The organism is Citrobacter sp. C13, from assembly GCF_014596815.2.
In the GTDB taxonomy this organism is placed as follows: domain Bacteria; phylum Pseudomonadota; class Gammaproteobacteria; order Enterobacterales; family Enterobacteriaceae; genus Citrobacter; species Citrobacter portucalensis.
Map to the genome: position 1 here is coordinate 172,247 of NZ_CP115024.1, position 57,671 is coordinate 229,917.

Annotated in this window: 48 protein-coding genes and 1 tRNA gene (1 of these 49 cut by a window edge); 27 read left to right on the forward strand and 22 right to left on the reverse strand. The window is 52.8% G+C overall.

The features are described 5' to 3' along the window. The first annotated feature begins 186 nt into the window (after positions 1–186). Complete coding sequence (locus IB222_RS00830) at positions 187–897, forward strand: DUF3053 domain-containing protein (protein ID WP_003827386.1); 711 nt, start codon at positions 187–189, stop codon at positions 895–897. Between the two features lie 58 nt (positions 898–955). On the opposite strand, the gene ghrB is transcribed toward IB222_RS00830, so the two are convergent. The 6 genes from ghrB to IB222_RS00860 form a co-directional block, all read right to left on the reverse strand. Continuing rightward, positions 956–1,930, reverse strand: a complete 975-nt coding sequence (gene ghrB / locus IB222_RS00835; RefSeq protein WP_149384385.1) for a glyoxylate/hydroxypyruvate reductase GhrB — start codon at positions 1,928–1,930, stop codon at positions 956–958. A 22-nt stretch (positions 1,931–1,952) separates the two neighbouring features. Beyond that, entirely contained in the window at positions 1,953–3,233 is a 1,281-nt protein-coding gene (locus tag IB222_RS00840; protein ID WP_048215328.1) for an MFS transporter, read from the reverse strand. 64 nt (positions 3,234–3,297) lie between these two features. Next, a complete protein-coding gene (locus tag IB222_RS00845; RefSeq protein WP_148361338.1) occupies positions 3,298–4,236 on the reverse strand; it encodes a sugar kinase in 939 nt (312 codons plus the stop codon). 3 nt (positions 4,237–4,239) lie between these two features. Beyond that, positions 4,240–4,989, reverse strand: coding sequence for a sugar phosphate isomerase/epimerase (locus tag IB222_RS00850; RefSeq protein WP_148361339.1), 750 nt, complete (start codon positions 4,987–4,989; stop codon positions 4,240–4,242). Positions 4,990–5,088: 99 nt separating this feature from the next. Continuing rightward, the gene (locus IB222_RS00855) at positions 5,089–6,105 is read right to left on the reverse strand and encodes a LacI family DNA-binding transcriptional regulator (RefSeq protein ID WP_005133828.1); all 1,017 of its coding nucleotides are present in this window, start codon (positions 6,103–6,105) and stop codon (positions 5,089–5,091) included. A gap of 104 nt (positions 6,106–6,209) precedes the next feature. Further along, a complete protein-coding gene (locus IB222_RS00860) occupies positions 6,210–6,872 on the reverse strand; it encodes an OmpA family lipoprotein (RefSeq protein ID WP_003827397.1) in 663 nt (220 codons plus the stop codon). A 159-nt stretch (positions 6,873–7,031) separates the two neighbouring features. Between IB222_RS00860 and IB222_RS00865 the strand changes: the two genes are divergently transcribed. Beyond that, a complete protein-coding gene (locus tag IB222_RS00865; RefSeq protein WP_126317252.1) occupies positions 7,032–9,365 on the forward strand; it encodes a molybdopterin guanine dinucleotide-containing S/N-oxide reductase in 2,334 nt (777 codons plus the stop codon). On the opposite strand, the gene IB222_RS00870 is transcribed toward IB222_RS00865, so the two are convergent. Both IB222_RS00870 and tag read right to left on the reverse strand, forming a co-directional pair. After that, the gene (locus tag IB222_RS00870; protein ID WP_003827401.1) at positions 9,334–9,774 is read right to left on the reverse strand and encodes an N-acetyltransferase; all 441 of its coding nucleotides are present in this window, start codon (positions 9,772–9,774) and stop codon (positions 9,334–9,336) included. The genes IB222_RS00865 and IB222_RS00870 overlap by 32 nt on opposite strands. Next, positions 9,764–10,333: a DNA-3-methyladenine glycosylase I gene (gene tag / locus IB222_RS00875; protein WP_003827403.1), complete on the reverse strand. Its 570-nt coding sequence runs from the start codon at positions 10,331–10,333 to the stop codon at positions 9,764–9,766. Before tag ends, IB222_RS00870 begins: the two co-directional genes overlap by 11 nt. A gap of 159 nt (positions 10,334–10,492) precedes the next feature. Between tag and IB222_RS00880 the strand changes: the two genes are divergently transcribed. The 11 genes from IB222_RS00880 (at position 10,493) to IB222_RS00930 (ending at position 22,553) form a co-directional block, all read left to right on the forward strand. Next, positions 10,493–11,194, forward strand: a complete 702-nt coding sequence (locus IB222_RS00880) for an autotransporter outer membrane beta-barrel domain-containing protein (protein ID WP_148361342.1) — start codon at positions 10,493–10,495, stop codon at positions 11,192–11,194. A 251-nt stretch (positions 11,195–11,445) separates the two neighbouring features. Beyond that, complete coding sequence (locus tag IB222_RS00885; RefSeq protein ID WP_063941883.1) at positions 11,446–12,648, forward strand: MFS transporter; 1,203 nt, start codon at positions 11,446–11,448, stop codon at positions 12,646–12,648. Positions 12,649–12,858: 210 nt separating this feature from the next. Continuing rightward, a complete protein-coding gene (gene eptB / locus IB222_RS00890; RefSeq protein WP_003827412.1) occupies positions 12,859–14,553 on the forward strand; it encodes a kdo(2)-lipid A phosphoethanolamine 7''-transferase in 1,695 nt (564 codons plus the stop codon). Between the two features lie 91 nt (positions 14,554–14,644). Further along, a tRNA-Pro gene (locus IB222_RS00895) sits at positions 14,645–14,721 on the forward strand. Between the two features lie 601 nt (positions 14,722–15,322). Next, positions 15,323–15,559: a hypothetical protein gene (locus tag IB222_RS00900; protein WP_162604169.1), complete on the forward strand. Its 237-nt coding sequence runs from the start codon at positions 15,323–15,325 to the stop codon at positions 15,557–15,559. Continuing rightward, positions 15,474–17,081 (forward strand): dipeptide ABC transporter periplasmic-binding protein DppA, encoded by a 1,608-nt coding sequence (dppA, locus tag IB222_RS00905; RefSeq protein ID WP_003827414.1) that lies wholly within the window; start codon positions 15,474–15,476, stop codon positions 17,079–17,081. Before IB222_RS00900 ends, dppA begins: the two co-directional genes overlap by 86 nt. A gap of 166 nt (positions 17,082–17,247) precedes the next feature. Then, on the forward strand, positions 17,248–18,267 hold the full coding sequence (dppB, locus tag IB222_RS00910; RefSeq protein WP_003827415.1) for a dipeptide ABC transporter permease DppB: 1,020 nt from the start codon (positions 17,248–17,250) through the stop codon (positions 18,265–18,267). A gap of 9 nt (positions 18,268–18,276) precedes the next feature. Next, positions 18,277–19,179, forward strand: coding sequence for a dipeptide ABC transporter permease DppC (gene dppC / locus IB222_RS00915; RefSeq protein WP_003024315.1), 903 nt, complete (start codon positions 18,277–18,279; stop codon positions 19,177–19,179). 10 nt (positions 19,180–19,189) lie between these two features. Next, the gene (dppD, locus tag IB222_RS00920; RefSeq protein WP_003024317.1) at positions 19,190–20,173 is read left to right on the forward strand and encodes a dipeptide ABC transporter ATP-binding protein; all 984 of its coding nucleotides are present in this window, start codon (positions 19,190–19,192) and stop codon (positions 20,171–20,173) included. Beyond that, positions 20,170–21,174: a dipeptide ABC transporter ATP-binding subunit DppF gene (gene dppF / locus IB222_RS00925; RefSeq protein ID WP_149384386.1), complete on the forward strand. Its 1,005-nt coding sequence runs from the start codon at positions 20,170–20,172 to the stop codon at positions 21,172–21,174. The genes dppD and dppF overlap by 4 nt, the downstream gene beginning before the upstream one ends. A 176-nt stretch (positions 21,175–21,350) precedes the next feature. Then, complete coding sequence (locus tag IB222_RS00930) at positions 21,351–22,553, forward strand: sigma 54-interacting transcriptional regulator (protein ID WP_149384387.1); 1,203 nt, start codon at positions 21,351–21,353, stop codon at positions 22,551–22,553. A gap of 35 nt (positions 22,554–22,588) precedes the next feature. On the opposite strand, the gene IB222_RS00935 is transcribed toward IB222_RS00930, so the two are convergent. Next, positions 22,589–23,887, reverse strand: a complete 1,299-nt coding sequence (locus IB222_RS00935; protein ID WP_003827423.1) for an aromatic amino acid transport family protein — start codon at positions 23,885–23,887, stop codon at positions 22,589–22,591. Positions 23,888–24,004: 117 nt separating this feature from the next. Beyond that, positions 24,005–25,201, reverse strand: coding sequence for a methionine gamma-lyase (gene megL, locus IB222_RS00940; RefSeq protein ID WP_149384388.1), 1,197 nt, complete (start codon positions 25,199–25,201; stop codon positions 24,005–24,007). A 425-nt stretch (positions 25,202–25,626) separates the two neighbouring features. On the opposite strand from megL, the gene IB222_RS00945 reads away from it, so the two are divergent. From IB222_RS00945 to IB222_RS00960, 4 genes are all read left to right on the forward strand, one after another. Further along, complete coding sequence (locus IB222_RS00945) at positions 25,627–25,734, forward strand: type I toxin-antitoxin system toxin Ldr family protein (protein ID WP_149384389.1); 108 nt, start codon at positions 25,627–25,629, stop codon at positions 25,732–25,734. 226 nt (positions 25,735–25,960) lie between these two features. Next, positions 25,961–27,967, forward strand: a complete 2,007-nt coding sequence (gene hmsP / locus IB222_RS00950; RefSeq protein WP_149384390.1) for a biofilm formation regulator HmsP — start codon at positions 25,961–25,963, stop codon at positions 27,965–27,967. A 157-nt stretch (positions 27,968–28,124) separates the two neighbouring features. Beyond that, positions 28,125–29,411 (forward strand): C4-dicarboxylate transporter DctC, encoded by a 1,287-nt coding sequence (dctA, locus tag IB222_RS00955; RefSeq protein ID WP_003827429.1) that lies wholly within the window; start codon positions 28,125–28,127, stop codon positions 29,409–29,411. Positions 29,412–29,632: 221 nt separating this feature from the next. Further along, complete coding sequence (locus IB222_RS00960; protein WP_003827432.1) at positions 29,633–31,126, forward strand: pitrilysin family protein; 1,494 nt, start codon at positions 29,633–29,635, stop codon at positions 31,124–31,126. A 99-nt stretch (positions 31,127–31,225) separates the two neighbouring features. On the opposite strand, the gene IB222_RS00965 is transcribed toward IB222_RS00960, so the two are convergent. After that, the gene (locus IB222_RS00965) at positions 31,226–32,155 is read right to left on the reverse strand and encodes a sugar kinase (RefSeq protein WP_008786409.1); all 930 of its coding nucleotides are present in this window, start codon (positions 32,153–32,155) and stop codon (positions 31,226–31,228) included. Between the two features lie 230 nt (positions 32,156–32,385). Here IB222_RS00965 and pdeH point away from each other — a divergent pair, with 230 nt between their 5' ends. Beyond that, entirely contained in the window at positions 32,386–33,153 is a 768-nt protein-coding gene (pdeH, locus tag IB222_RS00970) for a cyclic-guanylate-specific phosphodiesterase (RefSeq protein WP_149384391.1), read from the forward strand. 78 nt (positions 33,154–33,231) lie between these two features. Next, on the forward strand, positions 33,232–35,292 hold the full coding sequence (locus IB222_RS00975) for an AsmA family protein (protein WP_149384392.1): 2,061 nt from the start codon (positions 33,232–33,234) through the stop codon (positions 35,290–35,292). An 83-nt stretch (positions 35,293–35,375) separates the two neighbouring features. On the opposite strand, the gene IB222_RS00980 is transcribed toward IB222_RS00975, so the two are convergent. The 3 genes from IB222_RS00980 to IB222_RS00990 form a co-directional block, all read right to left on the reverse strand. Further along, positions 35,376–36,698 (reverse strand): MFS transporter, encoded by a 1,323-nt coding sequence (locus IB222_RS00980; protein WP_003023312.1) that lies wholly within the window; start codon positions 36,696–36,698, stop codon positions 35,376–35,378. Between the two features lie 334 nt (positions 36,699–37,032). Then, complete coding sequence (yhjD, locus tag IB222_RS00985; RefSeq protein WP_148361348.1) at positions 37,033–38,034, reverse strand: inner membrane protein YhjD; 1,002 nt, start codon at positions 38,032–38,034, stop codon at positions 37,033–37,035. 71 nt (positions 38,035–38,105) lie between these two features. Next, positions 38,106–39,005, reverse strand: a complete 900-nt coding sequence (locus IB222_RS00990; protein ID WP_003827442.1) for a LysR family transcriptional regulator — start codon at positions 39,003–39,005, stop codon at positions 38,106–38,108. 119 nt (positions 39,006–39,124) lie between these two features. On the opposite strand from IB222_RS00990, the gene IB222_RS00995 reads away from it, so the two are divergent. Together IB222_RS00995 and IB222_RS01000 are read left to right on the forward strand one after the other, a co-directional pair. Continuing rightward, positions 39,125–39,883 (forward strand): SDR family oxidoreductase, encoded by a 759-nt coding sequence (locus IB222_RS00995; RefSeq protein ID WP_003827444.1) that lies wholly within the window; start codon positions 39,125–39,127, stop codon positions 39,881–39,883. A 370-nt stretch (positions 39,884–40,253) separates the two neighbouring features. Next, on the forward strand, positions 40,254–40,859 hold the full coding sequence (locus tag IB222_RS01000; RefSeq protein WP_003827446.1) for a response regulator transcription factor: 606 nt from the start codon (positions 40,254–40,256) through the stop codon (positions 40,857–40,859). Positions 40,860–40,874: 15 nt separating this feature from the next. Here the strand turns inward: IB222_RS01000 and IB222_RS01005 are convergent, their stop codons facing one another. Both IB222_RS01005 and IB222_RS01010 read right to left on the reverse strand, forming a co-directional pair. Further along, positions 40,875–41,225 carry a lysozyme gene (locus IB222_RS01005; RefSeq protein WP_148361349.1) on the reverse strand — a complete coding sequence of 117 codons (351 nt, stop codon included), beginning with the start codon at positions 41,223–41,225 and terminating at the stop codon, positions 40,875–40,877. 86 nt (positions 41,226–41,311) lie between these two features. Continuing rightward, positions 41,312–41,851, reverse strand: a complete 540-nt coding sequence (locus IB222_RS01010) for a GNAT family protein (RefSeq protein ID WP_149384393.1) — start codon at positions 41,849–41,851, stop codon at positions 41,312–41,314. Between the two features lie 167 nt (positions 41,852–42,018). On the opposite strand from IB222_RS01010, the gene IB222_RS01015 reads away from it, so the two are divergent. Next, entirely contained in the window at positions 42,019–43,608 is a 1,590-nt protein-coding gene (locus IB222_RS01015) for an STY4199 family HEPN domain-containing protein (RefSeq protein WP_063941877.1), read from the forward strand. A gap of 27 nt (positions 43,609–43,635) precedes the next feature. Here IB222_RS01015 and IB222_RS01020 read toward each other — a convergent pair whose 3' ends face one another. Beyond that, on the reverse strand, positions 43,636–45,285 hold the full coding sequence (locus tag IB222_RS01020; protein WP_003827453.1) for an alpha,alpha-trehalase: 1,650 nt from the start codon (positions 45,283–45,285) through the stop codon (positions 43,636–43,638). A gap of 427 nt (positions 45,286–45,712) precedes the next feature. Between IB222_RS01020 and IB222_RS01025 the strand changes: the two genes are divergently transcribed. Continuing rightward, positions 45,713–47,107 carry a cytochrome-c peroxidase gene (locus IB222_RS01025; protein WP_003827455.1) on the forward strand — a complete coding sequence of 465 codons (1,395 nt, stop codon included), beginning with the start codon at positions 45,713–45,715 and terminating at the stop codon, positions 47,105–47,107. A 42-nt stretch (positions 47,108–47,149) separates the two neighbouring features. Here IB222_RS01025 and gorA read toward each other — a convergent pair whose 3' ends face one another. Together gorA and IB222_RS01035 are read right to left on the reverse strand one after the other, a co-directional pair. Then, positions 47,150–48,502 (reverse strand): glutathione-disulfide reductase, encoded by a 1,353-nt coding sequence (gene gorA / locus IB222_RS01030; RefSeq protein ID WP_003827456.1) that lies wholly within the window; start codon positions 48,500–48,502, stop codon positions 47,150–47,152. Positions 48,503–48,606: 104 nt separating this feature from the next. Next, positions 48,607–49,449 carry a 23S rRNA (adenine(2030)-N(6))-methyltransferase RlmJ gene (locus IB222_RS01035; protein WP_126317261.1) on the reverse strand — a complete coding sequence of 281 codons (843 nt, stop codon included), beginning with the start codon at positions 49,447–49,449 and terminating at the stop codon, positions 48,607–48,609. Between the two features lie 208 nt (positions 49,450–49,657). Here IB222_RS01035 and prlC point away from each other — a divergent pair, with 208 nt between their 5' ends. Further along, positions 49,658–51,700, forward strand: a complete 2,043-nt coding sequence (gene prlC / locus IB222_RS01040) for an oligopeptidase A (RefSeq protein ID WP_149280765.1) — start codon at positions 49,658–49,660, stop codon at positions 51,698–51,700. An 8-nt stretch (positions 51,701–51,708) separates the two neighbouring features. After that, positions 51,709–52,458: a 16S rRNA (guanine(1516)-N(2))-methyltransferase RsmJ gene (gene rsmJ / locus IB222_RS01045; protein WP_003827462.1), complete on the forward strand. Its 750-nt coding sequence runs from the start codon at positions 51,709–51,711 to the stop codon at positions 52,456–52,458. Positions 52,459–52,803: 345 nt separating this feature from the next. Here rsmJ and IB222_RS01050 read toward each other — a convergent pair whose 3' ends face one another. After that, positions 52,804–54,003 (reverse strand): NAD(P)/FAD-dependent oxidoreductase, encoded by a 1,200-nt coding sequence (locus tag IB222_RS01050; protein ID WP_148361351.1) that lies wholly within the window; start codon positions 54,001–54,003, stop codon positions 52,804–52,806. 232 nt (positions 54,004–54,235) lie between these two features. Between IB222_RS01050 and IB222_RS01055 the strand changes: the two genes are divergently transcribed. After that, the gene (locus tag IB222_RS01055; RefSeq protein WP_126956437.1) at positions 54,236–54,739 is read left to right on the forward strand and encodes an Rrf2 family transcriptional regulator; all 504 of its coding nucleotides are present in this window, start codon (positions 54,236–54,238) and stop codon (positions 54,737–54,739) included. An 87-nt stretch (positions 54,740–54,826) separates the two neighbouring features. Here IB222_RS01055 and dtpB read toward each other — a convergent pair whose 3' ends face one another. Together dtpB and uspA are read right to left on the reverse strand one after the other, a co-directional pair. After that, positions 54,827–56,299, reverse strand: a complete 1,473-nt coding sequence (dtpB, locus tag IB222_RS01060; protein WP_003827469.1) for a dipeptide/tripeptide permease DtpB — start codon at positions 56,297–56,299, stop codon at positions 54,827–54,829. 281 nt (positions 56,300–56,580) lie between these two features. Then, the gene (gene uspA, locus IB222_RS01065) at positions 56,581–57,018 is read right to left on the reverse strand and encodes a universal stress protein UspA (RefSeq protein ID WP_003023368.1); all 438 of its coding nucleotides are present in this window, start codon (positions 57,016–57,018) and stop codon (positions 56,581–56,583) included. Positions 57,019–57,411: 393 nt separating this feature from the next. On the opposite strand from uspA, the gene uspB reads away from it, so the two are divergent. Then, positions 57,412–57,671: the 5' portion of a universal stress protein UspB gene (gene uspB / locus IB222_RS01070; protein ID WP_003023371.1), read on the forward strand. 76 nt of this gene lie beyond the right edge of the window; only the first 260 of its 336 coding nucleotides appear in the window; it begins with the start codon at positions 57,412–57,414; the stop codon falls past the right edge of the window.

A 57,671-nucleotide genomic window follows, 5' to 3' on the forward strand; every position in this document is an offset into this window, starting at 1 on the left:
GACTAAAATATGACGCCGAGTGGTAAATGCAGCATTGTTTAGCAAAATGAACGGTGGTGGGAACGGTTATTTTCCCCCACAAGATTACGCGGAAAGGGTATCTTGCGGGGCTGACCTGGACTATCCTTGTCAACGTCAGGCACGCGGGTGTCGTTGTGCGCATTTTTGGGTGAAAGGAGTATTAAAATGGCGACAGGTAAGTCCTGCTCTCGCTGGTTTGCGCCTGTTTTGGCGCTCTTAATGGTAGTTGGCCTGAGTGGGTGTTTTGATAAAGAAGGCGATCAACGCAAAGCGTTTATCGATTTTCTGCAGAATACTGCAATGCGTAGCGGAGAGCGTTTACCAACGCTGACCGCCGATCAGAAAAAACAGTTTGGCCCGTTTGTGTCCGATTACGCGATTCTGTATGGCTATTCGCAGCAGGTTAATCAGGCGATGGACTCCGGTCTGCGCCCGGTGGTTGATAGCGTAAATGCGATTCGTGTTCCTCAGGATTATGTGACTCAGCGTGAACCGCTGCGTCAGGCAAATGGTGCGCTAGGTGTATTAGGGCAACAGTTGCAGAATGCGAAACTACAGGCAGATGCTGCGCATGGCGCGCTGAAGCAGGGCGAAGATCTGAAGCCGGTCTTTGATCAGGTGTACAACAAAGTTGTTACTGCACCAGCAGAGGCCTTACAGCCGCTGATCCCTGCCGCGCAAATTTTCACGCAGCAGTTGGTGCAGGTTGGTGATTTTGTGGCGCAGCAGGATACGCAGGTGAGCTTTGTCGCCAACGGTATCCAGTTCCCAACGTCACAGCAGGCAAGTCAGTACAATACGCTGATTGGCCCGTTGGCTGCTCAGCATCAGGCATTTAATCAGGCCTGGACTGCTGCGGTGAATGCCGCTCAGTAATTAAGATACGGTAATACATGAAAGGCCGGGTGAGCGTAAGCGCTACCCGGCCTTTTGTTTATGATGCGACCTGCGGGTTTACGCAGTTCTTCTCAACGCGTCCTTGCAGCGCATCGATTAAGTTATCCACCGCACAGGCCGCCATGTTGTAGCGCGTTTCGTGCGTGGCTGAACCAATGTGCGGTACGGCCACCACGTTGGGCAGTGACAGCAGCGGTGAGTCTACCGGTAATGGCTCTTGCTCAAATACATCCAGGCCAGCGGCATGAATTTCGCCTTTTTGCAGGGCGGCAATCAACGCTTTTTCATCGACCACCGGGCCACGTCCGGCGTTAATGAAAATGGCGGAAGACTTCATTTTGGCAAACTGCTCGGTGCTGAACAGATGATGCGTTTCGTCGGTTAACGGCAGGATCAGGCAGACAAAATCAGACTCCTGCAACAGCGTATCGAGGTCGCAGTAACGTGCATTAAAGCGTTCTTCTGCTTCCTGATGATGACGGCGCGCATTATAGAGAATCGGCATGCTAAAGCCGAAATGCGCACGTTGTGCCAGCGCCAGCCCAATGCGGCCCATACCGACAATCCCCAGCGTTTTGTGGTGTACATCGGTACCAAACCAGTCCGGTCCGATACTTTTGGTCCATTCGCCGACCTTTACCCGTTCGGCAACTTCCACTACGCGGCGAGCGGTGCTTAACACCAGCGCCATTACTGTATCGGCGACGGTTTCCGTCAGCACGGTTGGCGTGTGCATCAACAGCACCTTACGCGCGTTGAGGGCATCGACGTCGAAGTTGTCATAGCCTACGGAAATCGTGGATGTCGCACGCAGCCTGGGCATTTTCTCCAGCAGAGCGGTATTGACGGCTTCACTGGAGCCCAGCAGACCTTCTGCATTGGCAAAAGCGTCGGCGCGCTGTGCGACCGTTTCCGGGCGCAGGTTAGGCACCTGAGTCACAGTAAAATGCTCTTCCAGGCGATGCAGTAAATCGTCAGGTAACGCTTTATAGAGAATAATGGACGGCTTCATGCGAATCTCCGTAAGTTAAAATTTAAGCGTGGCGTGCGCCAACCGGAATTTGGGAATTATTAGCAGGCTTAACAATTAGAGTTAGCCATACTGAGACAAAAAGCGCTACCCCCATAAAAATGTACGAGGCGGACGGGCTGCCGGTTGCGCCATTGAGGTAGCCGACAAACCATGAACCGAAGAACGAGCCCAGCGCGCCCATGCTGTTGATCAGTGCCATTGCCCCTCCGGCGACGTTGCGCGGCAGCATTTCTGGGATGATGGCGAAGAAGGGACCATAGGGGGCATACATTGCCGCGCCTGCAATAACTAACAGCGTGTAAGAAATCCAGAAGTGGTCTGCACCTACGGCCCAGGAGCCGATAAACGCGAAAGCGGCTATTAATAACAGTGGCCAGACAAACAGCTTACGGTTTTGCAGCTTATCGGACGCCCAGGAGACGAGGATCATCGCCGCCGTCGCTGCCAGATACGGTACGGATGACAGCCAACCAACTTCCACCATCCCCAGGTTTGCGCCGCCGTTGCGGATAATCGACGGCAGCCACAGGACAAAACCATAGACGCCAATACTCCAGGCGAAATACTGCATACACAGCAGGATGACGTTACGTGAGCGGAAAGCCTCGCTATAGTTACGTACGGCTTTGATGCCTTGCTGCTCTTTTTCCAGTTGTGCCTGAAGGGCGGCTTTTTCAGATTCTGACAGCCAACCGACCTGAGACGGTTTGTCTTTTACCAGCACCCACCAGCAGAACGCCCAGATGATGGCCGGGAAGCCCTCGATGATGAACATTTCCCGCCAGCCCAGCGCCTGAATCAGGTAACCGGAAACCACGGACATCCACAGGACGGTGACCGGATTACCGAGGATCAGGAAAGTGTTTGCGCGCGAGCGTTCAGATTTCGTAAACCAGTTGCTGATGTAAATCAGCATTGCCGGCATCACGGCGGCTTCAACGACGCCAAGAATAAAGCGGATGGCGGCAAGCATTGGAATATTGCTGACCATGCCGGTTAACGACGCGCATGCGCCCCAGAGGATCAGACAGACAAAAATCAGTTTTCGTACGCTACGGCGTTCAGCGTAAATTGCGCCCGGGATCTGAAAGAAGAAATAGCCGAGGAAAAACAGCGCGCCCAGCAGGGAAGAAATCCCCTTGGTAATGCCGAGGTCCTCGTTGATACCGGCGGCGGAGGCGAAGCTGAAGTTCGCGCGATCAAGGTACGCCAGGCTATACGTGATAAACACGATTGGCATGATGTACCACCAGCGTTTTGCTGCATTAGTTGAGCTATTCATAGACTGCCCTCTGGTTATGCTGATACGCCGCCTCTGTATGTAGGGTACAGAGTTGGCCGGGAGTTTATTCCCCTAATTGTTCACGTGTGGGTAATCCTTCGCTGTCGCCCTGAACCTGAATGGCCAGTGCGCCAATTTTATTGCCGCGGGTCACCGCCTGATGCAGCGAGCGGCCTTCCAGCAGGGCGCTAATAACGCCCACGGCAAAGCCATCGCCTGCGCCGACCGTATCGACCACGTTGTCGACTTTTACCGGCGCAACACAGCCTTGTTCGCCGCTGGCGGTTTTGTACCAGGCGCCATCAGCCCCGGTTTTCACGATCACGGCCTTTACTCCGTGGCGCAGATAAAAGTCGGCGATGGCTTCAGCCGTTTGTTGCCCGGTTAAAATCATGCCCTCTTTTAAACCTGGTAAAACCCAGTCAGCCTGGAATGCCAGCCGGTTCAGTTTTTCCACCATCTCGGCTTCGCTTTTCCACAGCACCGGGCGCAAATTCGGGTCGAACGAGATGGTCTTCCCCTGGGCCTTCATGGTGCGGGCGGTATGCGCCAGTAGTTCATAAGAGCTGGCAGAAAGTGCTGCCGCTACGCCGCTCAGGTGCAGGTGGCGCGCGCTGGCGAAATAGTCCTCGTGATAATCTTCAATGCTGAGGTGGCTGGCAGCGGAACCTTTGCGGAAATATTCCACAATGGGATCGGTTCCATTTTCAACCTTAGATTTAAGCTGAAAGCCAGTCGCGTAACGCCCGTCCTGGGTGACTCCCTGCGCATCAATCCCTTCTTTTTCCAGCGACTTAACGATAAAACGGCCAAAGCTGTCGTTGCCAACGCGGCTCACCCAACCGACCTTCAGGCCCAGACGAGCAAGACCGGTCGCCACGTTGAGCTCCGCGCCTGCAACGCGCTTGATAAACTGCTCCACATCCGCCAGTTCGCCGGTTTGCGTGGCGACAAACATCGCCATCGCTTCACCAATAGTGACCACATCCAGTGAATTTTTCATGCGTTACTCCTCGCGTAACAGCTCGACGTAGCGGCGGGTAACCGCCGTCAAATCCTGCCCTTCCAGGGGGAACTCAATGCCGCGCGGGACATCGTTGGGCAGCGTTTTTAGCAGCGCCAGCCAGCGCGGATCGGCTGCATCAGGTGGTACGGCGCGGTAGCTGTCGCGATGTGCAACTGCGGCTTTGACATGGATATACCCAACGGTTGACGCCAGGTTCTGCGCCGCCTGTTCCGGGGAGTCGCCCACCCACAGCCAGTTGCCCATATCGAAGGTTAAAGATATCGGCAGGTTTTGCGCCTGACAGGCTTCGTTAAAGCGCTGCATCGGCTGCAGGCGTCCGCAGTCGGTCTGATCGTTCTCGACAACCAGCTCCATTCCGCTGTTGTCCAGCCATTGGCGTAGAACGTTGAACTGTTCGGTATGGGAAAAATGGCCGAGGGAGACTTTTAACCACAGTGCCTGCAAGGCCTGCGCTTCCTCAAGTAGTTCTGGAAGACGGGGGTTGAGGTTACCGTCCTCAAGGAACAACGGTTCAGGCGCAGAGTAACAGGCCAGCAGGCCGAAGATTTCGATCGCAGAGGCCATCGTTGACAGCGTTTTCAGCTCGGCCTCGGTTAATAGCTCGCGGCGGATTTCGACGCCGTCAGCACCGGCTTCAGCGATAATGGGCAGCATTGCCGTTTGCCCGCCTGCGGCCCGTACCTGGTCGTGACCGTAAGCGGCTGTGACCACCATAATTTTTCTTTTCATGGAAACTCCAGACTAGCGTTCTTGTTATAACGCTAGATGGAACCGGTTCCAAAGAAAAGCCCATGATGTCGAATTTATGATCACCATCACGAAGGTAATTTAACGGGCGGTAGAGCCTCGCACGATCAGCTCGCCGGAGAAGACCTGTTCCTGAATGGCAGCGGAGCCGCCATCAATCCGGCGCACAACCTGCTCAACGGCGGTGTAACCAATCTGCCAGGTGGGTTGTTTCAACGTGGTAATACCAACGCCCGCCAGCTCTGCCCATTCCAGTTCGTCAAAGCCGAGTAAGCCAATGTCGCTCCCCCAGTTGAGGCCAATGCGTTTCAGGGCGCGGGCTACTTGTAGCGTGAGGGCACCGTTGGCAGAGATAACGGCTTTGCGCATGCCACGATGCTGCTGGTGAAACTGGCGCAGGGTGTCGTCCAGTTGCGTATTGTCCGTGAGCGGGACTTCGGCATTTTGCGCGATAACGCCGGGGTATTGCGCGAGCGTGGCGCGAAAAGCGCTCAGGCGTTCGCGGCGGGTATTCACCATGCCGAGTGGTTCGCTGAGGAACAGGATGGCTTCAAAACCTTGTTCGACCAGATGTTCGGTGGCAACCGTTGCCGCCTGGGTGTTATCCAGCCCGACCATATCACAGGCGAAATCGGGAATTTTACGGTCAATCAGTACCATCGGCAGCGCAGACTGTTGCAGGCGGTTCAGCCCCTCTTCGCGCATCCCGACGGCGTTGACCACAATCCCTTCGACCTGGTAGCTGCGCAGCAGATCGAGATAATGCAGTTCCTGATCCACTTCGTTGTTGGTGTTACACACCAGCGGGGTAAAGCCCTTATCGCGACAGGCGGCTTCAATACCGCTTAACACGTTGACAGAGTAGGGATTGGTAATATCGGCGATGATCAGGCCAATCAGGCGGGTACGACCGTGTTTCAGGCCCCTCGCCATCAGGCTGGGACGGTAGTCGAGATCGGCAATGGCTTGTTCAATGCGGGCCAGCAGCGCGTCGGAAAGCAGGTGCTTTTCACCGTTGAGATAACGTGAAATGCTGGTCTTGCCGGTTTTTGCGGCTTTCGCCACATCGCTGATGGTTGCCCGTGTTGATTTGCTCATCGCTGATTTCCCTGAATTTGGTGACAACACCTTAACGCGAAAATCAACGATGGCAAGTGCTTCATGCCGGATGGGCGCGGACTGTCTCCATCCGGCACAAAACGTTACTGGATCGGGCTTAAGGTAATTTCTACGCGGCGGTTTTGCGCTTTACCTTCCGCTGTGCTGTTGCTGGCGATTGGATTTGCTGGGCCCATACCCTGAGTGCGGATGCGGTTAGCTGCGACCCCTTGAGTGATCAAGGCGCTGGCAACGGAGTCTGCGCGCTGCTGCGACAGACGCATATTCAGATCCTGGCTACCGGTGCTGTCGGTGAAGCCCAGCACGTTGACGGCGGTTTTATTGTACTCTTTCAGTACCATCGCCACGCCGGTCAGGGTGTTAGCACCCGCAGGCTTCAGGTTGGCACTGCTGCTGTCGAAGGTGACGTTGTTTGGCATGTTCAGAATGATGTTATCGCCACTGCGCGTCACGCTGACGCCCGTTCCCTGCATTTTTTCGCGCAGTTTCGCTTCCTGCACGTCCATGTAATAGCCGATACCACCGCCAACGGCCGCGCCAGCCGCTGCGCCAATCAGTGCGCCTTTGCCGCGATCTTTCTTCGAAGAAGAGAGTGCGCCAATGCCCGCGCCGACCAGAGAGCCAATACCTGCGCCAATGCCGGATTTACCCGCTTCGCGTTCGCCGGTGTAAGGGTTTGTTGTGCAGCCAGAAACCGCCAGGGCGCCGCTCACGATGGCAGCAATAACAAATACACGTTTCTTCATCTTAATTCCTTAATGACTTTTTCTTCTTTGCCACAGCGACCGTGGCGGTTGATTATGACGTGTGAACATGAAGAAAATTCCAGGGAAGACTCTGAAATTTGTAAGTAACATTGAACGGCATAATAAATAAGCCGTTACATCGCATTCAGGAGCGCCATCTTGGCTAATTCACCCGCACATTACTCGGTGTTAACCGCCGCCCACTGGGGACCAATCCTCGTCGACACTGATGGTGAGACGGTTTTCTCCTCGCGTGGCGCGCTGCCCACCGCTCATCCCAACTCTTTGCAAACCGTGGTGCGCGACCAGGTTCACAGTAAAACGCGGGTACGTTTTCCGATGGTGCGTAAAGGGTTTCTCGCCTCGCCGGAGAACCCACAGGGCGTACGTGGGCAGGATGAGTTTGTTCGCGTCAGTTGGGACGACGCGCTGAATCTTATCCATACGCAGCATAAACGCATCCGTGACAGCTACGGCCCGGCCTCAATTTTTGCCGGTTCGTACGGCTGGCGTTCCAACGGCGTGTTACACAAAGCGGCGACCCTGTTACAGCGTTATATGGCGCTGGCGGGCGGTTATACCGGGCATCTGGGGGATTACTCGACGGGGGCTGCGCAGGCGATCATGCCGTACGTGGTGGGCGGGAACGAAGTTTACCAGCAGCAAACCAGCTGGCCGGTGGTGCTGGAGAACAGCGAGGTGGTGGTGTTGTGGAGCGCCAATCCGCTCAACACTCTCAAGATTGCCTGGAACGCGTCCGATGAGCAGGGCCTCGCGTACTTTGAGGCATTGCGCGACAGCGGTAAACGGTTGATCTGTATCGATCCGATGCGATCGGAAAGCGTCGATTTCTTTGGCGATAAGATGGAATGGATTGCCCCGCATATGGGGACCGACGTAGCGCTGATGCTGGGCATCGCGCATACGCTGGTGGAAAACGGCTGGCATGACGAGGACTTTCTCGCCCGGTGTACCACCGGATATGACCGTTTTGCCGACTACCTGCTGGGTAAATCTGATGATGTTGCAAAAACGGCAGAATGGGCGGCAGATATTTGTGGCATTCCGGCGGCGAAGATACGCGAACTTGCGGCGATATTTCACCAAAATACCACCATGCTGATGGCCGGATGGGGAATGCAGCGCCAGCAGTATGGCGAGCAGAAACACTGGATGATTGTCACCCTGGCCGCCATGCTCGGACAAATCGGGACGCCAGGCGGCGGTTTTGGGCTGTCGTACCATTTTGCCAACGGCGGCAACCCAACGCGCCGGGCTGCGGTACTGGCTTCAATGCAGGGCAGCGTTAAAGGCGGCACCGACGCGGTAGATAAAATTCCGGTGGCACGAATTGTTGAAGCGCTGGAGAACCCCGGTGGTTTTTACCAGCACAACGGCATGGACCGTCATTTCCCGGACATTCGCATGTTGTGGTGGGCGGGTGGCGCTAACTTCACCCATCATCAGGACACTAACCGTTTAATTCGCGCCTGGCAAAAACCGGAGCTGGTGGTCATCTCGGAGTGTTTCTGGACCGCAGCAGCAAAGCATGCCGATATCGTGCTGCCAGCAACCACCTCCTTTGAGCGTAATGATTTGACCATGACCGGCGATTACAGCAACCAGCACCTGGTGCCGATGAAGCAGGTCGTACCGCCGCAGGACGAAGCGCGAAATGATTTTGATGTCTTTGCCGAGCTGAGTGAGCGCTGGGAAAAGGGCGGATATGAACGGTTCACCGAAGGTAAAAGCGAACTGGCGTGGCTGGAGACTTTTTACAATATTGCCGGGCAACGTGGGGCCAGTCAGCAGGTGACATTGCCGCCTTTCGCCGAGTTTTGGCAGCGCAACGCCCTGATCGAAATGCCGGAAAACGCCGCCAGCGCACAGTTTATCCGTTTTGCGGATTTTCGCCGCGACCCGCAGGCGCATCCGCTGAAAACGGACAGCGGAAAAATTGAAATCTACTCCGCGAGGATTGCAGGTTACGGTTACGCGGACTGCGGGGGGCACCCGATGTGGCTGGAGCCGGATGAGTGGTTCGGTAACGCCGAACCGGACCAGCTACAGCTGCTTTCCGCCCATCCGGCGCACCGTTTGCATAGTCAGCTTAACTACAGTGCGCTACGTGAGCAGTACGCGGTAGCGGATCGTGAGCCGATAACGATTCATCCGCAGGACGCCCACGCGCGCGGCATTGCGGATGGCGATACGGTCAGGGTGTGGAACCAGCGCGGGCAAGTTCTGGCGGGCGCGGTGGTGACGGCGGGTATTAAACCCGGCGTCATCTGTATTCATGAAGGCGCGTGGCCTGATTTGGATCTCGCAGTGAACGGTATTTGTAAAAATGGCGCCGTCAACGTGCTGACCAAAGATCTCCCCAGCTCGAAGTTGGGGAATGGCTGCGCGGGCAATACTGCGCTGGCGTGGCTTGAAAAATATAGCGGACCAATGTTGGCGCTTACGGCGTTTGATCCGCCTGCCAGCCCATAATCCACGTGGGGTGGTGAGTCTCTTCCTGCCATGCGCCGTCTTCAATGCGAAAACCCAGCGCATGGTAGAAGTTCACCGCTGATTGATTCTTCTGGTAGACCTCAAGGCTGAGTATCGAAAAGCGCTGCTGGACATGCTGCACCAGCGCTTTGCCGATCCCGCTTCTGATGGCGGCAGGTGCGACAAACAGCGCGCCGAGAAAGCGGTCATCAATCACGCTGGCAAAGCCTTTGAGCTCGCCTTCTTCTTCCCAAACCCAGGTTTGCGCGGCTGGCAGATAAACATCCCGCACCACGGATTCACTTTCGCGCCAGTAGCGCTCTTCGATAAACGGATGGGCATGGATTGTGCTTTCCATCCACAGCGCCAGAATTGACGGCAGATCTTCAGCCTTGGATTCACGAATCATGTTGTTCTCCCGGATAACAGATGCAGCTGGTGACATGGTCGTTGACCAGGCCGCACGCCTGCATAAAGGAGTAACAAATGGTGGTGCCGACAAACTTAAATCCGCGTTTTTTTAACGCTTTAGACAGCGCGTCTGACGCAGGCGTGGAGGTGGGAATATCACTCAGGTTGGCGGCGCGAGTCACTTGCGGTTGGTTATCAACAAATGACCAGACGAATTCGCTAAACGACTCTCCGTTTTGCGCCATCGTCAGAAAAGCGCGAGCGTTGCCGATAATGGCCTGAATTTTTCCGCGATGACGAATAATGCCGGCATCCAGTACCAGCCTTTCCACATCCTCTTCGGTCATGGCCGCCACTTTTTCCGGATCAAAATGGTGGAAAGCGTGGCGATAATTTTCCCGTTTCTTGAGTACGGTAATCCACGATAACCCGGCCTGCTGACCTTCCAGGCAGATCATTTCGAACAGTTTATTACCATCAGTTTCGGGGACGCCCCATTCCTTGTCGTGGTAGGCAATGTAAAGTGGATCCTGACTGACCCATCCGCAACGCTGCATATTCTTCCTCGCTGTTTTTACTGGCGTAAAAATTTCATTCGGCCCGCCTTGACGCGCCAGCTAAAAAGACAATATTTAATACAGGGCCTGATGGGCCCGATATCCTTCACACAATGACAATAATATCGCCGAATTCGGCTCTTTTCTGGAGTCGCGTTGATGATTATAAGAAACAGTAGTGGTCGCCAAAGGTTAACTCTGGCGAGCGTCGTAGTTTGTGCGCTGTCCATCAATACAGCATATGGCTGGCAACAAGAATATATCGTTGATGCTATGTCAGGGCATACGGCTGAACGTTATACATGGGACAGCGATCACCAACCACGTTATAACGACATTCTGGAAGAACGTATTCGTTCCACTCAGAACGTGGCGGGTCCCGTGGTGAATCTTGCGGATGAGACGCCTATGGATGCGACCAGCGGCATGAGTATGGGCTGGAACTTCCCGCTGTCCAGGCAGGTAACGACCGGTCCGGTCGCCGCACTGCATTATGACGGTTCAACCACATCTACTTACAACGAATTTGGCGACAGCGCGACGTCGGTAACGCAGAACGATCCGCTGTGGCATGCCAGCGTGAGCTCGTTGGGCTGGCGAGTCAATTTGCAGTTCGGTGATGTGCGACCGTGGGCGCAAATCAGCTATAACCAGCAGTTTGGCGAGAATATCTGGAAGGCGCAGTCGGGTCTCAGCCGCATGTCAGCAGCGGGTCAGGACGGTAACTGGGTGGATGTCACCGTCGGTGCGGATATGCTGTTGAACCCGCACATGGCGGCTTACGCAGCGCTTTCGCAGGCTGAAAACAGCACCAACAACAGCGACTATATGTACACCATGGGAGTGAGCGCCAAATTTTAACGTAAGTAATCAGCACATAAACATCTTGATTACATGTTGAGATCAACAATCACACGCGCTCCAGCGATAGCGTGTACTAACTCATGCGATAAAATTCAGTAACCCGACTTTTTGTCTCGTCATTCATTCCACATTCCAGGCATTTCATTCCGTCCTGGCGGCATTTCATGCCGTTTTCTCCTGCTCATAAAAGCGCTTCGGTATGGTTGTTGGCAGAGAATTTCCCATTTTGTTTATGCAGGAAGACTGCCATGAAAACTTCTGATTATCAGCGTACCCGCTGGCTGACACTGATCGGCACCATCATTACTCAATTTGCTTTAGGTTCTGTTTATACCTGGAGCCTGTTTAACGGTGCGCTCTCTTCTAAGCTTGATGCGCCGGTGAGTCAGGTTGCCTTTTCCTTTGGCCTGCTGAGCCTCGGACTGGCAATTTCTTCTTCCGTCGCCGGGAAACTGCAGGAACGTTTTGGCGTGAAACGCGTCACCATGGCATCCGGTATTTTACTGGGGGTGGGCTTCTTCTTAACCGCCCACTCTGACAGCCTGATTATGCTGTGGCTGAGCGCAGGTGTATTGGTCGGTCTGGCGGATGGAGCAGGCTACCTGTTAACACTTTCCAACTGTGTAAAATGGTTCCCTGAGCGTAAAGGGCTGATTTCCGCCTTTGCCATCGGTTCTTACGGTCTTGGCAGCCTCGGTTTTAAATTCATCGACAGCCAACTGTTGAGCACTGTGGGTCTGGAAAAAACCTTCATGATTTGGGGCGCGATTGTGCTGGTGATGATCGTATTTGGCTCCACGCTGATGAAAGACGCGCCGAATCAGGAAGTGAAAACGAAAAATGGCGTGGTTGAGAATGACTACACCCTGGCGCAGTCCATGCGTAAACCGCAGTACTGGATGCTGGCAGTGATGTTCCTGACGGCGTGTATGAGTGGGCTGTATGTGATTGGCGTGGCGAAAGATATTGCACAAAGCCTGGCGCATATGGATGTGGCAACGGCGGCAAATGCGGTTACCGTCATTTCTATCGCTAACCTGTCCGGTCGTCTGGTTCTGGGGATTCTGTCCGACAAAATCTCTCGTATTCGCGTTATCACCATTGGGCAGGTCGTTTCGCTGGTCGGTATGGCGGCACTGCTGTTCGCCCCGCTGAATGATGTGACCTTCTTTGCGGCGATTGCCTGTGTAGCATTTAACTTTGGCGGTACCATCACCGTGTTCCCGTCACTGGTGAGCGAGTTCTTCGGTTTGAACAACCTGGCTAAAAACTACGGTGTCATTTACTTAGGTTTCGGTATCGGCAGCATTTGTGGTTCCATTATCGCCTCGCTGTTCGGCGGTTTCTATGTGACCTTCTGCGTTATCTTTGCGCTGTTAATCATCTCACTGGCACTCTCCACCACCATCCGCCAGCCACAGCGTAGCGTATATACCGAGGCGCACGCCTAAACCTATTAGTAGTCTGATTAATACCTAGCGCATATATTTACAAAAATATATGCGCCATTTGCATTCTCCATAAGCACTTTTTCACCCTCCTGTGGTCTACTTACCCGCGCCCGTAGACATTTCACCTCTGCTGTTGTCGCATTTTCCCCTGCCTGGTCTGTTTGACTACTGCACAGGGTGTTTTTATCCCGATTCCCAGGGTTTGTTTGCATGAGATACATTAAGTCGATGACGCAGCAGAAACTCAGTTTCCTGCTGGCAATCTATATCGGTTTGTTTATGAACTGTGCTGTATTTTTCCGGCGCTTTAGCGGATATGCACACGAGTTTACCGTCTGGAAAGGACTCTCTGCGGTTGTTGAATTAGCCGGCACTGTGCTGGTAACCTTCTTTTTACTACGGCTTCTCTCTTTATTTGGTCGGCGCGCCTGGCGTGTCCTGACAACCTTAGTGGTGCTGTGTTCTGCCGGTGCCAGCTATTACATGACCTTCCTGAATGTGGTAATTGGTTACGGTATTATTGCCTCCGTAATGACCACGGATATTGATTTATCGAAAGAAGTTGTTGGCTGGCATTTTGTCGTGTGGCTGGTTTCGGTCAGCATTTTACCGTTGGTTCTGATTTGGAGTAATCGCTGCCGCTATACCCTGATGAAACAGATCCGTACGCCTGGCATGAGATGGCGTAGCGTGGCGGTGGTATTGTTGGCTGGCCTGATGGTATGGGCGCCGATTCGCCTGCTGAGCATGCAACAGAGAAGCGTTGAGCGAGCAACGGGAATCGATTTACCCAGCTATGGCGGGGTAGTGGCGAATTCCTATCTGCCGTCAAACTGGCTCTCCGCGCTGGGTCTGTACGCCTGGGCACAGGTGGATGAATCCTCAGACAACAAATCGTTGATGAACCCGGCGAAGAAGTTTACCTATGTTGCCCCCAAAAACCTCGACGACACCTATGTGGTCTTTATTATCGGCGAAACGACCCGCTGGGATCATATGGGGATTTTTGGCTATGAGCGCAATACCACGCCAAGGCTCGCCCAGGAGAAAAATCTGGCCGCCTTCCGTGGATATTCCTGTGATACGGCAACCAAACTTTCGCTGCGTTGCATGTTCGTGCGTGAGGGTGGGGCAGAAGAAAACCCGCAGCGTACCCTGAAAGAGCAAAACGTCTTTTCCGTGCTCGGCCAGTTAGGGTTCAAGACAGATCTCTACGCGATGCAAAGCGAGATGTGGTTCTACAGTAACACCATGGCGGAGAACATCGCCTATCGTGAGCAGATTGGCGCAGAGCCGCGTAACCGCGGCAAGAACGTTGACGATATGCTGTTGATTACCGAGATGCAGCAGTCTCTGCAAAATAATGAAGATGGTGGCAAGCATCTGATTATTCTGCATACCAAGGGCTCGCATTTTAACTACACCCAGCGCTATACCCGTGAATATGCACAGTGGAAGCCGGAGTGTGTCAATGTTGATAGCGGCTGCTCGAAGGCCCAGATGATCAACTCATTCGATAACTCGGTAACCTATGTTGATCACTTTATTACCAAAGTGTTTGATCAATTGCGCGATAAGAAAGCGATTGTGTTCTACGCCGCCGATCACGGTGAGTCGATTAACGAACGTGAGCACCTGCACGGTACGCCGCGTAAAATGGCGCCGCCTGAGCAGTTCCGCGTTCCGATGATGGTGTGGATGTCTGACAAGTATCTGGAAGACCCAGACCATGCGAAGGCGTTTGCACACCTGAAGCAAGAAGCTGATATGAAAGTGCCGCGTCGTCATGTTGAACTGTACGACACCATTTTGGGTTGCCTCGGTTATACCTCGCCAAATGGTGGTATTAACGAGAATAACAACTGGTGCCGTATCCCGGACGCGAATAAGGCTACAGCCCAGTAACTGAGCTGCTGACTTTCTCACCGATCAAATGGCATTTTGATACTAAGGGATTGACGGGCGCGCAGCTGAGCAGTAAGATGCGCCCCGCATTCGGTGATTGGCGCAGCCTGGTAGCGCACTTCGTTCGGGACGAAGGGGTCGGAGGTTCGAATCCTCTATCACCGACCAAATTTAAAAAGCCCGCTCTCTGAGCGGGCTTTTTGCATTTGTGGCTTTTGTAGGCCTGATAAGCGAAGCGCCATCAGGCAAAACATCACGCTATAACAGACACTGCCGGATGCGGCGCAAGCGCCTTATCCGGCCTACAGGCGAAGCGCTGGCAGGGCGTATTTTTTGTTTTTCCGACCCCATGTTTGACCTTCATTTTATCTGCAAAAATTGTGCACCACTTCCCACTGACTGTTAACGATTCTGTGACATATTCCATTGCCTTTTTTTATATTTGCTTGAAACTTTTTTTGCGCTACTTATGGCTGAAGCTGGCATTTTACGCTGTGCGCTTTAACGTTCATGGTATTAATCGCTCAGATATGCAGCATTAATTTAGAAAGTTTGAATAAATTGCATAAATGTTAATCACCAAATGTTGCGAAATATGAAGATGTTTATTCTGGCATAGTACGCGTAGCACAAATTTCCCTGCTGAAAATGTCCTTCCGCACTTTTTTTAATCTTTGTTTGTGAATTCTCACCGTTGGCGTAAATCACGGTGACCTGTATTGACGTTTTCACATTCTGTTGACAGATTGTAGGGTATGAGGGGCATTTCATGGAGAATCCGCACTGCAACTCAGTCGCTTATGTGAACGGAATCCCCATCCTCTTAACGCCGACCCGGCCGGGTAAAAAACAAAAAAGGCCAGGCGGTGCAAACCCACTGCAAAGGGTAAAACAACAAACATCACATTTGGAGCAGAAGAATGAGTATTTCCTTGAAGAAGTCAGGGATGCTGAAGCTTGGTCTGAGCCTGGTGGCTATGACCGTCGCAGCAAGCGTACAGGCTAAAACTCTGGTTTATTGTTCAGAAGGATCTCCTGAAGGCTTTAACCCGCAGCTTTTCACCTCTGGCACCACCTATGATGCCAGCTCCGTACCGATCTATAACCGCCTGGTTGAGTTCAAAACCGGTACGACTGAAGTGATCCCGGGCCTTGCTGAGAAGTGGGAAATCAGCGAAGACGGCAAAACCTACACCTTCCACCTGCGTCAGGGCGTGAAGTGGCAGGACAACAAAGAATTTAAACCGACGCGCGATTTTAACGCCGATGACGTGGTGTTCTCTTTCGATCGTCAAAAAAATGCCCAGAACCCGTACCATAAAGTCTCTGGCGGCAGCTATGAATACTTCGAAGGGATGGGTCTGCCGGATCTGATCTCCGAAGTGAAAAAAGTGGACGATAAAACCGTTCAATTCGTGCTGACTCGCCCGGAAGCGCCGTTCCTGGCTGACCTGGCGATGGACTTCGCTTCTATTCTTTCCAAAGAATATGCTGACAACATGCTGAAAGCCGGTTCTCCGGAGAAAGTGGATCTGAACCCAATTGGTACCGGTCCGTTCCAGCTGCAGCAGTACCAGAAAGACTCCCGTATTCTGTATAAAGCATTCGAAGGTTACTGGGGCACCAAGCCGCAGATCGACCGTCTGGTCTTCTCCATTACGCCTGACGCTTCCGTGCGTTACGCCAAACTGCAGAAAAACGAGTGCCAGGTGATGCCGTACCCGAACCCGGCAGACATCGCGCGCATGAAGCAGGATAAAAACATCAACCTGATGGAACAGGCGGGTCTGAACGTTGGCTACCTCTCTTTCAACACCGAGAAGAAACCGTTTGATGACGTGAAAGTCCGTCAGGCGCTGACCTACGCGGTAAACAAAGAAGCGATCATCAAAGCGGTTTATCAGGGCGCTGGCGTTGCCGCGAAAAACCTGATCCCGCCGACCATGTGGGGCTATAACGATGACGTTAAAGACTACACCTACGATCCTGAGAAGGCCAAAGCGCTGCTGAAGGAAGCTGGTCAGGACAAAGGCTTTACCGTTGAGCTGTGGGCTATGCCGGTACAGCGTCCATATAACCCGAACGCACGTCGTATGGCAGAAATGGTTCAGGCTGACTGGGCGAAAATTGGCGTTCAGGCCAAGATTGTGACCTACGAGTGGGGCGAGTATCTGAAACGCGCCAAAGCGGGTGAACATCAGGCGGTGATGATGGGCTGGACCGGCGACAACGGGGATCCGGACAACTTCTTCGCCACCTTGTTCAGCTGTGCGGCAGCGAAAGACGGTTCCAACTACTCTCGCTGGTGCTACAAGCCGTTTGAAGACCTGATCCAGCCAGCGCGTGCGACCGACGATCACAACAAACGTATTGAACTGTACAAGCAAGCTCAGGTTGTTATGCACGACCAGGCTCCGGCTCTGATTGTTGCTCACTCCACCGTGTACGAACCAGTGCGTAAGGAAGTGAAAGGCTATGTGGTTGATCCATTAGGCAAACACCACTTCGAAAACGTCTCTGTCGAATAATTAAAAGCAATTAAGGAAGCGCTGCGCCCCGGTGATGTGTAGGCCGGATAAGCGCAGCGCCCTCCGGCGTAATGCTTTACCCGCGATGCAGTTTGCGTGGGATAAGATTTGTGAGCAATACAGACTCACGGTTCCAGGCCGTGCGTCATTAGAGAGAATCCGGGTTATGTTGCAGTTCATTCTCCGACGTTTGGGACTCGTCATCCCCACGTTTATCGGTATCACTCTTCTCACCTTTGCCTTCGTCCATATGATCCCCGGCGATCCGGTTATGATCATGGCGGGTGAGCGTGGGATCTCCCCTGAGCGTCATGCTCAACTGTTGGCTGAACTCGGTCTGGATAAGCCGATGTGGCAGCAGTACCTCCACTATATCTGGGGGGTTATGCATGGTGATTTAGGTATCTCACTGAAAAGCCGCTTACCGGTGTGGGAAGAGTTCGTACCTCGCTTCAAAGCAACGCTGGAACTCGGCGTCTGCGCGATGATTTTCGCCGTCGCAGTGGGTATCCCAGTGGGTGTACTTGCTGCCGTTAAGCGCGGCTCTATTTTCGATCATACCGCCGTTGGCCTGGCGCTGACCGGTTACTCCATGCCGATTTTCTGGTGGGGCATGATGCTGATCATGCTGGTTTCCGTGCAGTGGAACCTGACGCCAGTTTCTGGGCGGGTGAGCGACATGGTGTTCCTTGATGATTCCAATCCGCTAACCGGCTTTATGCTTATCGACACCGCCATCTGGGGTGAAGAGGGCAACTTTATTGATGCGTTGGCGCATATGATCCTGCCTGCGATGGTGCTGGGTACCATTCCTCTGGCGGTCATTGTGCGTATGACCCGTTCATCGATGCTGGAAGTGCTGGGTGAAGATTACATCCGTACCGCGCGCGCCAAAGGCCTGACCCGTATGCGCGTCATCATTATTCACGCTCTGCGTAACGCGATGCTGCCCGTGGTGACCGTTATCGGCCTGCAGGTTGGTACGTTGCTGGCCGGGGCGATCCTGACCGAGACCATCTTCTCGTGGCCGGGACTGGGGCGCTGGCTGATCGATGCGCTGCAACGCCGCGATTATCCGGTGGTGCAGGGCGGGGTGCTGCTGGTCGCGACGATGATTATCCTCGTCAACCTGCTGGTAGACCTGCTGTACGGCGTGGTGAACCCGCGTATTCGGCATAAGAAGTAAGGGGCCATCATGTCACAGGTTACTGAAAATAAAGTTATTGCTGCACCGGTGCCGATGACTCCGTTGCAGGAGTTCTGGCACTATTTTAAACGCAACAAAGGTGCGGTTGTTGGGCTGGTGTACGTTGTGGTGATGATCCTGATTGCGGTCTTTGCCAACGTCCTCGCACCCTACAACCCGGCAGACCAGTTCCGCGATACGCTGCTGGCTCCTCCCGCGTGGCAGGAAGGCGGTACCATGGCGCATCTGTTTGGTACTGATGATGTAGGCCGCGACGTGCTGTCCCGCCTGATGTACGGTGCGCGTCTGTCGCTGTTGGTCGGCTGTCTGGTGGTAGTTCTCTCCCTGCTGATGGGCGTGGTTCTTGGGCTGATCGCCGGTTACTTTGGCGGGATTGTCGATAACGTCATCATGCGTGTGGTCGATATCATGCTGGCATTGCCGAGCCTGTTGCTGGCGCTGGTGCTGGTGGCGGTATTTGGCCCCTCGATTGGCAACGCCGCGCTGGCGCTGACGTTCGTGGCATTGCCGCACTATGTCCGTTTGACGCGCGCCGCTGTGCTGGTGGAAGTTAACCGCGACTACGTCACTGCATCTCGCGTGGCGGGAGCCGGCGCGATGCGCCAGATGTTCGTCAACATTCTTCCTAACTGTCTTGCGCCGCTGATTGTTCAGGCGTCGCTTGGCTTCTCTAACGCCATTCTCGATATGGCTGCCCTCGGCTTCCTGGGGATGGGCGCACAGCCGCCTACGCCGGAATGGGGCACCATGCTCTCTGACGTTCTGCAGTTTGCCCAAAGCGCCTGGTGGGTCGTGACCTTCCCGGGGCTGGCGATCCTGTTGACGGTGCTGGCATTTAACCTGATGGGTGACGGTCTGCGTGACGCGCTCGATCCCAAACTGAAGCAGTAAGAGGTTCGAGATGGCGTTATTAAATGTAGATAAATTATCGGTGCATTTCGGCGACGTAGGTTCCGAATTCCGCGCCGTAGACCGCATTAGCTACAGTGTGAATCAGGGTGAAGTGGTTGGCATTGTAGGAGAGTCCGGCTCTGGTAAGTCCGTCAGTTCGCTGGCGATTATGGGACTGATTGACTACCCAGGCCGCGTTATGGCCGAAAATCTGGAGTTTAATGGTCGCGACCTGAAGCGCATTTCTGAGAAAGAGCGTCGCCAGTTAGTGGGCGCGGAAGTGGCGATGATCTTCCAGGACCCGATGACCAGCCTTAATCCCTGCTATACCGTCGGCTACCAGATTATGGAAGCCATCAAGGTGCACCAGGGCGGCAACAAAAAAACGCGTATTCAGCGGGCAATTGACCTGCTGACGCTGGTGGGGATCCCCGATCCGGCCTCGCGTCTGGATGTATATCCGCACCAGTTGTCCGGTGGGATGAGTCAGCGCGTGATGATCGCGATGGCGATAGCCTGTCGTCCGAAACTGCTGATTGCCGACGAACCGACAACGGCGTTGGATGTGACTATTCAGGCGCAGATCATCGAGCTACTGCTGGAATTGCAGCAAAAAGAGAACATGGCGCTGGTCTTAATCACCCACGATCTGGCGCTGGTGGCTGAAGCGGCACACAAAATCATCGTGATGTACGCCGGTCAGGTGGTAGAAACCGGAGCCGCGCAGGATATTTTCCGCGCGCCGCGTCATCCTTACACCCAGGCGCTACTGCGCGCGCTGCCGGAGTTTGCTCAGGACAAAGCGCGTCTGGCCTCACTGCCGGGCGTGGTTCCCGGTAAATATGACCGCCCGAGCGGTTGTTTGCTGAACCCGCGCTGTCCCTATGCGACCGACAAATGCCGCGCTGAAGAACCTGAGCTGAACCTGCTGGAAGGCGGTCGTCAGTCGAAATGCCACTACCCACTTGATGATGCCGGGAGGCCTGGGCTATGAGTACGCAAAAGGCCGCTTTGCCACAGCCGCTGTTGCAGGCTATTGATCTGAAAAAACACTACCCGGTGAAAAAGGGCATGTTCGCCCCGGAGCGCCTGGTGAAAGCGCTGGACGGTGTCTCCTTTACCTTAGAGCGTGGTAAAACGCTGGCGGTGGTAGGCGAGTCGGGCTGTGGGAAATCCACCCTTGGCCGCCTGCTGACGATGATTGAAGTCCCGACCGGCGGTGAGCTGTATTACCAGGGACAGGATCTGCTTAAGCACGACCCGCAGGCGCAAAAGCTGCGTCGGCAGAAAATCCAGATTGTATTCCAGAACCCGTACGGTTCCCTGAACCCGCGTAAAAAAGTGGGACAGATTCTGGAAGAGCCGCTGCTGATCAACTCCACGCTCAGCAAAGAGGAGCGTCGTGAAAAAGCATTGGCGATGATGGCGAAAGTGGGGCTGAAAACCGAGCACTACGACCGCTATCCGCATATGTTCTCCGGCGGTCAGCGTCAGCGTATTGCCATCGCTCGCGGTCTGATGCTTGACCCGGACGTGGTGATTGCCGATGAACCGGTCTCAGCGCTGGACGTTTCGGTGCGTGCGCAGGTGCTGAATCTGATGATGGATTTGCAGCAGGAACTGGGGCTGTCATACGTCTTTATCTCGCACGACCTGTCGGTTGTCGAGCACATTGCCGATGAAGTGATGGTGATGTATTTAGGCCGCTGTGTGGAGAAAGGGACGAAGGACCAAATCTTCAATAATCCGCGTCATCCGTACACGCAAGCGCTGCTCTCCGCAACACCGCGCCTGAACCCGGACGATCGCCGTGAGCGTATCAAGCTGACCGGTGAACTGCCAAGCCCGCTGAATCCGCCGCCGGGCTGTGCGTTCAACGCCCGCTGCCGTCGTCGCCTTGGTCCGTGTACCCAGCTTCAACCGCAGTTGAAAGATTACGGCGGTCAACTGGTGGCGTGTTTTGCCGTTGACCAGGATGAAAACCCACAGCAATAAACCTGGGTTATGACCCGATAACCGGAGCCTTGTGCTCCGGTTTTTTTATATTTTCTCTTTACGTCCACAATGTGAGTCCTTTGGCAGAACATTATTCCACAGCGTCTAGAATGTAGTCAGATTTCCTCTAGTCACAGAAATATCTATTTCGCAGTTGCTAACTACCAGGAGCAAATGTGGTCACGATACGCTGGGATATTAAAACAATTGATCGTCTGTCGATGGTTGAGGATGTCCTGAAGGAATTTTCCTGCTGTGATATCAATATCATCTCCATGAAAGTGACGCCTGGGCGGATCCTGATTAAATCCTGGTGCCGCCAGCTACAGGATATTTCCTGTGTGCAATCCTGTTTAAGCCAGCGCGCCGATATTATTCATGTCGCTTATCTCTGTGAGGAGATAAGCGAGCTGTCAACGCCGGAGCCGGAACGCCCGCGCTATTTCTCTGACATTATTTGCAGCAGCCAGAGCATGCACGCGCTTATCGAAAAGGCGATAAAAATTGCCGACAGCAAATATACCGTTCTGATCCGTGGCGATACGGGGACTGGTAAAGAGCTGCTGGCCCGGGCTATCCATAATTCCGGGCAGCGACGTTTTTATCCGTTTATTCCGGTCAACTGCTCTGCGCTACCTGAGTCGCTAATGGAGAGTGAATTCTTTGGCTATGAGAAAGGGGCTTTCAGCGGCGCGGATTGTAAAGGCAAAAAAGGGCTGTTTGAAATGGCCGATAAAGGCACCCTTTTTCTCGATGAGTTTGGCGAAATGTCGCTGAGCTTACAGGCTAAACTCCTGCGCGTGCTTCAGGATGGCGGGATTCGGCGCGTTGGCGGGGCACATATTATTCCGGTCAATGTGCGCATTATTGTGGCAACCAATGCCAATCTGGAAGAGATGGTGGAACAACGTCTGCTGCGCGCCGATCTCTATTACCGCATCAACGTGCTTTCACTGACCATCCCACCTTTGCGCGAGCGCCCACAGGATATCAGCCTGCTGATTCGCCACTTTGTGCAGAAATACGCGAAGGAATTCCAGCGGCGGATCATTCTGGATAAAGCCTGTTTTGATGCCCTGCACCATCACATCTGGCCGGGAAACGTGCGCGAACTGGAAAATACCATTATTCGCCTGATGCTGATGGCTGAATCCGATGTTATTACGCGGGAAGAATTAGGAATGGTGAATTTGCCTGCCGTTGAGCGGGGCGCGACAGAACGTCCTTTTAAAGAGCAGGTTCTGTGTGCTGAACGCCAGCTCATTGAACAGATGGTGGAAGATAATGTGTCGTCACGGCATATTGCCAAAGCGCTGGGCGTGTCGCACACCACGGTGCTGAATAAAATTCGCGGCTATCAGCTGGAGAGTGTGGGTTAAGCGCCGCCAGCGTCTGACGGCGCGATATACGTGGGTTATTCAATCAGCTTCAATAAGGGCGACAGGCACAGCAGAATTCCGTACAGCAGGATCAACCAGGTTTTCAGCCCGCGTAGTTTTTCCAGTTGCGTTACTTTATAGATCAGGAAGAACGGAATAATACACGACACAATCCCGTAAAGCGGACTACCTAGCTGGAAGAACACCAGTACCGATACGCGAAATGACACCCAAATGACCAGGGTGATAACAATAAAGGTGCAAATACCCAGCGTGAGTACTAACGGATTAATTTTCTCAACGTCAATGACGCGGCTCAGAACGTTGAGAATAATACCTTTGATCGCCTCGTGGAATCCCAGATAAATACCAAAGAACGCGGTTAATACGGCGAAGATATTTAATACTGTTGAGGTGATATGAATAATCTGCCCAGGAATGACCTGAGCCGCCAGTGCCAGTGCGGAAATATTTTGTTCGAAAGCCGAAACGGCCTCTTCATGGCTAATAGAAAAGGTAAAAGAGAAGGAGAAAAACAGAATGACAGCAATCAGAGTAATGTAACTGATGCGATGCGTACGGATTGCCATACGCGTAGCCAGCACCCGGTCCGTCACCCGTTTGCGGTAGGCGATGTTCATTGGGTTCAACACCTGAATAAACACCGCTGAGAAGAAGCAGAACGGGATGGTTAGCAGTACATCACGAAAGAAGACAGATGCTTCAGGGAAGGCGCTGATATTAGCGAAGTTCCAGTGCGGAACCATCGCAAAACCAAATACGATGATGATACCTACTTTGACCACCACCATCGGGCCGGAGATTTTGAACAGCAGCTTTTCTCCCCCGGAAGCAATGGCGACCAGCACGGCAAAAATGGCCACTTTATAGATTATCGACTGCGAAAGATCGGCCTCGGTCAAGCCGAAGGTTTTGATATATGAGGCGCTGTCAAAAACCACGGATAAGGAATAAATAAATATGCCGTGAATAATCATCAGAAAATAGATGACGCCAAGAAATACGCCCCAGTTTTTTCCAAGGTAATGACTTATAATATCCGTGTAGTCATTGCAGGTTTCGCTTTCTGATAATGTTTTTAAATAAATATCCTGCACAATATAAGTTGCCGGATAAGCAATAATAAAGGCAACGATAAATACCCAAATGCCTGTTAAGCCAATTTGTACCGGCATCAGTACCGTTCCGGCACCAATGGCCATGCCGATGCACAGTAATACCCAGCCAAAATCGTATTTCGTAAACGGTATTTTTTTTGAGAATGGTACGGCGGTTGCTGTATTGTTGCTTAATTGTAATGTGTTGTCCTGCATAGAACCCCCTGCCCAAAATACACGTTCTCCCCGAAAGAGGATTACGCGTATTGCCAGACTGTTGTGCCTTGATTCTCAACAACCTGAACCGAACGGCGTCGGTTCAGGCCATATTGGTCAGAATGTTGCCTTTCTGATGGCGTGTTCAAGGTCGTTAATAATATCTTCTGGATCTTCAAGACCCACAGAAAGACGGATAAGCCCGTCGGTAATACCTGCTTTAAGCCGTTCCTCAGGTGCAACGGGCGAATGTGTCATAGACGCTGGGTGCTGAATGAGGGTTTCGGTATCACCGAGACTGACCGCGAGGAGGCACAATTCTACAGAATTGATCATCCGCCTACCAGCCTCGAGGCCGCCGGCGATTTCGAAGCTGATAATTCCACCTGGCAGGCTCATTTGCCGCTGGCCCAGCTCATACTGCGGATGCGAAGTCAGGCCAGGATAATACACCCGAGTAATGGATGGATGCCCTTCGAGGAAGCGGGCGATTTTCAGCGCATTTTCACAGTGACGTTCCATACGAATGCCCAGCGTTTTAATGCCGCGCAGTGTTAACCACGCATTGAAAGGACTCATGCAGCCGCCGGTGATATCTTTCAGGCCTACAAACCGCGCCTGGTCGATAAACTCCTGCTTACCAACAATGATACCCCCAATCACATCCCCGTGACCGTTGATATATTTGGTGACGCTGTGAACCACAATATCCGCGCCCAGTTGCAAAGGCTGCTGACAGTACGGCGACATAAAGGTGTTATCCACCACCAGCAATGCGCCCTGTTGATGGGCGATACCAGCCACCGTTTCAATGTCGACCAGCGACAGCGTTGGGTTGGCGGGCGTTTCGATATACACAACTTTGGTTTCTGGTCGCATGGCGGCGCGGATTTCTTCAGGCTTTGCCGCGTCGACAAAGCTGACGTTAATCCCAAACTTCGGCATGCTGTGCGACAAAAACGCGTGGGTGCAGCCGTAAATCGCGCTGGCGGAAACGATATGGTCACCCTGCTGGCAAAGCGTCAACAGCGTTGTGGTGATAGCAGAAATACCGGACGCGGTTGCCAACCCGGCTTCACCTCTTTCCAGTACAGCCAGCTTTTTCTCCAGCGCATCGGTGGTGGGGTTACCCAAGCGGGTGTAAATGTACCCGGACTCTTCGAGCGCAAAGCGGGCGGCACCTTGTTCGGCGCTGTCAAAAACAAACGTTGAGGTCTGGAAAATAGGCGTACTAAGCGCGCCAGTTGAAGGGTCGGGTTGTTGCCCCGCGTGAACGATCTGGGTGTTGAATCCGTAAGTACGACAGTCAGACATGATATCTCCTTTAATTCGGAACAGAACAGCTCACAGTCAAATAGCAATCGCTGTGCCAGAAAATGAACTGATAGATATCAATGCGTTATGTTTTTGTCTGAACTAATGGTCGGCAGGAATGTTGCCAACTGGAAAGAATCTTTCCAGCGTGCTGGTGAGAAAATGGGTGAATTGCGAGGCGCTACGCAGAGCGCAATATTGCGCAGTGATATGGCAAGTGGGCTGCCGTAGAATCAGCGGCAAGCCGGGAATTCCCGGTGAGGCGCAATGTTGCGGGGGCTTGATCCCCGGCGGCATCGGTTGCTGGAAAGAGAAAACCCCCGCACGTTGTTCGGTATAAACCTGGCAACAAAACGGGGGCTGACTTGAACCTGAACAACTCAAGGATAGCCGTGAACAGTTGCCATTGCAACACAGGCGGCTATATGACGCTCGCACAGTTAGGCGTGGCCTTCTGGCACGATTTAGCGGCTCCAGTCATCGCTGGCACCATTGCCAGCCTGATTGTGAGCTGGCTGCGTAACAGGAAGTAATGCGCTTTGTAGGCGTCTGCCTGCCGTGATGGCAACATGCGCCCGAACCAGGCCGCAGGGGGCGACCTTGCGGCCTTTTTCGGCTTAAATGCAGATAAATCTCGTCGCCAGGTGCCTATCCTGTCGCGATAATGCACGCTGGGAAGTTTTCAGATACCGCCTCTCTTAATACCGCTACGATCGGGTATACTCTGACGGCAGTTTCGTCTATCCGTGGAGAGTCAGTTTGCGTGTCAGTCGCTCGTTAACAATTAAGCAGATGGCAATGGTTGCGGCCGTTGTTATGGTGTTCGTTTTTATTTTTTGCACCGTTTTGTTGTTCCATCTGGTCCAGCAAAACCGCTATAACACGGCTACGCAACTGGAAAGTATCGCTCGCTCCGTCCGTGAGCCTCTGTCGGACACTATCCTGAAAGGGGATATTCCCGAAGCGGAAGCCATTTTAAAAAGTATTCGGCCAGCGGGCGTGGTAAGTCGCGCCGATGTGGTGCTGCCCAATCAGTTTCAGGCGTTGCGGATGAGCTTTATCCCTGAACGCCCCGTTCCTGTTACGGTGACTCGCCTGTTTGAGCTTCCGGTACAAATTTCGCTGCCGATCTATTCCCTTGAGCGTTCAGCTAACCCGCAACCGCTGGCGTATCTGGTACTGCAGGCGGATTCGTACCGCATGTACAAATTCGTGATGAGTACGCTCTCGACGTTAGTGACCATTTACTTACTTTTGTCGTTAATATTGACCGTCGCCATCTCCTGGTGCATTAACCGCTTGATTGTGCACCCCTTACGTAAAATTGCCCGTGAGCTGAGCGACATTCAACAGCAGGATCTGATTGGCTATCAACTGGCATTGCCGCGTCTACATCAGGATGATGAGATTGGTATGCTGGTGCGTAGCTACAATCTTAATCAGCAGTTGATTCAGCGACATAGCGAAGAGCAAAGCGACTTTGCAATGCGTTTCCCGGTTTCCGAACTGCCCAATAAGTCGTTTTTAATGGGGCTGCTGGAGCAGGTTGTTACCCGCCAGCAGACGACGGCGCTGATGATTGTCACCTGCGAAACCCTACGTGACACCGCGGGGGTGTTAACCGAAACTCAGCGGGAAATCCTGCTGCTTACGCTGGTCGAAAAACTCAAGTCGGTATTAGCCCCCAGGATGGTGCTTTCCCAGGTGAGTGGCTATGACTTTGCCATCATCGCCCATGGTGTAAAAGAACCCTGGCACGCTATTACGCTAGGTCAGCAAGTACTCACTATCGTTAATGAGCGATTACCTATTCAGGGTATTCAACTGCGTCCTACCTGCAACATTGGGGTGGCAATGTTCTATGGTGATTTGACCGCAGAACAGCTATACCGCCGCGCCCTCTCTGCCGTGTTAACCTCGCGCCATAAGGGTAAAAATCAGATTCAGTTCTTCGACCCGTTGCAGATGGAAGAGGCACAGCAGCGTTTGACGGAAGAGAACGATATTCTTACCGCGCTGGATAACCATCAGTTTGCGCTCTGGATGCAGCCGCAGGTGGAGATGTCCAGCGGTAAGGTATTGAGCGCTGAAGCATTATTGCGAATGCAGCAGCCGGACGGAAGCTGGGAGCTGCCCGAAGGGTTAATTGACAGGATTGAGTCCTGTGGTTTGATGGTGACGGTTGGTTACTGGGTGCTGGAAGAGACATGCCGCCAGCTGTCAGTGTGGCAGGAGCGTGGCGTGATGCTGCCGCTATCGGTGAATTTGTCCGCACTACAGCTGATGCACCCGAGTATGGTCTCGGACCTGCTGGAGTTGTTAAACCGCTATCGTATCAAGCCTGGCACGTTGATCCTGGAAGTGACTGAAAGTCGACATATTGATGATCCCCACGCCGCGGTGGCCATTTTGCGCCCATTGCGTAATGCGGGAGTACGTATCGCACTGGATGACTTTGGCATGGGGTATGCGGGCCTGCGACAGTTGCAGCACATGAAGTCGCTACCGGTGGATGTCCTCAAAATCGATAAGATGTTTGTCGACGGGGTACCTGAAGATTGCAGCATGATCTCCGCCATCATTCAGTTGGCCCACAGCCTCAATTTACAAATGATTGCCGAAGGTGTCGAAACCGAAGCGCAGCGTGAATGGTTATCACAAGCCGGGGTGGAGGTGGCACAAGGGTTCCTGTTCGCTCGACCTGTTCCAGTAAATATCTTCGAAGAATGTTATCTGGCGCCGGAAAGCGCTGATTACAAAAGTTAAAAAAGGGCTCGCTTGTGCGAGTCAGCTCAAAATTTTTAACATTTCTGTATCAATTATGATCCAGGTACATTTCTGTCAAGTTGTGTGGGTGTTACCTTAAGGCCGCAGGTTAAACAAAACCTTACAAGGCCTGTGGTTTTTACTTTAAGGACACCCTATGAAAACCTCTATATTCAAAAGCCTTTACTTTCAGGTCCTGACAGCGATTGCCATAGGTATTCTCCTTGGCCATTTCTACCCTGAATTAGGCGCCCAAATGAAGCCGCTTGGTGATGCTTTCGTTAAGCTCATCAAAATGGTCATCGCACCTGTCATCTTCTGTACTGTCGTTACCGGCATTGCAGGCATGGAAAGTATGAAAGCCGTAGGCCGCACTGGCGCGGTTGCACTGCTCTATTTTGAAATTGTTAGTACCATTGCGCTGATCATCGGCCTCATCATCGTCAACGTGGTGCAACCGGGTGCCGGGATGAACGTCGATCCGGCGACACTGGATGCCAAAGCGGTTGCGATGTACGCCGAACAGGCAAAAGACCAGGGGATCGTAGGTTTCCTGATGGATATTATCCCGGCGAGCGTCATCGGCGCGTTTGCCAGCGGTAACATCCTGCAGGTATTGCTGTTTGCGGTAATGTTTGGTTTTGCGCTGCATCGTCTGGGCAGCAAGGGCCAGATGATTTTCAACGTGATTGAAAGTTTCTCGCAGGTTATTTTCGGCATCATTAATATGATCATGCGCCTGGCGCCGATCGGTGCTTTCGGTGCTATGGCCTTTACCATCGGTAAATATGGCGTCGGAACGCTGGTGCAACTGGGTCAGCTAATCATCTGCTTCTACATCACCTGTATTCTGTTTGTGGTGCTGGTGCTGGGTTCAATTGCCCGCGCAACTGGCTTCAGTATCTTTAAATTCATCCGCTATATCCGTGAAGAACTGTTGATCGTTCTGGGGACTTCTTCTTCCGAGTCCGCGCTGCCGCGTATGCTCGATAAGATGGAAAAACTGGGCTGTCGGAAGTCGGTTGTCGGATTGGTTATACCCACGGGCTACTCGTTTAACCTTGATGGGACATCAATCTATCTGACAATGGCGGCGGTGTTTATCGCTCAGGCAACCAACAGCCACATGGATATCTTCCATCAGATAACCCTGCTGGTGGTGCTTCTGCTCTCCTCAAAAGGTGCAGCGGGTGTGACCGGGAGTGGCTTTATTGTTCTGGCCGCGACTATCTCTGCGGTGGGGCATTTGCCGGTTGCTGGTCTGGCGCTGATTCTTGGTATTGACCGCTTCATGTCTGAAGCCCGTGCGCTGACCAACCTGATTGGTAACGGTGTTGCAACAGTCGTTGTGGCTAAATGGGTGAAAGAATTAGATACCAAAAAGCTGGATGACACGTTGAATAATCGTGCGCCGGATGGCAAAACGCACGATTTATCCTCTTAATCTCGTCACTTATGCCCGTAGTCCCTTCCAGGACTGCGGGCGTTTGCGCATAATTACCCCCTGTGCCTGAAACCGTCGATTCGGCGGCTCGGGATTTTTTCACTTCTTCCGTGACATTTTTATGTTCTCGCGGTCTAACACGAAGTGTTTTTAACGTCATATTCAGAGAGTCCTTTCGAGGGCTGTCTTTTTATTTCCAGGATAGTTGATCAGGGGTTCACATGCAGGGCACAAAAATTCGACTTTTAGCGGGCGGCTTGCTGATGATGGCCACTGCCGGCTATGTGCAGGCAGATGCGCTCCAGCCTGATCCAGCATGGCAACAGGGCACGCTGGCAAATGGTTTACAGTGGCAAGTGTTAGCCACTCCCCAGCGCCCGAGCGACCGTATTGAGGTTCGCCTGCTGGTTAATACCGGTTCACTCACCGAAAGTGCGCAACAGAGTGGTTTCAGCCATGCGATCCCGCGTATCGCGCTGACGCAAAGCGGTGGCCTCGATGCCTCGCAAGCCCGTTCACTGTGGCAGCAGGGGTTCGATCCCAAACGTCCCATGCCGCCGGTTATCGTTTCCTATGATTCCACGTTGTATAACCTCAGTCTGCCTAACAGCCGTAACGATCTACTGAAAGAGTCACTTTCTTATCTGGCGAATATCTCCGGTAAACTGAGCATTACCTCTGAAACGGTCAATCATGCGCTGAATAGCGAAGATATGGTTGCAACCTGGCCGTCAGATACCAAAGAAGGGTGGTGGCGTTACCGTCTGAAGGGATCGACCCTGTTGGGGCACGATCCCGCCGATCCGCTGAAAACGCCGGTAGACGCGTCGAAAATTCAGTCTTTCTACCAGAAATGGTATACCCCGGACGCGATGACGCTGATCATCGTCGGTAACGTTGATGCACGCAGCGTAGCTGAGCAAATCAATAAAACCTTTGGCGAGTTAAAAGGAAAACGCGAAACGCCTGCACCGGTTCCCACGCTCTCTCCGCTGCGAGCTGAAGCCGTGAGTATTATGACCGATGCGGTACGCCAGGATCGCCTGTCTATTATGTGGGATACGCCGTGGCAGCCGATCCGTGAATCTGCCGCGCTGTTACGTTACTGGCGCGCTGATTTAGCGCGTGAGGCGCTGTTCTGGCACATTCAGCAAGAGCTAACCAAAAACAATGCCAAAGACATTGGCCTCGGATTTGACTGCCGGGTGCTGTTCCTGCGCGCGCAGTGCGCGATTAACGTTGAGTCGCCGAACGATAAGCTGAACGCCAATCTGGGTACGGTTGCGCGTGAGCTGGCGAAAGTGCGTGATAAGGGACTGCCGGAAGAAGAGTTCAATGCGCTGGTAGCGCAAAAGAATCTGGAACTGCAGAAGCTGTTTGCCACCTATGGTCGTACCGATACCGATATTTTGATCAGCCAGCGTTTGCGCTCGCTGCAAAATCAGGTGGTGGATATTGCGCCTGAACAGTACCAGCGTTTACGCCAGAGCTTCCTCAACAGCCTGAGCGTTGAGATGCTGAATCAGGACCTGCGTCAGCAGCTATCGCAAGATATGGCGTTAATTCTGCTGCAGCCGAAGGGCGAACCTGAATTCAATATGAAGGATCTGCAGGCGACGTGGGATAGCATTATGGCGCCCGTTACTGCAGCGGCAACGTCTGTTGAAACGGATGAATCACACCCTGAAGTGACGGATATCCCGCCTGTACAGTAAAGGGTATCGTAACCTGTAGGCCGGGCAAGCGAAGCGCTCCCGGCTTACCCAGTGCCGGATGCGGCTTTAACGCCTTATCCGGCCTACAGGAACAATAAATTATTGCGGCATGGCGTCGCGGGGGATAATCGCCCCACGATGCTGAATGACGGTGCTTGCCGTCAGGTGGCCTCGTTTTGCGGCTTCGGCGGCATCGCCACCGGTCAGACGGACCGCCAGATACCCGGCGCTGAAGGAGTCTCCGGCCGCAGTGGTATCGATCACTTTCTCTTTCGGCAATTTAACGGCCGGAACGTCGATCAGTTCTTCGCCTGCAATGGAAACCAGGCAAGAGTCTGCGCCACGCTTCACAACCACTTCCTGTACGCCAGCCGCGTGAGTACGGGCAATTACCTCGGCAACGGGTTTTTCACCCCACAGTGCGTCTTCATCGTCCAGCGTCAGGAATGCGATATTGGTGCATTCCAGCATTTGCTGATACACCTGCTGGGTCTCTTCTTTACTGCTCCACAGGCGTGGACGGTAGTTATTGTCAAAAATGACTTTTCCACCGTTGGCACGGCATTCACGCAGCAATGACAGCAGCTTGTCACGACTTGCCGGGCTTAAAATCGCCAGGCTGATTCCGCTCAGATACAGATAGTCAAATGTCGCCAGCTCTTCGCAAATCGCGGCAGACTGCTCGCTCTCCAGCCAGAATTTTGCGGCGGCTTCATTACGCCAGTAATAGAAGGTGCGCTCGCCAGTGCTGTCGGTCTCAATGTAGTAGAGACCTGGCAGGCGGTTTTCCATGCGCTGGGTTAATGAAGTGTCTACGTTTTCACCCTGCCAGGACTCCAGCATTTGTTGGCTAAAACTGTCGGTACCCAATGCAGTCACATAGTGTACGGAAAGTGCCGCCGCATCGACCTGACGGGCGATATAAACGGATGTATTCAACGTGTCGCCACCGAATCCGCGCTGAACGTCAGCGCCTTTCTGTGACAGCTCAATCATGCATTCGCCAATCACGGCAATCTTTCTGGACATAGTCGTAACCTGCTCTGAAAAAAATTAGCGTTAGTGTGCGCTGTGGGTGTTAAGTGGTCAACTATATTAAAACATCGTTCCATTATTTTTTTGAGCCAGCACGTGTTCTGCGTTGTTTTTGCCGCTTAGTTTTTATTTTTGCGCACAGCTGAACGTAAAGTTCTGCGTCTGAGCGCCGATAACCTTTGACGAGTCCGGTCAGTCACACTCTTATTTACAGGACATCTCAGATGATAAAGCAGGTTACCCAGCAGCTCATTACGCCCGATGCGAGTATTGAAAGCTTGCAGGAGAGACGCTATTGGCTGCAGTGCGAGCGTGCTTACACCTACCAGCCAATTTACCAGACCAACGGACGGCTGATGGCCGTTGAACTGCTGACTGTCGTGAGCCATCCTGATAATCCATCCCAACGTATTGCGCCAGACCGCTATTTTGCCGAAGTAACCGTCCGACATCGTGTTGATGTGGTGAAAGAGCAACTTCTTCAACTTGAGCTGAAAGGGGGCTTTTTCAGAGCCAACAACCTGCTGGCTTCTGTGAACGTCGACGGACCAACGCTCATTGCGATGCGCCAGGATCCCGAAATCCTGAAAATCATTGAAGGCCTGCCGTGGCTGCGTTTTGAGCTAGTGGAACATATCCGCTTACCGAAGGGGTCATCCTTCGCCTCAATGTGCGAGTTCGGCCCGCTCTGGCTGGATGATTTTGGTACCGGAATGGCGAACTTCTCGGCGCTTAGTGAAGTGAGTTATGACTATATCAAAGTGGCGCGAGACCTGTTCGTCATGCTGCGCAAGACGCCGGAGGGCCGTAATCTCTTCACGCTACTATTACAGCTGATGAACCGCTATTGCCGCGGCGTAATTGTCGAAGGCGTTGAAACGCTGGAAGAGTGGCGCGATGTGCAAAACTCACCGGCTTTCGCGGCGCAAGGCTATTTTCTCTCTCGTCCAGTGCCCCTGGATACTCTCGAAGACGTAATTCTGTCGCTTTGATGAGGGCATAGCGCACCTCCTTTTCATCCTGCTGGACTATCTTTAGGACAGGCAAGGAAGGAAGTAAGGAGGTTAGACATGACGAAAACAGGTAAAATAACCACTTCAGTAATAGGGGTTTTCTTGTTGTTGATCGTCGTACTCATCATTGTGATTGCGACATTTGACTGGAATCGGCTCAAACCGACCATCAACCAGAAAGTCTCTACAGAACTCAATCGGCCCTTTGCTATACGGGGTGACCTGGGCGTGGTTTGGGAACGCCAGAATCAGGAAACCGGCTGGCGTAGCTGGGTTCCGTGGCCGCATGTTCATGCTGAAGATATTATTCTCGGCAACCCGCCAGATATTCCTGACGTCACCATGGTGCATCTCCCGCGCGTTGAAGCTACGTTCGCCCCGCTGGCACTGCTGACAAAAACCGTCTGGCTCCCGTGGGTCAAGCTGGTCAAACCCGATGCGCGGCTGATCCGCCTGTCGGAGAAAAACAATAACTGGACCTTTAACTTAGCTGGAGACGAAAACCGCGATCCTGATGCGCCGCCATCCGCGTGGTCTTTCCGGCTGGATAACATTCTGTTCGACCAGGGACGCATCGCCATTAACGATAAGGTGACGAAGTCGGAGATTGAGATCCTGGTCGATCCGCTGGGTAAACCGTTACCCTTTAGCGAAGTGACCGGCGCAAAAGGTAAAGAGAGCAACGCCCACGTCGAGGACTACGTGTTTGGGCTGAAAGCGCAAGGGCGATATAACGGTGAACCGCTAAGCGGTAGCGGAAAAATAGGCGGAATGCTGGCGCTGCGTGGCGAAGATACGCCTTTCCCGATTCAGGCTGATTTCCGTTCGGGCAATACGCGCGTAGCGTTTATCGGCACGATAAACGATCCGATGAACATGGGCGGGGCGGATCTGCGGCTTAAATTCTCGGGAGATTCGCTAGGGGATTTGTACGATTTGACCGGCGTACTGCTCCCGGATACGCCGCCGTTTGAAACCGACGGGCGTCTGGTGGCAAAAATCGACCCGGAAAAATCCTCTGTTTTTGATTACCGCGATTTTAATGGCCGCATTGGCGATAGCGATATTCACGGAACGCTGGCCTATACCACCGGTAAACCGCGACCCATGCTGAAGGGGGATGTGGAATCACGCCAGCTGAGGTTGGCCGATTTGGGGCCGCTGATCGGGGTGGATTCAGGTAAAGGGGCGGAACGGGCAAAACAATCTGAACAGCGCAAAGGTGAGAAGAGCGTTCAGCCTGTGGACAAGGTCTTGCCGTATGACCGTTTTGAAACCGATAAATGGAACGTGATGGACGCTGACGTGCGTTTCAAAGGACGGCGTATTGAGCATGGCAGTAGCCTGCCGATCAGCGATCTCTCCACTCATATCATCCTGAAAAATGCCGACCTGCGCCTGCAACCGCTGAAATTTGGTCTTGCGGGAGGCAGCATTGTCTCCAGCATCCATCTGGAAGGAGATAAAAAGCCGATGCGGGGGCAGGCGGATATTCAGGCGCGGCGGCTGAAGCTAAAAGCGCTGATGCCCGATGTGGAACTGATGCAGAAAACGCTCGGTGAAATGAACGGGGACGCCCGGTTTAGCGGAAGTGGAAACTCGGTAGCGGCGCTGCTGGGTAACAGCAATGGCAACCTGAAACTGCTGATGAATGACGGCTTGATCAGCCGGAATCTGATGGAAATTGTGGGCTTGAATCTGGGGAACTATCTTGTCGGGCAGATATTTGGTGATGACGAAGTGCGGGTGAACTGCGCGGCGGCGAATCTGGATATTGTTAACGGCGTGGCGCGTCCGCAGATTTTTGCTTTCGACACGGAAAACGCAGTCATTAATGTCACTGGTACGGCGAGCTTTGCGTCGGAGCAACTGGATTTAACCATCGATCCGGAGAGCAAAGGGATTCGTATTATTACTCTGCGTTCGCCGCTGTATGTTCGCGGCACCTTTAAGAATCCGCAGGCTGGCGTGAAGGCCGGACCGCTGATTGCGCGCGGTGCGGTTGCTGCCGCATTAGCCACGTTAGTCACTCCTGCGGCGGCCTTGTTGGCGCTGATTTCGCCGTCAGAGGGTGACGCGAATCAGTGCCGGACGATCCTGTCACAGATGAAGAAGTGATGTCTGGCCGGATGTTTATCCGGCCTGGATTTCATGCTCAACCCAGGCCGGATAAGGTGGTTACACCGCATCCGGCAAAAGAATCACAACGACTGATGGCGGGTTTCGTGGGTCAACAGCAGTGCAATCAGCGTTAACGCCGCCATCGATGCCAGATACGTACCGACAGCCGCCAGACCATAATTCGCCTGCAACCATGCGGCGATGTATGGGGCAACCGATGCGCCGAGAATTGACGAAACGTTGTACGAGAACGACGCCCCCGTATAGCGCACTTCGGTCGGGAACAGCTCCGGCAGCAGTGCGCCCATCGGGCCAAATGTCAGACCCATCAGGCTTAAGCCCAGCAACAGGAAGGCGAACACCAGCACCGGATTGCCAGAGCCGAGCAGCGGTTTAAAGGCAAACAGCGCAAACAGAATGATCAGCGTGGTGATGATAAGCATGCTCTTGCGGCGACCAAACGCATCGGCCAGCAGGCCCGCCACCGGTACCATGACGCCAAAACCAATGACCGCCATCATCAGCATCCACAACACTTCATTACGCGGCAGGCCAAGCCCTACAGGCGCTGCGGCGGTACTGAACGTCATCGAATAGACGGTCATGATATAGAACAGCGTATAGGTCGCCAGCATGATGAACGTGCCGAGGATCGTCACGCGAACATGTTTTGTCAGTAGAGTACCCAGCGGGATTTTCACCTGTTTTTTCGCCGCGGCTACTTTGGCGAAGACCGGGGATTCATGCAACGAAACGCGGACGTACAGACCGATAATCACCAGCACCGCGGAGAAGATGAACGGTACGCGCCAGCCCCAGCTCATGAACTGTTCGTCGGTCAGCAGCCAGGAGAGCAGCAGAAAGGTACCGTTGGCGAAGAAGAAACCGATAGGCGCGCCCAGCTGCGGAAATGATCCGTACAGCGCGCGTTTGCGCGGTGGCGCGTTTTCCGTCGCCAGCAACGCTGCGCCGCCCCATTCACCGCCCAGACCTAAACCCTGACCAAAACGCGCCAGCGCCAGCAGCAGTGGGGCGAAAATGCCGATAGTTTCATAGCCCGGCAGCAGGCCAATGACGACTGTCGAGATCCCCATTGTGAGTAGTGAAGCAACCAGCGTGACTTTACGGCCGACGCGATCGCCGAAATGCCCGAATACCGCAGAACCGATCGGTCGGGCCACAAAGGCGATAGCAAAAGTGGCGAGGGACTGTAGCGTAGCCGCGGTCGGATCCCCCTGCGGGAAGAATATATGGGGAAACACGATCACCGCGGCGGTGGCGTAAATATAGAAGTCGAAGAACTCAATGGCGGTGCCAATGAGCGAGGCGACGACAACTTTATTGCGCGAGTTGACCGGGGTGTGTTCCTGTTCGTTGTCGAGTGTTGTGGCTGTTGCTTGCATAATATTTTCTTATTTTTGGCCGAACGAAAGGTCATATTACGCACAGCAAAAGAGACATTTCAATCTGTAACAAACTTTGAGATTGGTCAAAAATAGAGCAAAAAGGGGATAATTTTTAGGCTTGAGATTTCACTTCCATGAAATGCTTCACACAATTTAAAACTTGGATGATAAAACTGGTTTTTGGTTAAATAAAAGTTACGGGTTGGATTTATTCACTAAATCAGTGAGAACAGGCGGCATTATAATTGCCGGATGGCGCTACGCTTATCCGGCCTACAAAACTCTCCCGTAGGCCAGATAAGCGTAGCGCCATCCGGCCAGTTAACAAAGATTAGCGGTGTGTTTTCCCCGGCATACGCGGGTCGTCTTTGTATTCCGCCGTGGCAATCCAGGCTGCGCAAAACAGGGTCAGACGAGCGAAGAAGTAGAAGAACGCCATCAGTCCAAGCACGGAACCAAATGCTGCGCCTGACGGCGACTGCACCAGTGATGGCAGCGTATACGTCATGATCATTTTGATGACTTCAAACCCCAGTGCCGCGATAAAGGTACCGCGGATGAGCGCTTTCTTACGCGGTCGGTGACGCGGTAGCCGCCAAAAAATCCAGAAGAACAGCAGGTAGTTGGCGAAAATAGAGATGGTCAGGCCGATCAGCCGCCAGGCGGGTTTCAGCCATTCGATACCGTCGAGATACAGCGCAGTGATAATCATCTGCTGGGCGGAACCGGCGATAGAGGTAATGGACAGAGTAACAATCAGCGCAACCAGTAAGCCAATCAAGGAAACAAAATCACGCAGATATTTGACCCAAATTTTTTCCTGATCCTGCGGCGTACGTTCCCAAACATCCCGCGACTGGGCACGAATCGCTTCGCGCAGGTTCCCCATCCAGTTAATGCCGGAATAGAGCGCGATGCCAAGCCCTACCAGACCTACAGTGGTACGTTGCTGAACGGCGGTATTGATGGTGTTTTTCAGCGTAGAAGCGAGCGTCGGATCGCTGACGTTCAGCAAAATCTTGCTGAAGATATCCTGCAACAGCGTAGGGTGCGAAGCGAGAATAAAACCCGCGGCGGCAAACGACACCATCAGGATTGGGATCATCGACAGAAACGAGAAGTAGGTAATGGCGGCACCAAACTGATTTCCCATACGATCGTTAAACCGCTCTGCGGCACGAATAAGATGGGCGATGATGGGCTGACGTTGAATTTTATCGGCGAAGGTCAGAGCCGTTTTCAGCGCCTGGTTCGCTTTAGCGTTTTTCTCCGGCTCGGCGGAGGCTGGTTTATGTTCTGGCGTAGGGTGTTTTGCGTCTTGTTCCTGCGTCATCCGATCGGTTGTCCTTATTTTGTTCACTCATGACATTATAGCCTGCTCAGGGGCGCATCCTGAAAAATGGACTAATCCACATAGTCTTTCATCACACCAGTCAGCCATTCCATAAACAGATGTACCCGGCGGGAGAGGTTGCGCCGATGCGGATAAAGCAAAGAGACTGGCATTGGCTCGGCGCGATATTGCGGCAACACTTCGACCAGCGTACCGGCGCGCAGGGCATCACGCACGCCAACGCGCGGCACCTGAATAATGCCCAGACCGGCAAGGCATGCCGCGTGATAGGTTTCGGTACTGTTTACTGTTAGCATGCCGCCGGTTTTAACCCATTGCGTGCCATTTTCTGTCGCCACTTCGAAACCTTGCGCACGCGTTCCTAAATTGACCGAGTAGTGCACCACCGCATGCGAGGCAAGATCCTCCAGATTTTCCGGATAACCAAAGCGGGCGAGGTATTGCGGGCTGGCGCAGTTAATCTGCGTGAGTTTCCCCAGCGGACGCGCAATCAGCCCTGAATCTTTCAGCGCGCCCACGCGTACCACACAGTCGAAACCTTCGCGGATCAAATCCACCAGGCGGTCGCTGCTGCTGAGTTCGAGTTCCAGGCCCGGATACTGATGCAAAAAGCTCGGTAAGCGGGGCATCACCAGGTTTCTTGCTACACCGACCGGCATATCAACGCGCAGCTTGCCGCTGATGCTGGACGGATCGTGATGGAACAGCCCATCCAGCTCATCCAGATTACTCAACAGATCTTTCGCGCGTTCGTAATAGATCATGCCGTCTTGCGTGAGCTGAACGCGGCGGGTGGTGCGGTGCAACAACTGCGTGCCCAGATGATTTTCCAGAGCCTGGATCTGGCGCGATACGCTACCTTTAGGAAGTCCGAGGGTGTCTGCGGCGCGCGAAAAGCTCTCCAGTTCTGCGACGCGGATGAACAACTGCATTGCGTGAATTTTATCCATTCTCATGCCCTATTGTTGTTCTAAATGAAACAGTAATGCGCAGTTAGCAGTATTTATTGTTCTTCTATCACCTAATAAGCTTTGTCTCAATCTTCACAACACCTGAAATGAGGTTTCTTATGACGCAACGTATCGCATTGGTGACTGGCGGCGGCCGCGGACTCGGTAAAAACGCGGCGCTGAAGCTGGCGAGTAAAGGAATCGGTATTATCCTGACGTGGAACAGCAATGAAAAAGAAGCGCAGCAGGTTGTGGGTGAAATACGCCAATCTGGCGGTAAAGCGGCGGCATTACCGTTAAATGTCGGCGATATTTCTACATTCCCTCAGTTTGTTCAACAGGTGCAGGGAACGTTACAAACGCAGTGGCAAAGTAACGCGTTTGATTATTTGTTGAACAATGCGGGAATCGGCATCAACGCACCGTATCCGGCATTTACTGAAGCGCAATTTGACCAACTTTTGAACATCCATTTTAAGGGGCCCTTTTTCCTGACGCAGAGCCTGCTACCGCTGATAAATAAAGGTGGTCGCATCCTCAATGTCTCTACCGGGCTTGCCCGCTTTGCGCTACCGGGTTACAGCGCATACGCAGCCATGAAAGGTGCGATGGAAGTGCTAACCCGTTATCAGGCAAAAGAGCTGGGAGAGCGCGGCATAACGGCGAATATTATTGCGCCAGGCGCAATAGAAACGGATTTTAGCGGCGGAAATGTGCGGGATAATGCGCAATTGAATGCGTACATTGCATCGCAAACGGCGCTGGGACGCGTTGGTTTACCTGATGATATTGGCGACGCCATTGCTGCGCTGCTCAGCGATGAACTGGCCTGGATGACGGCACAGCGTATCGAGGTATCCGGCGGAATGTTCCTGTAAACCCATAAGGTGCTTATTCAACAGGTCACGGCATGCGTTGAATAAGCACTTAATGCTAGATTGTATTTTGTAACAGATTTATCCATTGTCGTTGATATCTTATTTTTAGCTAAAAATATAAAATCATATTAATTAATATTCATTGTCTTATCATGAGCATCGAATATTAAGACTTTCCCTAGTTTTCAAACCTGTTTTTGTTCCTTTGTATGATCCTTCGGGTTGAGCTGTAACTATTCATAACTTCTGCTTCTTTCTTCTCTGTCTATCGGTAAAATGGCCCCCGCCAAATGGTGACTTCTTATTTTACCCTATGGGTAATACCCTTCCGCATGTTAAGGCTAATATCCTATTCGGATGGAGATAAATAATGCAGGTAGTAATGTTTGACAGGCAGTCAATATTTATTCATGGAATGAATGTAAGTTTGCAGCAACGTATTCCAGGAGTGGATGTTCAGGGTGTCAGTCAGGCAGATGAACTTTGGCTGACGCTGGAAGATAAACCCGAGGCATTAGTTATATTGGATGGCGACCTTGATGCTGAGTTCTGCTGTAGCTTGCTGCAACAGATAGCAGAGCGCTTTGCGATGGTGAAGGTGCTGGTGACCGCAACGGACTGCCGTAAAAAATGGTTGCAAGAGGTCACTAAACTGAACGTGCTGGCCATTGTTCCGCGCGATTCTGACGCGGAAACCTTTACGCTGGCCCTCAATAGCGTCGCGATGGGTATGATGTTTATCCCCAGAGACTGCATAACCGCTACCGAAAGCGGTGGGCAAAATATCAGATTGCTCAGCGCGCGCCAGCGGGAGATTTTGACCATGCTGGCCGCCGGAGAATCTAATAAACAAATTGGTCGACTGTTAAATATCAGTACCGGAACGGTAAAAGCCCATCTTGAGTCGTTGTATCAGCGCCTGGAGGTAAAAAACCGTACGCAGGCGGCAATGATGTTAAACAACACCATTTACTAGGAACATATTTCACAGTCAGAATATTTCTGGCTGTGAAATAGACACCGGCCAGATATTTTTAGCGCAAAATTGGGTAATTCCCACGCTGAATATCCACGTAATTAATGCTTCCAGCTGAAACCTGTCTTTTATTTGCGTCATTTCCTTATGGATGAATGCCTCGCAGATACTCATATCTGCGAGCAGCAATGTTTCTGCCTGCATCACCGTAATTGGGGTATCAAAGGATTCATTGGCGGAGATTTCGTGCCCGTAACCAATGACCCAGATGCCTTTTTTGTCCTGATACTTTTCCAGCGACAGGCCCTGCCATTGCTTAATAAATGCGATACAGGCGGGCGTGAAATGTGTCGAACGCAGCGGCATAATCATCTCTGTGCAAAGAGACCTATTCTAAAAAAACCACGCCGTTACGCTAGTTGCCTGACAGCCAGTATTTACCGCAAAACGACCTATGCCTTGGGCGGCTGATATTCCTGTTTTAACAGACCAAAAATCCAGTCATCGTGCCAGGTTTGATGTAGCCAGTAGCTTGCGCGTAGCGTGCCTTCATGAATGAACCCGACCTTTTCCAACAGACACCGTGAGGCTTCGTTTCCTGCGGTGACACAGGCGGTCAGTCGCCGCAGACCGCCGCTGGCAAAGGCGTATTCACACACGGCATGCAGAGATTCAGCGCCATAACCTTTACCCTGCGCCTCTGGGGCGAGCAGAAAGCCAACCTCGGAACATTCATTGTTCTCCTGAATGTATCCGGTCACGCCAAGCGGTGCTCCCGATGTCTTATCGCACAAGAGCAGACATAGCCAGTGCGGGCTGCCGGGAAACCATTCAGGCAGGCGGGAGTCGAAGGCTGTCCGTACTTCCTCTTCAGTACGTGCGTCAGCGACAAAACGCATCACATCTGGGTTCTGCTGTAGCGTTAAGAAGAACGTCCAGTCATTTTCTGTCAGTGGGCGGCAGAGCAGACGTGATGTTTGCAGTACAGGCATAGGCTTATCTCCAGAATAATTTTCAATGATTGTGCGGAAGTCACTGTAAAACTTATTTATTTGCTATATGAATGTGTTCTAGTCTACATCGGCACAACGTTGCGTTTAAAAAAGATAATTACATACCATTGTGAGGCCGCACGTTTTGGGTCCTTTTAGGGAAGATGATGACCAATAGCGCGTTACAAGCGACATGTACACCCTTTGAACATTGTCTGGGGATTATCCGCCAGGCGTCGGTAGAAATATTACTGCTGCTAGGCGTACATGCCGCAGAAGGCAAAGACCCGCGGTGGTTTCTCGAACAGCTGGATCAGGCACGACTGAATCTGGGCGGCTGGGGGGCTGTCGCCAGACGGTTGCAGATGAATGATGCGCAATTGAGCCAGTTCACTCTGCGGCTACGTCATCTTCAACAGAGTGTACCCCAATATGAAAATGGCCAGGACGTCAGTGAAAACCAGCTGATTTCAGCGCTGCGCTTTGTGGCTTCTCTGGAACAATTACGCCAGCAACAGCCCATCCTGAAGTATCAAACCGAAATTGCACCTGTGGAGCCGGATGCTCAGATGCGGGCGCAGCGTCAACTTCGCGCAATAGAATTAACCCTCAAATCTCTGATTGCACGGGTATGGCCGGATCAACATCCTCTCAACAGCTTTCTGAAACAGCACTTTGGTGGTGAACGTCTGCGTCGCTGGCTAAAGTTGGGCGAAGGACGAGATGCGCTGGACGGTATGATGTTTAGCGAGCTGGCACTGATGGTCGTCGATAAGAAATTATTCGTTCGCCACTTTACGCAGATTTTTAACGATACTTCAGTGCTCATGTCATTTGTTGAGCCGCGCATCACGCTACGCATGTTTTTGGATGATTGCCGCCTGGCTCGTAACTGCGTTATCGCGCAGCAGCCGCTGACGTCGGTACAACTGATATTGCTGGACTACCAGTACCGACAGATAACTCATCCTGTGCAACGGGCATTTGAAGAACGGCGTACGCGCATTAATCCTGCGTCGTATCTGGAATCTGATGAGGCCATGGTCCGCCAGTTTTGGGAAACAGCAAAGCAAAAAGACGAGCAAGCGGGAGGCGATAAGCATGAAATCGCAGACAGCATTGATCCGCCGGAAAAGCGGGCCAAGCGCACGGCGGAAGAACGTGAACAGCTGATTTCCGGTATGTTGTGGGTAGCGGTCGGCGTGATGGTGCTGGCGATTTCGCTGGGTGCGTTCTGGTTATTTACTTCGCCAGCGCCACAGGCGTCTTCCGGACAGTCCGTTGAAATCGTACAAGAGGAGCCACGGCGTGATGCCCCTAGCGCACGGGAGGCGGTGACCCGAATGGGCATCACCTGGGATGCCTTTAACATGCGGGCGGCTATAGATCGTAATGACACCCGCGTGACGTCACTTTTTCTGCAGGGCGGGATGGACTGGAAGCTGGCGTGGACGGAGCAGGCGTTTTCGGCGGGCAATACTGAGGTGTTGAGACTGCTGCTGCGTTACCCTTCGCAGATGGATGAAAGCAAACCATGCCGACAGTTTATGACTACGCTCAGCCATGCGATGTCGAATGGGGCATCGCTCACTTCGCTGCATAAAAGTTATCTGCAAAGTTTTTGTTCCGTGCCTGCGGTCGTTGCGCGTCAGCAATATGATCTTGAGCAGGCCGAGCTGCGTGTTCGCGCCCAGCCAAGCCCTGAGAACAAGAAATGGCAGAAAATTCACGCCGAGCTGTACGATGCAATTAACTGAAAGCCTGATGACTCAGACCGTCAGCCGCTAGGGTTCGCCATACAAACCGATGAGTCGGCGCACCACGCCATTGGTCCAGCCAAAGCCGTCCTGCAACGGATATTCCCCGCCGCCGCCTTCGCGCGGCGCGGCGTCGGCTATGTGGTATTTTTCGATAAGCTTGTGGTGTTCCTGATAAAAGAGATTCACCGTTTTCAACCAGTTACGGGCAATTTCATCCCCGAGATGGTCGTCACCGTACAGTTTGAAGCCCTGGATCGCCATCCACTGCAGCGGCGCCCAACCGTTGGGTTTATCCCACTGTTCACCGGTTTCATGCTCCGTGGCTAAAATGCCACCGGGCGTTAGCAGGCGACTGCGAACCGCGTTAGCAAGCCGATCGGCTTGTTCATGCGTTGCCATACCGACATACAGCGGCACAATACTGGCGGCAGAGAACAGGGCCATTTGTTCGCGCCGCCAGTCGTAATCGCGATAGCAGCCGTTTTCATCGTCCCAGAGATAGCGGTTTACCGCATCACGACGATCGCTGGCTTTCTGGCGAAAAAGTGCTTCCGTTTCTTTGTCACCTTTTAGCGCGGAAATATTGGCGATAGTGCTTTCCAGCTTGTAGAGGAATGCGTTCAGGTCAATCGGGATGAACTGTGTGGTGCGTATGCTGGCAAGGCGGCCCGCGTCGCGTAGCCAGCGCGAGGAATAATCCCAGCCGGAGGCCGCGCCTGCGCGTAAATCCCGATACACTTCATTGGGCGGGCGACCCGAATGTTTGGCGGTCTCAACGTCTTCAAGCCATGATTCATCGCGCGGCGTATCACGATCGTCCCAATAGCGGTTAAGTAGAGAGCCGTCCGACATTCTGATCACGTGGCGGTAGGCCTGGTTGAGCACCAGGGAATCGGCGCCATCCATCCAGAACGCGTACTCCATTTTTAGATGATCAAGGTAACGACGCGCGCCACGTACGCCATCCTCTTCAAACAGTTCCACCATCAGCGCAAATACCGGCGGCTGTGAGCGACTCAGATAGTAAGTGCGGTTGCCGTTCGGGATGTGACCATAGTTTTCAATCATCCAGGCAAAGTTATCTGCCATACATTTCAGCAGATCTTCGCGACCGCTCTCTGCCAGACCCAGCATGGTAAAGTAGGAATCCCAGTAGTAGGTTTCGCTAAAACGCCCGCCTGGCACAATGTATGACTGCGGTAACGCCAGCAGCGAGGACCAGGGAATATGATCCTGCGGCTCGCGCGTCAGCACCGGCCACAGTTGATCGATATGCTCTTTCAGCGAACTTTCCGGGTCAGAAACGTATTCGCTGGAGGGCGTTTCCGGGAGCCAGAAATGGTTCTCGACGAAGCGTCGCAGATCGAAGTCCCGATGGCGTTTAACCTTGCGATAGCGAATTAAAATGTCGAGCGGGTCCATTTTGGGCGCACAATCTGGGAAGGTTTTACTATCCGCAAACAGTTTGGATGACTGGACGTGTTCGAACAGTTCGAGATAACGATCGGCAGGGGTTAACGCATCTGAAGCGGGGAGCCCTTCAATCATCTCCGGCTCAGGCTCTGCCTCAATCATTTCATCCAGCTTTAACTCGCACGGATCCATTTCATAAAGCAGATCGATGTCGATCGTCATTTCTTCAGAAGGGGCGTGGGGTAGTTTCTGGTTGAGCATAATGAGAAAGACCTCCGATGGACGTTGAAAGATTAAGGCTATTGCCCGGTCGTCAGTTAAGCGTAGACATTCGCTTCGGTGTCGGGTGAGTAAAGCGTGCGGTTGATCACGTTTTAATGCTGAGCAAAATTTAAAGAATCAGACTATCCCAATGAAAATAATGGATAATTCAAATTTCTGCATGATCTGAATATATTCCATTTTCAGAGCATTCGATTGCAACGAGGTGTGAACAGAGACAGGTAACGCCTTATCTCTATAATAGGCGCAGGCTATTCTATTGATAGTTCTCCCCCATGTAATTGCTTGATACTTATCAAAATAGTAATTCCCTCATTTCCTATGATGGTCAGGTCTGACAAAGACTGTGCATTAATTATTCTAATTTTTCTGGGTCACAATAACTCACAACGGTGAGGGTAAAATAATGAAAATCATTACCCGTCTTACCGCGATTGCCATAGCTGGCATCGTGATTTGTTATTTTGGATTATCCGGTTATGTGTGGTATCACGATAATCAACGTAGCAAACAGGCAGATGTTCAGGCCTCTACGCTGGAAGAAAATAATAAGGTATTAGGATTTTTACGCGAAAAAGGATGCGATTATTGTCACACGCCTTCAGCTGAATTACCTTTCTATTCTTCTTTTCCTGTCGCTAAGCAGTTGATGAATTATGATATTCAACTGGGATACAAATCATTCAATCTTGAAGCCGTTCGTGCGGCGCTGGTCGCAGATAAACCCGTTTCGCAAAGCGACCTGAATAAAATTGAATGGGTGATGCAGTACGACACCATGCCACCGACGCGTTATACCGCATTGCACTGGGCTGGCAAGGTCAGCGATACGGAGCGAGCCGAGATCCTGGGCTGGATTGCGAAACAGCGTGAGCAGTATTACGCCAGTAACGATACCGCCACGCAGCATCGTAATGAACCTGTGCAGCCGATACCGGAAAGCATCCCAACCGATGCCCGCAAAGTGGCGCTTGGCTTTACGCTTTACCACGACCCGCGTATTTCAGGTGACAGCACGATTTCTTGCGCGCATTGCCACGCCCTGAATGCAGGCGGCGTGGATGGCCGGAAAACGTCGATCGGCGTAGGCGGCGCCGTTGGCCCGATTAATGCGCCGACGGTGTTTAACTCGGTCTTCAACGTTGAACAATTCTGGGATGGTCGTGCGCCAACACTGCAGGCGCAGGCAGGCGGCCCGCCGTTGAACCCTATCGAAATGGCGTCTAAATCCTGGGATGAAATTATCCAGAAACTGGATAAAGATCCGCAATTGAAGCAAGAGTTTATCGCGGTTTATCCGCAGGGATTCAGCGGGGATAATATTACCGATGCGATTGCTGAGTTTGAGAAAACGCTAATTACGCCAAATTCGCCGTTTGATAAATGGCTTCGCGGCGATGAAGCGGCGTTAACTGCTCAGCAGAAACATGGCTATCAATTGTTTAAAGATAATAAGTGTGCGACCTGTCATGGCGGTATTATTTTAGGCGGGCGCTCATTTGAGCCATTGGGTTTGAAAAAGGACTTTAATTTCGGTGAGGTCACTGCCGCAGATATTGGCCGCATGAACGTCACTAATGAATTACGTGACAAGCTGCGTCAAAAAGTCCCGGGCTTGCGTAACGTTGCGCTGACCGCGCCTTATTTCCATCGCGGTGATGTGCCTACGCTCGATGGTGCGGTAAAACTGATGCTGCGTTATCAGGTGGGTAAAGAACTGCCGCAGGAAGATATCGACGATATCGTGGCGTTCCTCGAAAGCTTAAACGGCGTGTATACGCCATATATGCAGGGTAAATAAGAGAAAACCGGATGGCAAAGCACCATCCGGTTTATTTATTGCTTAACGCATGGTAACGAATTCTTCTGCCGCCGTTGGGTGAATCGCAACGGTGTTATCAAAGTCTTTCTTGGTTGCGCCCATTTTCAGCGCGACCGCGAAGCCTTGCAGCATTTCATCCATTCCAAAACCAATACCGTGAATACCGACAATTTTCTCTTCCGGACCGACGCAAACCAGCTTCATGCGGCACGGCTGACGATGTGAGGTGACAGCGGTATACATCGCGGTAAATGATGATTTATACACTTTCACCTGGTCATCGCCGTGCTGTTCGCGAGCCTGCTGCTCGGTCAGGCCCACGGTGCCAATTGGCGGGTGGCTGAAGACCACGGTCGGGATGTTGCTGTAGTCCAGATGTTCGTCCGGTTTGTTGTTAAACAGACGCTCGGACAGGCGACGGCCCGCGGCAACGGCAACCGGCGTCAGTTCAACGGCACCGGTGTTGTCGCCGACGGCATAAATACCCGGCACGCTGGTGTTCTGGAATTTATCAACGACGATGTAGCCTTTTTCATTGGTTTTCACGCCGGTAACAGCCAGATTGAAGTTGTCCGTTTCTGGCTCACGACCAATCGCCCAAATCAGGCAGTCTACCGTTTCGCTACGACCATCTTCCAGTTGCAGGGTCAGGCTGCCGTCAGCGTTTTTAACAACCGCTTTTGGAATCGCGTGAGTATGCAGAGTCGGGCCTTCGGCGTTCATCACCTCAACCAACGTCTCGACGATCATCGGATCAAAACTGCGCAGCGGCGCGTGTTTACGCACGAACAGGTGAGTTTCTGCGCCCAGGCCATTAATCACACCAGCCAGTTCAACGGCGATGTAGCCTGCGCCAACAACGGCTACACGTTTTGGCAGCGCTGGCAGCTCAAAGAAACCATTAGAATCAATACCGTATTCCACGCCAGGAATGTTCGGATGGCTCGGACGCCCGCCGGTGGCAATCAAAATATGATCGGCAGTGATGGTTTCACCATTCACTTCAATGGTTTTTGCATCAACGAAGCGGGCAAAGCCTTTGATCACATCGACATTATTTTTGCCCAGCACGTTGTCGTACGAGGTATGAATACGATCGATATAAGCGGTACGCGTGGCGATCAGTTTATCCCAGTCGAACTTATTGATGGTGGTGTCGAAACCGTAATCCGGACCGTACATGTGGATCGCTTCGCGGACCTGTGCGGCATGCCACATCACTTTCTTCGGTACGCAGCCAACGTTAACGCAGGTGCCGCCTAACTCTTTGGCTTCAATCAGTGCGCATTTTTGACCGTACATTGCTGCACGGTTAATGGAGGCAATACCGCCGCTGCCGCCGCCAATAGCGATGTAATCATAGTGCTTGGTCATGACCGCTCCTTTATGTTCATTGTAGGGCGGAGAAGCGTTACGCCATCCGCCAAAATATTCGCGATTGTATACCTGATATTAAAAGGTTCCACCGATGGCTGCGATTACTCCGGCACGATCCAGCTTACGGAAGTATGCCCGGTTCCTGTCGGAACCAGTTTGCTGTGCAACCACGGCAGGACGTTGTTCATCTGCTGCTCCAGCTTCCACGGTGGGTTAATCACAATCATGCCGGACGCCGTCATGCCACGCTGATCGCTGTCCGGGCGCACCGCCAACTCAATTTGCAGAATTTTGCGGATACCGGTGTCTTCGAGATCGCGGATCATGCGCTTGATTTGTTGGCGCAGAACCACTGGATACCACAACGCATAGGTGCCGGTCGCGAAACGTTTGTAGCCTTCGTTAATACCGGTCACTACTGCCTGGTAGTCGCTTTTGATTTCGTAGGGTGGATCGATAAGGATCAACCCTCGACGGGAAACCGGCGGTAATTTTGCTTTCAGCTGCTGATAACCATCGGCTTTGGCCACGCGAGCGCGCTCATCTTTCTGGAATTCGCCGCGCAGCAGAGGGAAGTCGCTCGGGTGCAGTTCAGTTAATTGCAGGCTGTCCTGTTCGCGCAGCAGCTGGCGAGCAATTAACGGAGAGCCCGGGTAGTAGCGCAACTGACCGCTACGGTTGAAGTGTTGTACCACGCCAATGTAGGGTTCCAGTTCTGCAGGCAAATCGTCCTGCTGCCAGATGCGGGCGATCCCTTCCAGATATTCACCGGTACGTTCGGCATGCTCACTGCTCAGCTGATAACGGCCAGCGCCAGCATGGGTGTCCAGATAGAGAAACGGTTTTTCTTTCTCTTTGAGCGACTCGATGATCAGGCTCTGAACGGTATGTTTAAGGACGTCGGCGTGGTTGCCTGCGTGATAACTGTGGCGATAACTGAGCATGGGTAATGAAATTCCGCTGAAATGACGATTTGCCACAGTTTACAGCAGATCGGCACAGATTACCCGTAGGCCCGGTAAGCGCAGCGCTACCGGGCGTCTTTCCGTCACGGTTAGCATTGAAATCCTCTACACTTAACCCCATTGTACAAATTAATATGCACAGCGCCGGATACGCGCTTCATTCACTCTTTTCAACAGGACCGCGCTAATGACCAATCCATTGCTGACTCCCTTCGAACTGCCGCCGTTTTCTAAAATTCAGCCTGAGCACGTTGTGCCTGCCGTCACTAAGGCGCTGAACGATTGCCGTGAAAATGTTGAGCGCGTGGTTGCGCAGGGCGCGCCGTACACCTGGGAAAATCTCTGTCAGCCGTTGGCAGAAGTCGACGATGTGCTGGGGCGTATTTTCTCTCCGGTTAGTCACCTGAATTCGGTGAAAAACAGCCCGGAACTGCGTGAAGCCTACGAACAAACGCTGCCGCTGCTGTCTGAATACAGCACCTGGGTTGGACAACATGAAGGCCTGTACAAAGCGTACCGCGATCTGCGTGATGGCGATCATTATGCCACTCTGAACACTGCACAGAAAAAAGCGGTTGATAACGCGCTGCGCGATTTTGAGCTTTCTGGTATTGGTCTGCCGAAGGAAAAACAGCAGCGCTATGGTGAGATCGCTACCCGCCTGTCTGAGCTTGGTAACCTGTATAGCAATAACGTCCTCGATGCTACGATGGGCTGGACTAAGCTGGTGACCGACGACGCGGAACTTGCCGGGATGCCGGAAAGCGCGCTGGCCGCCGCAAAAGCTCAGGCTGAAGCCAAAGAGCAGGAAGGCTATCTGTTAACGCTGGACATCCCAAGCTACCTGCCGGTGATGACCTACTGTGATAACCAGGGGCTGCGTGAAGAGATGTATCGCGCTTACTCCACGCGCGCGTCTGACCAGGGGCCAAACGCGGGCAAATGGGACAACAGCCCGATAATGGAAGAGATCCTCGCGCTGCGCCACGAGCTGGCACAACTGCTGGGCTTTGAGAGCTACGCCTTTAAATCTCTGGCTACCAAAATGGCGGAGAACCCGCAGCAGGTACTCGACTTCCTGACCGACCTGGCGAAACGTGCCCGTCCGCAGGGTGAGAAAGAACTGGCTCAGCTGCGCGCCTTCGCGAAAGCGGAATTTGGTGTTGATGAGCTACAGCCATGGGATATCGCTTACTACAGCGAGAAACAAAAACAGCATCTCTACAGCATCAGCGACGAGCAGCTGCGTCCTTACTTCCCGGAAAACAAAGCCGTTAACGGCCTGTTTGAAGTGGTTAAACGTATTTATGGCATCACCGCCAAAGAGCGCACCGATGTTGACGTCTGGCATCCGGAAGTTCGTTTCTTCGAGCTGTACGACGAAAACAACGAGCTGCGTGGCAGCTTCTATCTTGATCTGTATGCCCGTGAACACAAACGCGGTGGGGCGTGGATGGACGACTGTGTCGGCCAGATGCGTAAGACAGACGGCACATTGCAAAAGCCGGTCGCTTACCTGACCTGTAACTTTAACCGTCCGGTGAACGGTAAACCTGCGCTGTTTACCCACGATGAAGTGATCACCCTGTTCCACGAGTTCGGCCACGGTCTGCACCATATGCTGACCCGTGTCGAAACCGCGGGCGTTTCCGGTATCAACGGTGTGCCATGGGATGCGGTCGAACTGCCGAGCCAGTTTATGGAAAACTGGTGTTGGGAGCCGGAAGCGTTGGCGTTTATCTCTGGTCACTTTGAGACCGGTGAACCGCTGCCGAAGGAACTGCTGGATAAAATGCTGGCGGCGAAAAACTACCAGGCAGCGCTGTTTATTCTGCGTCAACTGGAGTTCGGTCTGTTTGATTTCCGTCTGCACGCGGAGTTTAACCCGCAGCAAGGGGCTAAAATCCTCGAGACGCTGGCGGAAATTAAAAAACAGGTCGCCGTGGTGCCGGGCCCAACGTGGGGCCGCTTCCCGCATGCCTTCAGCCATATTTTTGCTGGTGGCTACGCAGCGGGTTACTACAGCTATCTGTGGGCAGACGTACTGGCGGCAGATGCCTTCTCTCGCTTCGAAGATGAAGGGATTTTCAACCGTCAGACCGGACAATCGTTCCTCGATAATATCCTTACCCGTGGCGGTTCTGAAGAGCCGATGGAACTGTTCAAGCGCTTCCGTGGCCGCGAGCCGCAGCTGGATGCAATGCTGGAGCATTACGGGATCAAAGGCTGATTATTCACGTGAAAATCTGCTTAGTAGATGAAACAGGCGCCGGAGACGGCGCCTTATCTGTTCTTGCCGCCCGCTGGGGACTGGAACACGATGAAGATAACCTGATGGCGCTGGTGATGACGCCGGAACATCTGGAACTGCGCAAACGTGATGAACCCAAACTCGGTGGTATCTTTGTCGATTTCGTGGGCGGAGCGATGGCCCATCGGCGCAAATTTGGCGGTGGACGCGGTGAAGCGGTGGCGAAGGCGGTTGGTATTAAAGGCGATTACCTGCCGGATGTGGTCGATGCGACAGCTGGGCTGGGGCGCGATGCGTTTGTACTGGCCTCGGTAGGCTGCCGCGTACGAATGCTGGAACGTAATCCGGTGGTTGCGGCACTGCTTGATGATGGCCTGGCGCGCGGCTATGCCGACCCGGAAATCGGTCCGTGGCTGCAGGAACGTTTACAGCTGATCCATGCGTCGAGTCTGACGGCGTTAACCGATATCACGCCGCGCCCGCAGGTGGTGTACCTCGATCCGATGTTTCCACATAAGCAGAAAAGCGCGCTGGTGAAAAAAGAAATGCGGGTGTTTCAGTCATTGGTGGGGCCGGATTTAGATGCGGATGGGCTGCTGGAGCCTGCGCGTCAGTTGGCCACCAAACGTGTGGTGGTGAAGCGCCCAGATTACGCGCCGCCGCTGGCGGATGTCGCCACGCCGAACGCGGTTGTGACGAAAGGGCATCGGTTTGATATCTACGCTGGGACAGCATAGTTTGTAGGTCTGTGCACTGTGCACTGTGCACTGTGCTGCCTGATGCGCTGCGCTTATCAGGCCTACGACAGCGTGTCTTTGTAGGCCACATCCCGGCTTGATGCGCTGAATTGCCTGATGCGCTGCGCTTATCAGGCCTACGACAGCGTGTCTTTGTAGGCCACATCCCGGCTTGATGCGCTGAATTGCCTGATGCGCTGCGCTTATCAGGCCTACGACAGCGTGTCTTTGTAGGCCACATCCCGGCTTGGTGCGCTGAATTGCCTGATGCGCTGCGCTTATCAGGCCTACGACAGCGTGTCTTTGTAGGCCGGATAAGGCGTTAGCCGCATCCGGCATTATCCATTAAACAAACGGTGCCAGCGGGTCGGCAATCTCAAATGCTACTGCTCGGTCTGCTTTCGGTGGGTAAATCAGCTCGCTGACAATCGACACCTTCAGCTTCTTCGCTTCTGCGCGCGTCAGTTTCACCTGCTGATCCCATCCTTCGCTATACACCGCACCCCAGGCACCAAGATCCAGGCAGGTGACGTAGTTTTCCTGACGATATGGCAGTGGTGTTACGTTTAACAGGTCTGCCGCAGCGTTATTACCGGCAAATTTACCCAACAAAATCGCGTGCTGACAGGTCATTAACGCATGGTTGCCTTTGTCGTCGGTGGCGGCATAGGCCACATCGCCAGTGGCGTAGATATCATCGTGGCCCACAACCTGCAGATTGGTATTCACATGCAGACGGCCCTGGCGATCGCGCGGGGCATTAATCTGTGCTGTCAGGCTATTGGCCTGTACGCCGACGGTCCAGATAACCGTTTGAGAGGCAATCACCTGCCCATTTTTCAGCGTGACACCGGAGGCATCCACGCTTTCTACTTCCGCATTGACCAGCCACTCGACGCCCAGTTCAGCAGAGGCTTCGATAATCACGTCACGTAATTCCTGGCTCCAGCGTCCGCCTGGCTGAGCACCGCGTTCAACTACGACAACTCTGGTCTTAGCATCAGCGCCCAATATTTCGCGCAAACGACCCGGTAATTCCAGCGCCATCTCTATCCCGGTGAAACCACCACCACAGACCACGACCGTATTGCGAGCCTCACTTTCCGGCTGTAATGCCAGATCGTGAATGTGCTGCTCCAGTACGGCGGCGCTCTCAAGTTGGTCGAGGTCAAACGCGTGCTCGGCGGCACCGGCCACGGCGTCGCGGTTTACGTGACTTCCGCTGGCGAGCACCAGGCGGTCATAGCGGTGCAGATGAATGTCACCATTGGCATCTTTCCAGCTTACCTCTTTAGAGTCCGGGAGGATTTGCTCGACGTGACCTTGCAGGAAGTTGACGCCGGTAACGTCAAACAACGGTTGCAGTGGTGCGACCAGCGTATGAACGGCACTTTCATAAAAGCGTGGGCGGACACGCAGCTCCGGCTGTGGCGCAATTACTGTAATATCAATTGCCTGCTGATGTTTATCCGCCAGTCGTGCGGCGCTTAATGCTGCCCACATACCGGCAAAGCCGGCGCCCACGATCAGAATTTGTTTACGCATTGGGGTTTTCTCACTGATGACTACGAATTATTTACTCGGATTTTATTTGTCGTAGTTAAGAATTGCAATGCGATCGAGATCCTTTTTGCCACAAAGGGTGGTGTTTTTTGATTATCTGTTTGATAAGTATGTATTTAAAGTTCTTTTGTAAAAAGGGATTACTTTGCTGTCTGGAATGAATGAGATGAAAAAGCTACAATAAACTCAGATTCATTTTGGCTGAGATAAGAGAATGGCATTCTACAGTTCGGGAGTTGAGTACGGCATTCATAGCCTGATGTGTATGGTCGACAGTAAGGGCGACGCGCGGGATATGAGCGTGCGGGAAATAGCCGAACTGCAAAGCGTACCGTATGACTATCTGGCAAAAATTTTCACCCGTCTGTCCAAAGCGGGTCTGGTGCGCAGCATTGAAGGCAAAGGTGGCGGTTTCCAGTTAGCTAAACCCGCTGAACACATCACGGTGCTGGATGTGGTGAATGCTATTGATGGCGATAAGCGCATCTTTGAGTGTCGTGAAATTCGCCAGCGGCTGGCGATATTTGAGGAACACCCACCGGAGTGGGCCTGTGAAGGCATTTGTGGCGTGCGTTCGGTAATGGACATGGCCCAGCAGCGAATGGAAGAAGCGCTCGGCCAGCATACGATTCTGGACTTGGCGCGCAAAATGTACCGCAAAGCGCCGGACACTTTTGTGGTGGAAGTGCAGGAGTGGATAGACGCGCGTAAAGGGTAGTGAGTGAAAATGCCCGATAGCGCAAGGCGACCGGGCATGTTGAATGTAGGCCGGACAGGGGCAATAGCCGCCATCCGGCACTGAAGGTTATTGCTCGGTGCTCGGCGTATTAATCATGCGGTTCAGCCATGGCACCATAATCGCCATCACGACCGTTACGGCCAGGGTGACAAGGCCAATCTTACTGAAGACGTTGGTATAGATAGGCAGCGTTTGCAGCGGGTCGGTGATGTTCTCTGGTACGGCGGTGAACGTAGCGACATAACCCCCCATCAGGAAGGCCGCGGCCTGCGTCAGGAACCACATCCCAAGAATGAAGCCCATCAGATGTTGTGGCACGAGAGCAGCGACCATAGCCAGTCCCAGGGCGCTAATCAGCAGTTCACCCAGGCTCTGGAACAGATACACCAGCACGATAAACCACGGCGACGTCAGCCCTTGTGCATCGGCAAACCACATCCCGGCAGCGGCGGCCGTCAGGAAGCCCAATGAGCACAGGAACATACCGAGCGTAAATTTCATCGGCATGGTCAGGTCTTTGCCTTTGTTGCCCAGACGGGTATAGATTGCGGCCAGTACCGGACTCGCCAGTACCACCCAGAACGGGTTCAGCGCCTGGAAGCTCACCGGGTTGATGGCGAAACCAAGAATTTCATGGTGTACGTTATTGATCGCAAAGAAGTTCAGCGATGTCGGCATCTGCGCGTACAGCACGTAGAACACCACCGCTTCCAGCATCAGGATAAAGGCCACGAACATCTTGTTGCGCCCGGTTTTATCCAGTTTGAATGCCTGACGGAAGAAGATGATGGTCACGACAATCGACAGGACGATCAGCACCAGGTTGGCAATCTGCACGTTGTGCATCAGCCAGGCGCAGATAAATACCATCACTACCGTACCGGCCAGCACGTACAGCAGGTTACGGAAGTTCAGTGGCTTATGGTCTGGCTCAGAGCCGATATTTTTCACCATTCCGCGGCAGGCAAAGTAGACCAGCAGCGCGACGATTAGTCCGGCTCCGCACAGGTTGTAAGTCACAGCGTAGCCAAACTTATCGGCAATCACCGGCGCCAGCGACAGTGACAGCAGCGAACCGATGTTAATCGACATATAAAACAGGGTGAAAGCACCGTCCAGACGGGCGTCTTTCGGGGGATAACATTTTGACAGCAGGCTTGCCGGGTTGGCTTTAAATAGCCCGTTACCAACGGCAATGGTACCCAAAGCAATAAAGATTAGATCCGGCTTAAGCAGCGACATCCCGGTCATGAAGTAGCCGATTGCCAGCACAATGGCACCGAGCACCAGCGTGCGCTTGGTGCCTAACAGGTGGTCGCCGACGTAGCCGCCGATCGAGATCAGGCCGTAAACCAGTGCGGCAAAGGCACCAAAGGTGACAAATGCCTGTTCTTGTGAAAATCCGAGCTGCTTAACAAAAAATACCGCCAGGATGCCCTGTACGCCGTAATAGCCAAATCGTTCCCATAATTCCACAAAGAAGATCATGAAGAACGGACGAGGTTGCTGCAGCAAGCCCGTAGGTGCAGTTTTATTCATATTCCATCGCCTTTCAAAGCCATCCCGAAAAGTATGAACGCGTATGCTTAAACGCGCCGAAAAAGTCTTATTTTGTTATAGACTGCGGTTATTGGCCGCAAGGGTAGAGTATTATAGAGATAGTTTTCGATCCAATTAGTTGATCACACTAATTATGATTTGTTTGTTGGATTGATGTACTAATTGTGACCGAATGATAAAAACAAAAACGCCCGCGAAGGCGGGCGTTTACAGGCTTAACGACTTGCAGTGGGCCGGGTTAACTTCCGGCGGCAAGCATTTTATGCTTCTTCGTCGTCACGCAGCGGAACAATCAACATGTCGACGTGGACGGTGTTGATCAGTTGGCGCGCGGAGGACATCAGTTTGCTCCAGAAATCCTGGTGGTGACCACAGACGACCAGATCCATGTCGTATTTTTTGATGGCATCAACCAGAACCTGACCCAGGTCGCCGCTACCGCTCAGGGTTTCGGTGATAGGGTAGCCTGCATTGGTGGACAGCTCGGTTAACGCGTGGTGGGTTTCTTCAGAAATGCGTTTCTGCATGTCGCCCAGATTCACGTCGATGAGCCCGGTGTACAGGTCGGAATAGTTTACGTCAACGTGGATAAGGGAGACTTTAGCATTGTAAGGTCGCGCCATAGAAACCGCTTTTTCAACCAGAACTTTGCTTTCCGGAGAAAGATCAACCGCGATAAGAATGTGTTTATAAGCCATAGTGTTACTCCTTCCATAAGTTGTCGATGACTAGCCTGCTGGCGTTATATGCCGCCGCGTCATCCGCGTCCTGCGAACCTTGTGCGCGGGGCTAGCCCAGTCGTAAAAAACGTACCATATAAGGACTATCCTTACATTATAGCGACCAGGATAATCCGTCAATCCGCCTTGCTTGCCAAATAGTTAAACAAATTTTTTAGTTAATTGCATTGATAGCGATTAACCTTATGGCAAAAAAATTAACTAATCTCCTACACTATCTAAAGAGGCGTTCGGATGCGTGATACTAACACGAACGGTTTCGGCTGCACTCTTCATTGAATGGTTTGGCAGGGTATCGGGGAGCGGTAGTCCCGGAAAGGAGTTCCGTGGGCGGGTCGCCGGGGAGGAGGTATGATAAGCACCATTGCATTATTCTGGGCTTTATGTGTCGTTTGCATTGTTAATATGGCGCGCTATTTTTCTTCGCTACGCGCACTGTTAGTGGTACTTCGTGGTTGCGATCCATTACTTTACCAGTATGTAGATGGAGGGGGCTTTTTTACCTCGCATGGGCAACCGAACAAGCAGATGCGTCTGGTGTGGTATATCTACGCTCAGCGTTACCGCGATCATCATGATGATGAATTTATTCGCCGCTGTGAGCGGGTTCG

Coding starts and splice junctions, on each gene's coding strand:
- IB222_RS00830 (WP_003827386.1), top strand. CDS start 187: ATGGCGACAGGTAAGTCCTGCTCTCGCTGGTTTGCGCCTGTTTTGGCG.
- ghrB (WP_149384385.1), bottom strand. CDS start 1,930: ATGAAGCCGTCCATTATTCTCTATAAAGCGTTACCTGACGATTTACTG.
- IB222_RS00840 (WP_048215328.1), bottom strand. CDS start 3,233: ATGAATAGCTCAACTAATGCAGCAAAACGCTGGTGGTACATCATGCCA.
- IB222_RS00845 (WP_148361338.1), bottom strand. CDS start 4,236: ATGAAAAATTCACTGGATGTGGTCACTATTGGTGAAGCGATGGCGATG.
- IB222_RS00850 (WP_148361339.1), bottom strand. CDS start 4,989: ATGAAAAGAAAAATTATGGTGGTCACAGCCGCTTACGGTCACGACCAG.
- IB222_RS00855 (WP_005133828.1), bottom strand. CDS start 6,105: ATGAGCAAATCAACACGGGCAACCATCAGCGATGTGGCGAAAGCCGCA.
- IB222_RS00860 (WP_003827397.1), bottom strand. CDS start 6,872: ATGAAGAAACGTGTATTTGTTATTGCTGCCATCGTGAGCGGCGCCCTG.
- IB222_RS00870 (WP_003827401.1), bottom strand. CDS start 9,774: ATGATTCGTGAATCCAAGGCTGAAGATCTGCCGTCAATTCTGGCGCTG.
- tag (WP_003827403.1), bottom strand. CDS start 10,333: ATGCAGCGTTGCGGATGGGTCAGTCAGGATCCACTTTACATTGCCTAC.
- IB222_RS00880 (WP_148361342.1), top strand. CDS start 10,493: ATGATTATAAGAAACAGTAGTGGTCGCCAAAGGTTAACTCTGGCGAGC.
- IB222_RS00885 (WP_063941883.1), top strand. CDS start 11,446: ATGAAAACTTCTGATTATCAGCGTACCCGCTGGCTGACACTGATCGGC.
- eptB (WP_003827412.1), top strand. CDS start 12,859: ATGAGATACATTAAGTCGATGACGCAGCAGAAACTCAGTTTCCTGCTG.
- IB222_RS00900 (WP_162604169.1), top strand. CDS start 15,323: ATGGAGAATCCGCACTGCAACTCAGTCGCTTATGTGAACGGAATCCCC.
- dppA (WP_003827414.1), top strand. CDS start 15,474: ATGAGTATTTCCTTGAAGAAGTCAGGGATGCTGAAGCTTGGTCTGAGC.
- dppB (WP_003827415.1), top strand. CDS start 17,248: ATGTTGCAGTTCATTCTCCGACGTTTGGGACTCGTCATCCCCACGTTT.
- dppC (WP_003024315.1), top strand. CDS start 18,277: ATGTCACAGGTTACTGAAAATAAAGTTATTGCTGCACCGGTGCCGATG.
- dppD (WP_003024317.1), top strand. CDS start 19,190: ATGGCGTTATTAAATGTAGATAAATTATCGGTGCATTTCGGCGACGTA.
- dppF (WP_149384386.1), top strand. CDS start 20,170: ATGAGTACGCAAAAGGCCGCTTTGCCACAGCCGCTGTTGCAGGCTATT.
- IB222_RS00935 (WP_003827423.1), bottom strand. CDS start 23,887: ATGCAGGACAACACATTACAATTAAGCAACAATACAGCAACCGCCGTA.
- megL (WP_149384388.1), bottom strand. CDS start 25,201: ATGTCTGACTGTCGTACTTACGGATTCAACACCCAGATCGTTCACGCG.
- IB222_RS00945 (WP_149384389.1), top strand. CDS start 25,627: ATGACGCTCGCACAGTTAGGCGTGGCCTTCTGGCACGATTTAGCGGCT.
- dctA (WP_003827429.1), top strand. CDS start 28,125: ATGAAAACCTCTATATTCAAAAGCCTTTACTTTCAGGTCCTGACAGCG.
- IB222_RS00960 (WP_003827432.1), top strand. CDS start 29,633: ATGCAGGGCACAAAAATTCGACTTTTAGCGGGCGGCTTGCTGATGATG.
- IB222_RS00965 (WP_008786409.1), bottom strand. CDS start 32,155: ATGTCCAGAAAGATTGCCGTGATTGGCGAATGCATGATTGAGCTGTCA.
- pdeH (WP_149384391.1), top strand. CDS start 32,386: ATGATAAAGCAGGTTACCCAGCAGCTCATTACGCCCGATGCGAGTATT.
- IB222_RS00975 (WP_149384392.1), top strand. CDS start 33,232: ATGACGAAAACAGGTAAAATAACCACTTCAGTAATAGGGGTTTTCTTG.
- IB222_RS00980 (WP_003023312.1), bottom strand. CDS start 36,698: ATGCAAGCAACAGCCACAACACTCGACAACGAACAGGAACACACCCCG.
- yhjD (WP_148361348.1), bottom strand. CDS start 38,034: ATGACGCAGGAACAAGACGCAAAACACCCTACGCCAGAACATAAACCA.
- IB222_RS00990 (WP_003827442.1), bottom strand. CDS start 39,005: ATGGATAAAATTCACGCAATGCAGTTGTTCATCCGCGTCGCAGAACTG.
- IB222_RS00995 (WP_003827444.1), top strand. CDS start 39,125: ATGACGCAACGTATCGCATTGGTGACTGGCGGCGGCCGCGGACTCGGT.
- IB222_RS01000 (WP_003827446.1), top strand. CDS start 40,254: ATGCAGGTAGTAATGTTTGACAGGCAGTCAATATTTATTCATGGAATG.
- IB222_RS01005 (WP_148361349.1), bottom strand. CDS start 41,225: ATGCCGCTGCGTTCGACACATTTCACGCCCGCCTGTATCGCATTTATT.
- IB222_RS01010 (WP_149384393.1), bottom strand. CDS start 41,851: ATGCCTGTACTGCAAACATCACGTCTGCTCTGCCGCCCACTGACAGAA.
- IB222_RS01015 (WP_063941877.1), top strand. CDS start 42,019: ATGACCAATAGCGCGTTACAAGCGACATGTACACCCTTTGAACATTGT.
- IB222_RS01020 (WP_003827453.1), bottom strand. CDS start 45,285: ATGCTCAACCAGAAACTACCCCACGCCCCTTCTGAAGAAATGACGATC.
- IB222_RS01025 (WP_003827455.1), top strand. CDS start 45,713: ATGAAAATCATTACCCGTCTTACCGCGATTGCCATAGCTGGCATCGTG.
- gorA (WP_003827456.1), bottom strand. CDS start 48,502: ATGACCAAGCACTATGATTACATCGCTATTGGCGGCGGCAGCGGCGGT.
- IB222_RS01035 (WP_126317261.1), bottom strand. CDS start 49,449: ATGCTCAGTTATCGCCACAGTTATCACGCAGGCAACCACGCCGACGTC.
- prlC (WP_149280765.1), top strand. CDS start 49,658: ATGACCAATCCATTGCTGACTCCCTTCGAACTGCCGCCGTTTTCTAAA.
- IB222_RS01050 (WP_148361351.1), bottom strand. CDS start 54,003: ATGCGTAAACAAATTCTGATCGTGGGCGCCGGCTTTGCCGGTATGTGG.
- IB222_RS01055 (WP_126956437.1), top strand. CDS start 54,236: ATGGCATTCTACAGTTCGGGAGTTGAGTACGGCATTCATAGCCTGATG.
- dtpB (WP_003827469.1), bottom strand. CDS start 56,299: ATGAATAAAACTGCACCTACGGGCTTGCTGCAGCAACCTCGTCCGTTC.
- uspA (WP_003023368.1), bottom strand. CDS start 57,018: ATGGCTTATAAACACATTCTTATCGCGGTTGATCTTTCTCCGGAAAGC.